Here is a 50,434-nt window from a genome sequence, read left to right as displayed (position 1 = left end):
GCCCTGGCATGTTGGTGTTGCCGCGGAACTGGGGGCTGTCGGAGTGGGGGGGGTTGTCGCCGACGCTGAAGGCCGCGCCGTCGAGGTCTACAGTCATGGGCGTGGGGTATGCCCCCGACCACGACCGGATGCCGTGCAAGGAGAGGAATTCGCGCTCGTCGAGCATCCGGGCGAGCAGCAGCCCGCGGCGCTCGGGGGGCACCAGCGACAGCGTGATGCGGTGGTCGTCGTGGTGCTCGTGATGTGCCAGGACGTCGGCGAGGCCGGTGTCGCGACGCTCCAGCCAGTGCACCTCGCTGAGCAGGTCCGGCAGCTGCCGGGCGATGACCGGGTGCACGGACTCGACGGCGACCAGCGGCAACAACCCGACGAGAGAACGCACCGGCAGGCGTTCACCGGTGCCGTCGGCCCGCACCACCGCGTCGTAGTAGAAGCCGTCCTGCTCGTCCCACAGCGAGATCCCGGTGCTGCCGAAGTCGGTCATCGCGCGGGCCAGCCGCAGGAAGTACTCGAAGAAAGTGCGCACCGACGCGCTCCAACTGCGGTCGTGCCGTGCCAGCTCGACCCCGATCCGCAGCATCGACAACGCGTAGAACGCCATCCAGCTCGTGGCGTCGGACTGCTCCAGCCGCATGCCGTCCGGTAGCGGCTTCGACCGGTCGAACGGACCGATGTTGTCCATCCCGAGGAACCCGCCCTCGAAGAGGTAGGAGTCGTCGGCGTCCTTGCGGTTGACCCACCAGGAGAAGTTCATCAACAGCTTGCTGTACACGCGGGCGAGAAACTCGTGATCGTCGTCGCCGGCCAGTGAATGGACCAGCCAGGCAGCCCAGGCGTGTACCGGCGGGTTGACGTCGTCGAAGTTCCACTCGTATGCCGGCAGTTGACCGTTCGGGTGCTGCGTCCACTCCCGCACCATCAGGTCGATCTGGTCCTTGGCGAACGCGGGGTCGATCAGCGCCAGCGGCACGGTGTGGAAGGCCAGGTCCCAGGAGGCGAACCAGGGATACTCCCACTCGTCGGGCATCGAGATGACGTCGGCCAGGTCCAGGTGCGTCCAGCCGGCGTTGCGCGCACCGCGCTGCCGGCGTCGCGGGGGCGGCGGCGGGCCGGCCGGGTCGCCCTGCAGCCATTCACCGACCGCGTAGCGGTAGAGCTGCTTCCCCCACAGCAGGCCGGCGAAGGCGCGGCGCGCGACGTGGGCATCCTGCTCGGTCGCACTCGCCGGTATGACGGTCGCGTAGAACTCGTCCGCCTCGGCGGCGCGGGCCCCCATGACGGCATCGAAATCGGCGAAGCCGCCGGCAGCGCCTCCGCCGAAGTATGCCGGCTCGGGGTCGGTGCCCTGCGCGGTGGCCGTCAGCCGCAACCGGGCCGTCCGGGTCTCCCCCGGCCGGATGTCGTCCAGCTGCCACCAGAACGCCACCTTGGTGCCGTGGTCCGGACGCGTCGCCGACGGGTCGTCGTGCACGATCGCGCGGTCGATGCCGTTGGTGGGGCAGTCGGTGCGTGCTGCGGCACCCCAGAGCCCCATATTGTCGCTTTCGTTGTCGCAGAAGAGGATCCGGGCGCTCGCTGGTCGAGTAGCCGGAGCGCTAGCGGAGGCACCACTCGCTGGTCGAGTAGCCGGAGCGCTAGCGGAGGCGTATCGAGACCGAGAGCCATCGGTGGCTTCGAGCCGGTAGGTGCCGAGCCAGGCGTGCTGCATCTCGACGGCGCCGTCGACCAGCCGCATCGACGGGGTGCGGTCGTCCCGTCCGAACGCCCAGGTGTTGCGGAACCATGCCTGCGGCACCAGGTGCAGGGCGGCCGCGTCGGGGCCATGGTTGGTGACGTCGATGCGCATCAGCAGGTCCGTCGGGGACGACTTCGCGTAGGTGACCGACACATCGAAGAACCGGTCGTCGGCGAGCACGCCGGTGTCGGTGAGTTCGAACTCCGGGTCGTTGCGGTTGCGCTGGGCATTGACCGTGCGCAGTTCGTCATACGGGAACGCGGCCTGCGGGTAACGGTAGAGCCAGCTCGCGTAGGAGTGCGTCGGCGTGGCGTCGGTCGGCCACCAGACCTCCTTGACGTCCTCGCCGTGGTTGCCCTGGGCGTTGGTCAGCCCGAAGAGGCGTTCCTTGAGCCGGTCGTCCTTGCCGTTCCACAGCGCGATGCCGAGGTTGAGGAAGCCGAAGCGGTCGCAGACCGCCGCCATACCGTCCTCGCCCCAGCGATAGGCGCGCCGGTGCGCCTGATCGAACGGCAAGTAATCCCAGGCGTTCCCGTCCGCGGAGTAGTCCTCACGCACGGTCCCCCACTGGCGGGCGGAGACGTACGGTCCCCACAGCCGCCAGGGGTCGTCGGCGGTGGGAGAGGCGGCAATGCGTGCGCCCTCGACGGTCTGGTCAGCACTCACCCGCCCGATGCTGCCAGCAATGTAGGAGTGCGTCACAACGTTATGAAGGTTCGGGGCCCCCGCGAAGTATTCGGAGGAGCGTAGCGGGGGAGAAACTTCGTGGGGTGACTCAGACGGCGAACTCGACGAGGTCGGCCTGCAGCGTCGGGGTCACCTTGGCGTGCACATGCGTGCCGTCGCCGGTGTGCTCGCTGGACAGCACCTCGCCGTCGTCGTGGATCCGGGACAGCAGGTCGCCGCGGTCGTAGGGCAGCAGCAGCTCCATCCGGATCTCCGGTCGCGGCAACTCTCGGGCGACCAGCTCGGCGAGCGCGTCGAAACCCTTGCCGGTGCGCGCGCTGACAGCGATCGCGTGCTTCTCCGCGCGCAGGATGCGGTCGACGACCTCGGGATCGGCGACGTCGGCCTTGTTGACGACGACGACCTCCTTCACGTCGTGCGCGCCGACGTCGGCGAGCACCGAGCGCACGGCGGTGATCTGCGACTCCGGGTCGGGGTGCGAGCCGTCGACGACGTGCAGCACCAGGTCGGCGTCACCGACCTCCTCCAGGGTGGAACGGAATGCCTCGACCAGCTGGTGCGGCAACTCCCGCACGAAGCCGACGGTGTCGACCAGGGTGTAGCCGCGGCCGTCGTTCGTCTCGGCGCGGCGCACGGTCGGGTCGAGCGTGGCGAAGAGCTGGTTCTGGACCAGCACGCCGGCGCCGGTGAGCCGGTTGAGGATCGAGGACTTGCCGGCGTTGGTGTAACCGGCGATGGCGACCGACGGCACGTGGCCGGCGCGGCGCGAGCCGCGCTTGGTGTCGCGCATGGTCTTCATGCCTTTGAGTTCGCGGCGCAGCTTGGCGATGCGGGTGTTGATCCGGCGACGGTCCAGCTCGATCTTGGTCTCACCTGGACCGCGCGAACCCATGCCCTGGCCGCCGGCGGCCTGGCCACCGGCCTGCCGGGACATCGACTCACCCCAACCACGCAGCCGCGGCAGGAGGTACTGCAGCTGGGCCAGCTCGACCTGCGCCTTGCCCTCCTTGGACTTGGCGTGCTGGGCGAAAATGTCCAGGATCAGCGCGGTCCGGTCGATCACCTTGATCTTGACGACGTCCTCGAGGCCGCGCCGCTGGCTGGGCGTCAGCTCGGTGTCGGCGATGACGGTGTCGGCACCTTCCTCGATGACGATGTCGCGCAGCTGCGCCGCCTTGCCCGAACCCATCCAGGTGCCCGGGTCCGGCTTCATCCGGCGCTGCAGCACGCCGGCGAGCACGGTCGACCCGGCGGTCTCGGCGAGCGCGGACAACTCGCGCAAGGAGTTCTCGGCGTCCTCGGCGGTGCCCTCACCCCAGACGCCGGCCAGCACCACACGCTCCAGGCGCAGCTGGCGATATTCGACCTCGGTGACGTCCTGGAGTTCCGTCGACAGGCCGGCCACCCGGCGCAGCGCGGCGCGGTCGTCACGGTCGAACTGGTCACCGTCAAATGACTCGAACGACTCGTCGATGAGGAATCCGTCGGCGTCATACCGGGGATCGCGGTTGTCGTCGTGGGCGGACAGAGCTTCGGCGCGACCGTCGAGCACCTGGGAGCGGGCGGTCATCGCGCCTCCTGCGAAGTTACGAGCTGTCATGTTCTCCATATCGTCTCAGGGTTCAACATGCGGAGCGAATGCTTTATGCCGCCGGTGTATGCCGCCTCCACCACCCCACTACCCTCGGGCCCGTGACCGACACGCCCGGACGCGACACCGCGCACGACCACTACTTCACCGCCAGCCCGGCGAGTGCGGACGAGCGACGCACCATCAACGTGCCGCTGGCGGGTGCGACCCGCGCGGTGCACGTGGCGCCCGGGGTGTTCTCGGCCGAGCGCATCGACCAGGGCACCTCGGTGCTGCTGCAGAACGCACCGCAACCGCCGGCCACCGGCACCTTCCTGGACCTGGGCTGCGGCTGGGGCCCGATCACCCTCAGCCTCGGCCTGCTGGCCCCCGGCGCGCAGGTCTGGGGCGTCGACGTCAACGAACGCGCGCTCGGTCTCACCCGGGACAACGCTGCCGCGCTGGGCCTGCAGAACGTGCGCGCAGTGCGCGCCGAGGAGGTCCCCGTCGACCTGCGCTTCGACCTGATCTGGTCCAACCCGCCCATCCGGGTCGGTAAGGACGTGCTGCACCGGCTGTTGACGACCTGGCTGCCACGACTGGCACCGGACGGCGACGCCTACCTGGTGGTGCAGCGCAATCTCGGCTCCGACTCGTTGCAACGATGGCTGATCGAACAGGGCTACGCCGCCGAGCGGTTCACCAGCGTGAAGGGTTTCCGGATCCTGCGGGTCGGCGCCGGGAGGTGATCGGTGAGCGGTCCGGCACGTGGGCCGATACATGGGCCGGGTGTGGCCGTCAGCGGTTGCGCCGGTGTCGGCGTGTGGTCGAGTTCCCACACCCGACACCGACCCCGCATCCGAACGGTGAGTGAGTCCCGAGAGCGTCTGGGGCACCTGTGATCATGCATTCGTCCGCCGTGCCGTATGCCGATCGCAGACGGGCAGCGCCGGGTCGTGGGTGTATGCCAGGCCGGCCTGCCTACCTCGTTCAGACCACCGCCAAGCCTATGGAGCGGGCGGATTCCTGGAGTCCCTCGTCGAAGGTCGCAACTCGGGCGGACGTCTGCTCGGCCGTCAGCAGGACGCAGCAGTCGGGCATCTTCGAGCGCGTGTTCGCTCGCAAGCGCGCCAGCCGGGTCGCAGCGTCGTCAGGAAGCGCAGTGGTGGTGATGCCGAGCGCACGAAGGTCGGCCAGCATCTGCTGGTCACGATTCTCTCGTGCCGCCCGCACGAGTACTTCGGCCTGGTTGATCGGACCGATGGTCATGGGCTCGGACGGGTTGGCTGCGAAGATCTCTTCGGCGGCTGCGTGATGGGCGTCGTTGGCGTCGAACAAAGCGATGAGCACTCCTGCGTCCAACGCGATCACGCCGGCCACTCCGCACGCAGCTCTTCGAGGTAGCCGGGCTCGTACAGACCGGTGTAGGAGCCACTGATGCGACGCAAGGCATTGAGACGGTCGTTGCCGCGATCGGCGGCTTCAGGATCGATGCTCTTGAAGCCTTCCTCGATCAGGTGGCGCAGCAGTCGCGTTGGCTTGTCACGATCCTGCGGCCACCTCCGGGCGGCAGCGTGCAGCGCCTCGGAGACCTCGGGCGTCTCGGTCACGGCGTGGCGGGGTCTCGTGGTCGGCATACTCAAGTGTAACACCGTGATCCGGTGTCACACCCGGCAGTGATCCCTCCTCCGTCTCCGCGCGACGATCGGCCGCTGGCGGCGTAGCAGTCGCCGGTGACAGGTCAACGGATGTCGTGAGAGACGGAGCTCGCGACATCCGTTGACCTCTCGCGGTAGTCACTCCCAACCCTCAGCCGTGTCTCCGATCGAGCGGGGTCACCCGCTGCAGGGAAGCTCGACCGTCCCGTGGGCGACGATCACGGCAGGTCCGGACAGGAACGTCCGATCGCCCTCGATGCGGACGACCAGCCGCCCGCCCGGCACGTCGACCCGCCAGCGCAACTGGTCCGTCGGCCGGCCGGCCCACCACCAGGTGGCGACGGCGGCCGCAGCGGCTCCGGTGCCACAGCTCTGGGTCTCCCCCACGCCACGTTCGTGCACCCGCATGGCGATGTGCCCCGGCCCCATCGCTCGGACGAACTCCACATTGGTGCCCCGCTCCGGCACCGGGTCGACCCGCGGCTGATGCGACAGATCCAGAGTGCTCAGGTCGAACTCGGGTGGCAACGCCACCACCGTGTGCGGGTTGCCCATGTCGATGCTCAGCGCCGGCACCGGGTCCGGGGCGCCGACCGCCTGCACCACACTGTCCGATCCCCGCTCGTCGGCCTCGGTGGCGCGGGCGAGGCGCCATACACCCAGGTCCACCTCGAACCCTCCGTCGACCACCGTCATCCGCTTCACCCCGGAACGGGTGGAGATGTCGAACTCGTGGACGCTCTCCAGACCGTTGTCGAGCAGGTAGCGGGCGAAGACGCGGGTGCCGTTGCCGCACATCTCACCGATCGAGCCGTCCTGGTTGCGGTAGTCCATGAACCAGCGGGCGTCGCCGGCCTCCGCACGCACGTCCTCGGGTGCGTGCTCGACCGGCACCACGCGGATCACGCCGTCGCCCCCGACACCGGCGCGTCGGTCGGCGAGGAATGCGACGTCCTGCGCGGTGAGGTCGAGGCCGCCGTCCAGCACCGGCACCAGGACGAAGTCGTTCTTGGTGCCGTGGCCCTTGGCGAAGCTGATGGTCGTCACCGGACCATCCAAGACCATCGGTGCCGGTCCCGTCATCCCGGTGTCACGGCCCCGGACGCTTCCGCGGCCGCCTGCACGACGTCCAGCGCCCGCGCCAACAGGTCCGGCGCGTCGGACGGCAGCCAGTGGATCCGCGGGTCCGGCCCGAACCAGGACTCCTGTCGTCGGGCGAATTTCCTTGTCAGCGTTGCGGTCTCGTCCTGTGCTTGCACCTCGGTGAGTATGCCGTCCAGCTGCTGCAAGGCCTGCGCGTAGCCGATGGCCCGGCTCGCGGTGCGTCCCTCCCGCAGACCGATGCTGTCCAGCCGACGCACCTCATCCAACAGGCCGGATCGCCACATCCGCTGGACGCGAGCGCCGATCCGCCGGTGCAACGTCGGCCGGTCCGTCCGCAGGCCGACCACTACTGCGGGAGCGACGAACCGCCGCTGCGGCATGGTCGCGCTGAACGGCGCACCGGTCAGTTCGATGACCTCCAGGGCGCGCACGATGCGTCGCCCGTTGCTGGGGTGGATGCGTGCTGCGGCCGGCGGGTCGGCGGCCGCGAGCTCGGCGTGCAGCGCCGCCGGGCCGACCGCGTCCAGTCGCGCCTCCCACCGGGCGCGCGCGCCGGCATCGGTGGGTGGGATGCGTAGGTCGTCCAGGGCCGCACGCACGTAGAGGCCGCTGCCGCCGACCAGCACCGGCACCCGACCACGCGTGCGGACAGCGCCGATCGCCGCCCGGGCATCGCGCTGGTATGCCGCGACGGTGGCCTCCTCGTGCACGTCGAGCACGTCCAGCAGGTGGTGCGGCACCCCTTCGCGTTCGGCCACGGTGAGCTTGGCGGTGCCGATGTCCATCCCGCGATAGAACTGCGACGCGTCGGCGTTGACGACCTCGCCGTCCAGTGCGTGAGCCAGTGCGACACCCAGGTCGGACTTGCCCGTCGCGGTCGCGCCGACGACGGCGACGATCGGGTGCTGGCTCGGCATACCGGCCAGTCTCCCAAAGCCCCTCCTACGATGAGCCGGTGACTTCCCTGCCGAGCGCCGACCAGGTACGAGCGCGCATCACCGGTCCCGCACTGCAGCGCGCCCTGGACCAGTTCGCGGTCCAGCAGCCGGACCGGGCCGACTTCGTCACTGCGGCGGACCGGATTCGCCGCGATGCGGCATACACCGCCCGCGTGGCCGCAGTGGTCGGCCAACTGCGTGCCGGGATGGGCCGGCTTCTCACCCCGCACCAGGCGTTCCTGCCGGCGGTGTTCGATCCACAGGATCCGCGTGAGCCGCTCGAGGCCCGTTTCTTCTACCCCGTCGCATTCGCTGCCACACTGCCGGACACGTTGGCGTTCCACCGATCCCGGGCGATCCCGGACAGCGCCTCACGAGCCGTCCTGGCCGACCTCGGACGGCACCTGCGCATCTTCGAGCGCACCTTCGGACACACCGGGCTGCACGTCCAGAACTGGTTCTCCCTGCACCTGCGCGGGCTGATCTACGACTTCGGCCGGTTGCAGGCCAACCTGGAACGGCTGGACGCGCCCGCCTCCGACGTGCGCGCCGCCGGGGTGCCGGTGGTGACCGGCTCCGTCGTCGCCGGCGTGCACATCCCGGACAGCGGACCGTTGCGCCCCAGCGACGTCGATGCGTCGCTGCACCGGATCCGGCCGTTCTTCGCCCGCCACTTCCCCGAACTGCCGCCGGTGTCGGTCGCCCAGTGCGACAGCTGGCTGCTCGACGAGCAACTGCTCGACCTCGTTCCGGGCAGCAACATCGCCCGGTTCTGCGCTCGCTGGCAGCCGATCGGCCGGCCGGCCGACGGGGACGAGTCGGTGCGCAACTTCGTCTTCCGCCGCCCGTATGCCGACCCGGCGGATCTCACCGCATCGACCCGTCTGGAGCATGCCGTGCTCGCGCACTGGCGGGCGGGCGGCCACCTGCACACGCGCACCGGCTGGCTGCAGCTACCCAGCGGATCGGCGGATTAGCAGATCCGGCGCGCCGGATGGCGCATGCGGCCCTGGGAACTCACCGTCAGTTGGCCGCCAGTTCGGTGTGAATATCCGGTCACCGCTCGGTGGGCCACACGTGCTCGGCCTACGTTCGCGAGGACGTCCCATCCGACGTCCCGATCCGATGCGCCGACTGGCTGTCCTGACTGGTTGTCGACGCACCATCCCGAGGAGCAGCCACATGCCCAGAACCCGTCCCTCCACCCGCGCCGCGACCACCGTCGCGGGCGCCGGTGTGCTCGCACTCGCCTTCGCCGCCGGCGTCAGCACCGGCCCGGCACACGCCGCCGGCCACGGCAGCACCACGGGCAACACCCGGGTGCCGGTCGCCGCCGGCACCCAGGTCACCGCCATCCCGGGCGCCAAGGCGTTCGGGGACACCGACCCCAGCACGCCCGAACAGGTGTCGTTCGTCCTCAAGGAACGCGCCAAGGGCGCCCTCGAGGCGCAGGTCGAACACGGCATGCGCCACCAGTTGAGCGTGTCGCAGTTCGCCCGACAGTACGGCCAGAGTCAGCGCACGATCGACGAACTCACCTCGTACCTGGCCTCTTTCGGCATCAAGACCACGGTGTATGCCGACAACGTCGACATCTCGGCCTCGGGCACCGCAGGGCAATTCGACAAGGCCCTGGCGGTGCAGCAACACGACTACCGCGTCCCGGCGCAACGCGGCCACGGTGGCACGGGACGCATTCCCGCGCAGACGGTCCACGGCACCGCGCAACAGCCCACGCTGCCGCGCCGGGTCGCTGACAGTGTGCTGGCGGTCCTCGGACTGTCCAACTACAGCCCGTTCGTCTCCGATGCCAAGCACATCAACTCCGGCATCCACACCACGTCCGGTGCCGGAGGCAGCGGCATCGACTGCGCCGCGCTGAGCGGGCTGCCGGACGCGTGCAACACGCCGGCCGACTACGTGCAGCGCTACGGCCTGGCCGAGACCGAGGCCGCCGGCAACACCGGCGCGGGCCGCACCATCGGCATCGTCACCCTGGCTGCGCTGGACCAGGGAGCGCCCGAGTACTTCTGGTCGCAGGTGCTGCACCTGCCGGACACCGGCCGCACCGTGAGCGTGCAGAACATCGACGGCGGACCCGGAGCTCCGAGCGACGCGGCGGGCACCGGTGAGACCGACCTGGACGTGGAGCAGTCCGGTGGCGTGGCTCCCGGTGCGAACGTGACCGTCTACCAGGCGCCCAACACCGACAACGGTTTCGCCGACGCGTTCTTCACCGCCGCCAGCCAGAACACGGCCGACTCGGTGTCGGCCAGCTGGGGCGAGTCCGAGACGATCATCGCGGCGTCCGTGGCCTCCGGGGTCGAAACCCCGCAGTACCAGGCGGCTTTCGACGAAGCGTTCCTGGAGATGGCTGCGCAGGGCCAGTCGGTCTTCGCGTCCGCGGGCGACGAAGGAGCGTATGACGCCAGCCGCGACCTCGGCACGACGAACCTGTCCGTCGACGCACCGGCGGACAGCCCCTACATCACCTCGGCGGGCGGCACCACGCTGCCGTGGTCGGCAACGCTGACCAGCAGCTCGACCGGCAAGTCCGCGAACGTGTCGGTGACCGACGAGCGCGCCTGGGGCTGGGACTACCTGTGGGCACCGCTGGCGACACTGCACAACACGACCGAGGCCGACACCGCGGTCCGGGAGATCGGCGGTGGCGGCGGCGGGTACAGCCAACTGGAGTCGCGCCCGTCATACCAACGGCGCCTGGTCGGCAGCTTCTCCGCCGTGCCCTACCTGACCCCGACCGACGTACAGACGGTCAGCGGCATCCAGGAGCCGACGAGCTGGAGCTTCGACGGCAACCCTGCCGTCACCACCGGTCAGGCCTCCGGCCGGGTCGAGCCGGACGTGTCCGCCGACGCCGACCCCTACACCGGTTACCTGCTCTACGAACCGAGCGCGGGTGCGGGCAACGAGTTGCAGGGCGGCTGGGGCGGCACCAGCTTCGTCGCGCCGCAGCTGAACGGCAGTGCCGCGGTGATGGACCAGGCGCTCGGGCACCGGGTCGGCTTCCTGAACCCGGCGCTCTACGCCCTGGCCGCGGGCAAGGACTCCCCGCTGAACACGCTGGACACCAGCGGCACGAGCAACGACAACCTCTACTACACCGGTACCGCGGGGACCCGCTACAACCCGGCCACCGGACTGGGCACCCCCGACTTCGGCGGGATCATCGACCAGTTGCAGGGCCGCTGACCCACGACCGGACGATCGCAGCGCGCCGGCACCCGAATGGGTGGCCGGCGCGGTGCGTCGTGCGGGCCGCGAGTCGTCGGCGCAGCTCGCGGCCTACGACCTGGTCACCGGCTCCGTCGAATCAGTCCTGTCCGCAGGTGAATTCAGTTGCACGGCGGGCAGCCTCCACTCATCCTGGTGCGATGACTTCCGACATCGCATCGACTCACGGCGTCCAGCAGGCGTATGCCGCGGGCGAACCACGCCTGCCGCAGAACAGCGCCTGACCGACGCAGCACACCACGCGGCGTCGGTCCTAGACCGACGCCGTATTTTTATGCACCGCAAAGGATTCCGCCATGGAGAAGATCAACGACCGGCTCTTCAGTTGGGCATCACTGCTGGAGGACAACACCCGGGAGCAGGCCGAGATCACGGCGACGATGCCGTTCATCCACCCGCACGTCGCGCTGATGCCGGACGCCCACCTCGGCCTCGGCGCCACTGTGGGATCGGTGATCCCGACGCTGCGGGCGATCATCCCGGCCGCGGTCGGCGTCGACATCGGCTGCGGCATGATCGCGGTCCGGACGCAGTTCACCGCCGGTGATCTGCCGCAGGATCGGTCGATCGTCCGGCACAGCATCGAGCGGTCGATCCCGCTGTCCGCGGGCGGTCACAACCGGACGATCAGCCGGGACCACACGAGGGCACGGCTGGAGGAGCTGCGGGCGATGGCGCAGGCCGCCGGATTCGACCCGGCCTCCTACTCCCGGAAGTGGGAGGTACAGCTGGGTTCGCTCGGCTCCGGCAACCACTTCATCGAGATCAGCCTCGACGAGCGGGACCGGGTGTGGCTCTTCCTGCATTCCGGATCACGGGGTGTCGGCAACCGGATCGCCCAACAGGACATCAAGGTGGCGCGGGAGCAATGCGCGAAGTGGTGGATCCAGCTGCCGCACAAGGACCTTGCCTACCTGGTCGAGGACACGGCGGAGTTCGACGCCTACCTGCGGGAGCTGCGGTGGGCACAGCACTTCGCGCTGCTGAACCGGGAGGAGATGATGGATCGGGTCGTCCACGACGTGTCGCACTGGGTCGGTGAACCGGTGGTGGAGCAGGAGCGGATCAACTGCCATCACAACTACACCGAGCAGGAGCGGTACTTCGGCAAGGACGTCTGGCTTTCCCGGAAGGGTGCCATCAACGCGGAGGAGGGGCGGGCGGGCCTCATTCCGGGGTCGATGGGCACGGCGTCATACGTCGTCGTGGGCAAGGGCAACCCGCTGGCTCTCAACTCCTCTCCGCACGGCGCCGGCCGGGCCTACTCGCGGTCGGCCGCACGGAAGACGTTCACGTCCGACCAGCTGCGGGAGGCGATGGCCGGCATCGAGTACCGGGACACGGATGCGTTTCTCGACGAGATCCCGCAGGCCTACAAGGACATCGACGTGGTCATGCAGGATGCGGCCGACCTCGTCGAGGTCCGGCACACGCTGCGGCAGATCGTCAACGTCAAGGGCGACTGACGCGATCAAGGTCACAGGCGGAGACCGAGCCGGTCGTGGACGTCCTCCAGCGTGCGCACTGCGACCTCCCGGGCCCGCACATTGCCTTGCCGCAGAACCTCTTCGAGGTACTCCGGGTCCGCCGCCAGTTCCGCGCGGCGGGCCCGGTGGGCCGCGAGTCCGTCGTTGACCGCCATGGTGAGTTCGCGTTTCAGCGCTGCCGCTCCCCCGTCGCCGATGCGTGCCGCCACCTCGTCCGGCCGCTCGCCGGTGAACAGTCCGGTGATGCGCAGCATGCTGGCCACCTCCGGCCGCGTGTCCGGCTCGAAGCTGATCCGTCGCTCGGAGTCCGTGCGCGCCTTGCGAATCCGTGACGCAGTCTCGTCGGCCGTCATACCGAGGGAGATGCCGTTGCCGCGGCTGGTGGACATCTTGGCGCCGTCGAGGCCCGGCACGACCGGCAGATCGGTCAGCAGTGCGTCCGGCGCCCGAAAGTATTCCTCGCCGCCGGCATACCTGCTGTTGAACCGCCGCGCGATCGCCCGTGTCTGCTCGACGTGGGGCAACTGGTCGCGCCCTACCGGTACCACGGTGCCGTGCACGCCGAGGATGTCGGCTGCCTGGTGCACCGGGTAGGTCAGCAACAGACCCGACAGCGGCCGGCCGTCGGTGGCGGCGAGTTCGTCCTTGACCGTGGGATTCCGGCGCAGCTCCGCATCGGTGACCAACGACAGGAAGGCCAGGGTCAACTGGCCGATCGCGGGGACCGCCGAGTGGGCGAAGACGGTCGATCGTGCCGGGTCGATGCCGGCGGCCAGATAGTCGGCGAGCTGGCCCAGGGTGGCCCCGTGGACGTCACCGACGCTATCGCGGTCGGTGATGACCTGGTAGTCGGCGACGAGGATGTAGGACTCGATTCCTTTGTCCTGTATGGCGACTCGGGACCCCAGCGTGGCGAAGAGGTGGCCGATGTGCAGCGGCCCGGTCGGCCGGTCACCGGTGAGGACTCGCAGCCCGGCTCGACCGCGGGCCTGCGGGTCGTCGATCACCGCGTGCAGCGTCTGACTGCGGGCACGGCTGGCGGCATACGAGGCATCGGAGTGCGCGTCGAGGTCGCGAGGGTTCTCATCGAGGATGGTCACGGTGCTCCTTGGGGGTGATGGCCCGGCCGGGAGCGCCATACAGCAAGAGCCGCCCGACCGGGCGGCTCTGATGGAAACGGGGATTCGTCAGCAGGCCGCCGGGGAAGGCGGCCACCACGCGGTGCTGACGATCTGCATGGCCCCAGGCTAACCCACCGCGCGACCGGCCAGCCGCGCGACCAGCGCGGCGACGAGCAGACCGAGCGCGAGGAGCACACCGACGTAGCCGACCGCGGCGTTCCAGCCGCCCGCGGCATACGCCACCCCGGCGCACGCACCGAGCACGGAGCTGCCCACGTAGTAGGCGAAGAGGTACAGCGCGCTGGCCTCGGCGCGGTGGCGCCGGGCCAGCAGGCCCACCCAGCCGCTGGCCGTCGCATGCGCGGCGAAGAAGCCGGCCGTGAACAGCAGTACACCGACCAGGAGCAACGGCAGGTTGTCCGGCAGGGTGAGCAGCAGACCCGCCGCCGACACCAGTTCGGCCGTGACCAGGGTCCGCGAGCGACCGAATCGCTCGGCGAGCCGGCCGGCGAGTGCGGACGAGACCGTGCCGGACAGGTACATCAGGAAGACCGAGCCGGCCGCGGCCTCGGAGAGCGCGAACGGCTCTGCCAGCAAACGGAACCCGAGCATGTTGTAGACCGAGACGAAGCCGCCCATGAGCACGAAGGCAGTCGCGAAGAGCCCGAGCAGCGCGGGCGTGCGCAGGTGTGCGGCGAGCACGCGGGAGGTCGTGCGCAACCCCACCGGCTGGACCTCGAAATGGCGGGACGGCGGAGCCAGCCGCACGAAGACGACGGTGAAGCCGAGCGCGACCAGCGCCGCGATCTCCAGAGCCCAGCGCCACGTCGTGACGTCCAGCGAGAACGACGCGACGAGGCGGCCGGCCAGGCCACCGATCGTGGTGCCGGCGATGTACCGGCCCATCGCGGCACCCAGATGCGCACGGTGCACCTCCTCGGCGAGGTAGGCCATCGCGGTCGCCGGCACGCCGGCGAGCGCGACGCCCGGCAGGGCTCGGAGTAGGACGAGCACGACCATCGACGGGCACCAGGGCAGGATCAGCCCGATGCACGCGGACGACACGGCCGAGATCGTCATGACCCGGGTGCGGCCGAAGCGCTCGGACAGCGCACTCGCGGGGATGATCGCCAGCGCCAGCAGGCCGGTCGTGGCCGAGACGCTCAGCGCCGAGACCGCCGGACTGATGCTGAACTCAGCGGCCAGTGAAGGCAGTACGGCCTGGGCGCAGTACATCGCGACGAACGTCGTCATGCCGGCGGCGAACAGCGCGGCGGTGATCCTCCGGTAGCCGCGATCCCCGCGGCGGTATCCGGCCGCATGCTGCAGCTGCTGCATGGTCGTCACCGGTCCATGGTGACGGCCGATCGTCGTCATACGGAAATGAATCTTGGACGCCGATTTGATGCATCTGCGACATAAGGTGGGGATCATGCGTGATGCGGTGTGGTGGTTCATCGTGCTGGCCGAGGAGGAGAACGTCACCGCTGCCGCCGCCCGACTGCACATGCCGCAGCCGACGCTCTCGCGGCGGCTGGCGCGGCTGGAACGCCGGCTCGGCAGCACGCTGTTCGACCGTCGCGGCAAGCGGCTGCACCTCAACGAGGCCGGACGGCTGTATGCCGAGCACCTGCGCCGGGCACATGCCGAGCTGGCGGCCGGCGAGCAGGCCGTGCACGAGCTGGCCGCGCACGGGCCGAGGGTCGTGCGGCTGGGCTTCCTGCACTCCTTCGGCACCTGGCTGGTGCCCGAGCTGATCCAGCGCACCCGGCAGACGGATCCCGGCGTGCGTTTCGAATTGGTCCAGGACGCCGCCGAGACGATCACCGCTGCGGTCCTTGCCGGCGCGGTCGATCTCGGCATCGTGTCACCGCGCCCGCGCGAGGCACCGGTCAGCTGGCGGCGGCTGCTGCGGCAGGAGGTCCGGCTCACCGTCCCGTTGACCGATCCGCTCGCCCGACGCCAGTCCGTCGGCTTCGGCGAGTTGCGCGATCGCGAATTCGTCGCGATGGCAGCGGGATTCGGGATGCGCCAGCTGCTGGACGAGGCCTGCGCCACGGTCGGTTTCGAGCCGCGGATCACGGTCGAGTGTCAGGAGCTGGACACGGTCGCCGGCCTGGTCGCGGCCGGGATCGGCGTCGCACTGCTGCCGGAATCACCCGATCGTCACCTGCCGGCCGGCGTCACCACCGTCGCGCTGACCGGCATCGACGCGGCACGTGAGGTCGGACTGATCTGGGCACGCGGGACGGTGCTGCCCGAACCGGCCCGGCGGGTGCGTGCGCTGGCGACCAGCCGCTGACCGTCAGATCTCGATACGCCCGCTCGTCCCTCAAGGGCTACTCGATCAGCAGGTTCCGCGGTCGCTCGTCCCTCACGGGCTACTCGATCAGCAGCTCCGGCAACCGTTCGCGACGGGCGATGCCGCCGGCGCACCGATGCTGGGCATACCGAGGGAGACGGCCGGTTTGCGGGTCGTGCCATCGGCGGCCTGCTCCTGCAACGCCGCCCAGGCGTCGCCGCCTCGCGTCGACCGGATCGCCCAGGTGCCGCCCTGCGCGCCCGAATCGGCGACCAGGTGGTGCGGCGCGCCATACGTGACGTCGACGGTGACCAGGTCACCCGGGCGCGGTCGGGTGGCGTCGGCCGGCACCGCGAAGTGCACCAGCCGGTTGTCCCGGGCCCGTCCCGACATCCGATGGGTCTCGGCGTCCTTGCGGCCCTCCCCCGGCGACACGAGGACCTCGACGGTGGTGCCCTCGAGGTCGCGGTTGCCCGCCCAGGAAACCTCCTCCTGCAGCTCGATGAGCCGGTCGAAGCGTTCCTGGACGACCGCCTTCGGCAGCTGGTCGGGCAGTTCTGCGGCCGGGGTGCCGGGGCGGATGGAGTACTGGAAGGTGAACGCCGACGAGAAGCGGGCCTCGCGGGTGACCCGCAGCGTCTCGGCGAAGTCCTCCTCGGTCTCGCCGGGGAAGCCGACGATGATGTCGGTGGTGATCGCGGCCTCCGGCATGCGCTCGCGCACCCGGTCGAGGATGCCGAGGAACTTCGCCGAGCGGTAGGAGCGGCGCATGGCCTTCAGCACCCGGTCCGAGCCGGACTGCAGCGGCATGTGCAGGGACGGCATGACATTGGGGGTCTCGGCCATCGCGTCGATGACGTCGTCGGTGAACGCGGCCGGATGCGGCGAGGTGAAGCGGACCCGCTGCAGGCCCTCGATGTCGCCGCAGGCGCGCAGCAGCTTGCCGAACGCGAGGCGGTCGCCGAACTCCACCCCGTAGGTGTTGACGTTCTGGCCGAGCAGGGTGATCTCGACGACGCCCTGCTCGACGAGGGCGCGGATCTCGGCAAGCACGTCGCCCGGACGACGATCCTTCTCCTTGCCGCGCAGCGACGGGACGATGCAGAACGTGCAGGTGTTGTTGCAGCCCACCGAGACGGACACCCAGCCGCTGTATGCCGAGTCGCGCCGCGTCGGCAACGTCGACGGGAAGGTCTCCAGTGACTCGCGGATCTCGACCTGGGCCTCCGCATTGTGCCGCGCCCGCTCCAGCAGCACCGGCAGCGAGCCCACGTTGTGCGTGCCGAAGACGACGTCGACCCACGGCGCGCGTTCGACGATGTCGCCCTGATCCTTCTGCGCGAGGCAGCCGCCCACGGCGATCTGCATGCCGGGGTGGGCGTCCTTGGCCGGACGCAGCTGTCCCAGCTGGCCGTACAGCTTGCCGGCGGCGTTCTCCCGTACCGCACAGGTGTTGAAGACCACCACGTCCGGTTGCTCGGGCCGGTCACCGAAGGCGAGACCCGCGCGGTCGACATACCCCGCGGTTTCGAGCAATCCGGCGATCCGCTCGGAGTCGTGGACGTTCATCTGGCACCCGTGGGTGCGCACTTCGTAGGTCTTCAATGCCTCGCTCATGACCCCTACAGGGTACGGCGTCGCCGCGTTCGGTCCGGCACCGCAGCGACACGCCGGTCAGTTTCCCGGTGGGCGCAAGTAGGGCGAACCCCCCTGGTATGGCGCCGGCGGTGGCGGCATGATCTGCGCCGACCGCTTCGGTCGTTGCGGCTTGCCCACGGCCATGGCCGCGGCGAGCGTGCCCACGACGACGATCGCGATGATGGCCATCATGACCGAACCTCCCGCCGTATCGTGGCCGCGGAACAGCTCCACCGGCGCGATCATCGCGGTGATGCCTGCCGCCGGGAAGGCCAACAGCAGCATCACCGGGCCGGACTGGTATCTGCCCAGCGTCACACAGACGCCGACGACGGCGTAGACGACACCGAGCGCGGCGGCCGCGGCAACGCCGAGCGCGACCAACTGCGCCAGCATCATCCCGTCCGGGTCGGCGCCTCGGTGCTGGGCGTGGTACTCCGGCGTGCCGGATCGGTTGATCCAGTGGATGCACGCCCACACGGCGCCGGCGAAGATCACCGCGTGCAACGCATGGCACACCGCCGTGATGGTCCACCAGGGCCTCCCCGGTGGGGTCCGCTGCTGCCGGGGCTGCTGGACCCACTGCGGTGGCACGGGCGGGATCGGTTGCTGCGGCGGTCGGCTCATCCCCCGAAGCTAATCGAGGGGCACGTCGCAGAACCGTTGTCCACAGGGCCGATCTCCCGGCTGCCGGGACCCGACCTCAGAAGACCTTGCCGGGGTTGAAGATGCCCTGCGGGTCCAGCGCCGCCTTGACCGCGCGCTGCATCGCCATGATCTGCGGGCCGAGCTCCCGGGCGGCGCCCGGCATTTTCAGCAGACCGACGCCGTGCTCCCCGGTGACGGTCCCGCCCAGGTCGAGGCATTCGTGGATGATGCGGTCGAACGCCGCCTGCGCCCGCTCGCGTTCGTCCTCGTTGTCACGCCCGGCCACCATCAGCGGGTGGAGGTTGCCATCGCCCGCGTGCGCCACACTGGCGATGGTGATCCCGACATCCTGCGAGATCTGCTCGATCCGGCGCAGCATCTCCGGCACGTGTTCCTTCGCCACCACGATGTCCTCGGTGAGCAGTGGACCCTTGCGCTCCATCGCCGGGTAGGCCAGTCGCCGGGCGGCCATCATCGCGTCCGCCTCCTCGGCATCGGCGGTCTCCGCGACGAAGGTGGCTGCCCCGGCTTCGAACGCAGCCATCATCTGGCGGGCGGCCCTCACGCCCGCCTCTCCCGGCTCGTCCACCTTGCCGATGAGCACCACGTTCGCCTCGGAGGCCAGTCCCATGCCGGTCATCTCGTCGACGGCCTCCAGGCAGATCCGGTCGACGATCTCCAGCGCCGACGGTGTCAGGCCGCGGGCCGCGACGTCGCGGACCGCGACACCGGCGTCCACGATGTTGTCGAAGTAGCCCAGCACGGTCCGGCCAGGATCGGGCAGCGGGCGCAGCTTGACGGTCACCTCGGTGACGATGCCGAGCGTGCCCTCGGAGCCGACATACAGGGCGGCCAGATCAAGGCCCGCGACCCCCTTGGCGGTGCGTCGCCCGAGGCGGACCACCTCACCGGTCCCGGTGACCACTTCGAGCCCGATGACATAGTCGCGGGTCACGCCATACTTCACGCAACAGACGCCGCCGGCGTTCGTGGCGACGTTGCCGCCGATCGTCGACCACGGTGAGCTCGCCGGATCCGGCGGGTACCAGAGCCCTTGCTCGGCAACGGTTTCCCGCAGGCGGTCGTTGACGACTCCGGGTTGCACGACGGCGATGCGCTCCAGCGGATTGACCTCGAGCACCGCATCCATCTTCGCCAGGCTGACGACCACGCAGCCGGCGATCGAGTTGGCACCACCGGACAGCCCGGTGCCGGCGCCACGCGCGACCAGCGGCACGTGATGCTCCAGCGCCCAGCGAACCGTCTCCCGCTCGTCTCCAGGGCGCGTGGCCCGGGCCACCGCCAGCGGCGCACTGTACGGCGCCCACTCCGCCTCGTCGTGCACGTAGGACGCGACGATGTCGGTGTCGGTCAGCACCTGGGAGCGGCCGAGCCGGTCGGTGAGTTGGTCGATGAGCTGACGGGTGGCGGGCATGCGCCTCACGCTAGTCGGCCGGCGGTAGCCGGCTCAGCGCGGGACGAGCGTCAGCCCGATCGCGGTGAAGAGGCCACCGGCGACCCGATCGATGGTCCGCTGCAGCCGTCGGTATGCCGCAACCACCGGCTGGGAACCGGCACACCAGCTGACCACCGCGAACCACGCGACGGCCATGGCCAGCATCACGGTCAGCACGACGACGCGGGTCGCCGCTGCCTCATGGCGTGGCATCAGCGTCGCGAACAGGGCGCCGAAGAAGACCAGTGCCTTCGGATTGGCCAGGTTGGTGAAGACGCCCAGCCGCCAATGCTTTCCGGCGCTCGGTGGTGTCGTCTCGGCAGCGCCCGTGGTGGTCTTGCGGGTGGCCCACAGCACGTGCACGCCATACCCGATCAGCAGCACCGCGCCGACGGTGCGCACAACGAGGTAGAGGTGTTCGTAGCGCGCCAACAGCGCGCTGAGGCCGCACATCGCAAGGGTTGCCCAGCAGGCGATGCCGCACACGACACCGAGGCCCACCCGCAGCCCGGCGGAGCGCCCGTGCGCAGCTGAAGTCCGAAGCACGGCAAGGAAATCCGGCCCGGGACTGATCACAGCGACCAGCCAGGCGAGGAGCAACGGTAGGACAGCGAGCATCTGCATCACCCGATCATCGGAGAGGTCATGACGACGGTGGCATCGGCCGGCTCCCCGGCCGTGCGGTAGCAATGCGCCACGTCGCCGGGGAAGGCGAGCAGGTCACCCGGCCCGAGCCGGGCCAGATCATCGCTCGGCCCGGCGGACAGTGTCCCGGAGGCGACCATGAGGTGCTCGAGCGTGCCGGTCGCATGGGGCACTCCCTCGTAGGTCGTGCGTGCCGGCAGCCGCAGCCGCCAGATCTCGACCTGATGCCCACCACTCACCCGGCGCAGCATCTCCTGTTGCGGGGTGTCCGCGGCCGCCGTGGCCCGCACCACGTGTGGTTGCGTCGGAGTGGTCGGCACCAGCAGGTCGGTCAGCGGTATGCCGAGGGCGATCGCCACGGCGTCGAGGGTGTCGATCGTCGGGTTGGCCCGGCCCGACTCGAGGCCGGAGAGGGTTGCCTTGGACAGGCCGGAGCGACGTGCCAACTCGGCTGCGGACAATCCGCGTTGTTCGCGGCGCAGGCGCAGTTGGGCGCCGACCGAAGTGGCGAGGGTGGAGGCCATATCGTTGAATATAACGAACGATTCGTTCATTACGCAATGCGCGGCGGGCGGTGGACGACCTCAGTCCGGCTGGTGTTCCGGGGCGTCGGCGATCGCCTCTCGGATGACCGCCCACGCGATGGCGGACGAATATCCTTTGCGAGCAAGCATTCCGGCCAGTCGCCGGGCCTGCACCTGGGCGTCGAGGCCGTGCATGGCGCGCAGCTTCTTGGCGACCAGGGCGCGGGCGCGTTCCCGCTCGTCCTCGTCGTCGATGGTGTCGAGTTGCTCACGGATGACGTCGGCGTCGACACCCTTGCGACGCAGCTCCTGACTGATCGCCCGTCGGGCCAGACCGCGCCGCTCCTGCTGCGATCGGACCAGCGTCGCGGCGTAGGCGGCGTCGTCGACCAGGCCGACCTCCTCGAGCCGGTCGAGCACGGCCCTGGCCACCTCGTCGGTGCAGCCGCGTTCGCGCAGTGTGTCGGCCAGCTGTTTGCGACTGCGGGGCGCCGAGGCGAGTTGACGGAGCACGATGGTGCGCGCCACCTCGGAGGGGTCGGCGTCCGCTCCGGATGCGTCCGGTGGCGGCTCACGATCGTTGCGTGCCTGCCGGGCCGTGCGTCGCCCTCGTGCGCCGCCGGCGGGGTGTGCGCCGCGTCGAGGCGATCGGTGCGGCCCGTTCGCCGGCGGCCCTGCGCCGCTCGCGGCGCCGTCGCCGGATCGCACGTGGGCCGATGAGCCGGCCCACGGACCGACGATGACATCGGCCGGATCGACAAAGTCGGGCGGCGAATCAGGTGCACTGTCAAAGGGATTCATGGATGCAACGAAGCTTCCCCTGTGGAGCGTCTGTCGTCATACGGGACAACGTCTCGGCCACCGAAACGCCCAGCTCGGTGGCCGAGACGAGGATCAGAAGTCGACCGCGGTGACGACGGGTGTGGTCTCCTCGGCCGGCTTGTCGGCTTGCGGGCCGACGCCGAGCTTCTCCTTGATCTTCTTCTCCAGCTCATCGGCGAGGTCCGGGTTGTCGCGCAGGAAGCCGCGCGCGTTCTCCTTGCCCTGGCCCAACTGGTCGCCCTCGTAGGTGTACCAGGCGCCGGCCTTGCGCACGAAACCCTGCTCGACGCCCATGTCGATCAGGCCGCCCTCGCGGGAGATGCCCTGGCCGTAGAGGATGTCGAACTCCGCCTGCTTGAACGGCGGGGACACCTTGTTCTTGACCACCTTGACGCGGGTGCGGTTGCCGACCGCATCGGTGCCGTCCTTCAGCGTCTCGATGCGACGCACGTCGAGCCGGACCGAGGCATAGAACTTCAGCGCCTTGCCGCCGGTCGTCGTCTCCGGCGACCCGAACATGACGCCGATCTTCTCGCGCAACTGGTTGATGAAGATCGCGGTGGTACCGGTGCTGTTGAGAGCACCGGTGATCTTGCGCAGCGCCTGCGACATGAGTCGGGCCTGTAGACCGACGTGGCTGTCACCCATCTCACCCTCGATCTCGGCACGCGGCACGAGCGCGGCCACGGAGTCGACCACGATGATGTCCAGCGAACCGGACCGGATCAGCATGTCGGCGATCTCCAGTGCCTGCTCACCGGTGTCCGGCTGGCTGACCAGCAGGGCATCGGTATCCACCCCGAGCTTCTTGGCGTATTCGGGGTCGAGCGCGTGCTCGGCGTCGATGAAGGCTGCGATGCCGCCGTTGCGCTGCGCATTGGCGACGGCGTGCAGTGCGACCGTGGTCTTACCGGAGGACTCCGGACCGTAGATCTCCACCACGCGGCCGCGGGGCAGCCCGCCGATGCCGAGAGCGACATCGAGAGCGATGGCGCCGGTGGGGATCACATCGATCGGCGGACGGACGTCGTCGCCCAGTCGCATGACCGCGCCCTTGCCGTGCGCCTTCTCGATCTGGGACAGGACGGTGTCGAGCGTCTTCAGCTTACTGTCACCGGCATTCGCCGTCTTTGCTGCCATGGTGCGGCACTCCTTCGGAGAGTTGTGGGGTGGGTCGCGTCCACCGGCGACCGTCCGCAGCTCGTCAGTGCAGGTCGAACTGTGGAACGTGTCAGACGCTAGGCCCCCGCACCGACAACCCGGCATCTGTGGTCCGTGCACTGTGGACAACGGGCCGCCGGTCGAGGACTTGTGGATGAGCCTAACGCAGTTTCCCGAACATCCGTACGAAGGTTTGCGGCGTGGCGTGTCGCCCCGACGGCGCGCCCACCCTCGGCCAGCACCTCATCGGCCGGCCGACCGCGCGGCCGCCTCGATCAGGGTGCGTCGCCGGCTCCAGAAGGCCGCGTCGTGCTGCTGGTCCGCCATGGCTGCCGCATCGGTCCCCACCGCACCGTCCAGCTGCTCGCGCACGATATCGGCGTGGCCGGCGTGCCTGCTGGTCTCGGCGAGCAGGTGCACGAGGACGTTGAACAGCGGCACCGCGGCGTCCTGCCACCAGGCAACGCGCCCGATGGTGTCGAGCTCCAGTGCGGCCACCGTGGCATCGCTGTGCGCCCACACCCGCCGATAACGGTCGACGATCTGGCTGCGGGACTCCCCTTCGGTCGCCCACATGTCCGCCAGCCGGTCCGCCTCGACGTCCCAGCGCGGCAGCGGTTCGGGAAACGGACGGCCGAAGACCTCGCCCAGATACCTCGCCTCCCAGGTCGCCAAGTGCTTCACCAGGCCCAGCAGATTCGTGCCGGTGACAGTGAGCGGACGGCGCACGTCGTACTCGGACAGCCCGTCGAGCTTGGCCAGCACCGCTTCGCGTTCGTGTCGCAGGTAGTTGTAGAGGTTCGCCTTGGCGGCAGCATCGTCCATCCGCGGATCCTCCCAGCATTCGCCAGTGACCCTTGACACATTAGGTGATCAAGTGATCTAGTCACTTGATGTGACCACGCAGACCTCGCTGACCAGCCGCCTCGCCGACGAGATCGTCGACCTGATCTTGGACGGTGGCCTGCGACCGGGCGACGCCCTGGAGTCCTCCCGCGCGCTCGCCCAGCGTTTCGAGGTCACCACGCCGACGGTGCGCGAGGCCCTGCGCCGCCTGGAGGCCACCGATGTCGTGCAGTTCCGGCACGGCTCGGGCACGTACGTCGGCGCCGGCATCGAGCGGCGGATGGTCGTCAACCAGCACGCCGGCCGCGACTCCCTCGAGGAGCTCGTCGCCACCCGCCTCCTGCTCGAACCCGCCATCGCGGCCGAAGCCGCCCGCAGCCGCAGCGACGCCGACCTGCAGTCGCTCGAACGCGCACTGGCCAACGCGCTCACGCCCCAGCGCGGTGACGAACGACCGGCCGTGCATTTCCACGTCGCGGTCGCCGCCGCGACCGGCAATCGCCTGGTCGCCGAGACGCTGGAAGCCTTGCTGCACCTGCGATCTCGCGAACAGATCCAGATCCGTCACCGGTATGACGACCGCGAGCGCGACCACGCCGAGCACCAGCAGATCCTGGACGCCATCCGCGCCGGCGACGCGGACCGCGCGGCCGCGCTCACCACGGCACACCTGCGATCGATCCGCGACGTGCTCGCCGACGGCGGCAGGACCGGGGACCAGGAGCGTGGCCGGGACCAGGCCCAGGACCAGGCATGACGGTCCCCTCCCATCGGCTCGGCGAGTTGACCACCCGCGACGCGGCGGAGTCGGTCGCTCGCGGCGACATCGTCATCCTCCCCGCGGGCGCCTTCGAACAACACGGACCGGCCCTGCCCATGGCCACCGACCTGATCCGCGCCGAGGACCTGGCCGGCCGGGTGGCCGCAGCGCTCCCCCAGCGTGTCGTCATCGGTCCGAGCCTGCCGGTCGGGGTCTCCCCGCACCACCTGGGTTTCGCCGGCACGGTCACCCTGCGGCCGGCGACCTTCCTCGCCGTCGCCCGCGAGTATGTCGACAGCCTGGCCCATCACGGCTGGCGCAAGATCCTCGTGCTGACCGGCCATGCCGGGAACAACGCAACTCTCGGCGCTTTGGCGCAGGATCTGCTGCACGACCGCCCTGACATCGAATTCGCCTGGACCGCAATAGCTTCCCTCGCCGGACCGGCCACCGCGCAGCTGCAGCGCGCAGAGGTGACCGGGCACTGTGGCGAGTCGGAAACCGCCCAGATGCTGCACGTCGCACCGCATCTGGTGCATGTCGACCGGTTGGCTGCGGGCACCACTGCCCTGGACCAGCTGGACCCCCTGTCGCGCCTGGCGCGACGCACCGCGCCGGCGCTCGCGCGCCGGTACGACCGGCTCAGCACGAACGGCGTGCTGGGCGATCCCACGACCGCGACGGCCGACCAGGGCCGAGCGATCGTCGACGCCGTCACCACGGCACTGGTCGAACACCTCCAGGAGTGGCTCGCCGCCTGATCCGAACCCGTCACGGCCGGTCGCCCCCTCCGGGCGTCCGGTGGGTCGAACGCGCCCCGAAACGCGCGACCCGTCCGAAAGGAACTCGCCATGAAGAAGATCCGCCACCGCACCGCCGCCCTCACCGCGACGCTGCTTGCCACCGGTGCCGTGACGGCGCCCGCCGTCGCGCACAGCCTCTCCCCCGAACCGGGCCGCGCCTCGGCGACCGCGCCGTCCGGCACGCGGTCGTGCACGAAGCCGACCGACCAGGAATCGGCGGCGAGCGCGAAATACACCATCACCAGTGGTGGCCGCGAGCGCACCTACATTCTGCATTTGCCGAAGAACTATGAGCGGCACAGTGAGTGGCCGCTGATCGTCGCCTACCACGGACGCGGGAGCACCGGCACCGAGATCGAGGGATTCTCCGGCCTGTCCTCGTTGCGGGCGGTCGTCGCCTACCCGAACGGCGAGATCGGCACCGGCGCCGGCTATCGCCAGGCGTGGCAGGGTGCGCCCTACGCGCCGCCCGGTGTCGACGACGTGGCGTTCACCTCCGACCTGCTCGACCGGCTGCAGTCCGACTATTGCGTCGATCCCACCCGGACCTACGCCACCGGCAAGTCCAACGGCGCGGGCTTCGTCGGCCTGCTCGCCTGCCGGTTGCCGGACCGCTTCGCCGCCTTCGCACCGAACTCCGGCGCGTTCTATCCGCAGTCGCGTGAAGGCTGTGCGGACGCGAAACCGACTGCGCTGCTTGACATCCACGGCACCGGGGACAGCACCATCCCGTATGCCGGCGACCCGGACCGCCAGCTGCCGGCCATCCGCAGCTACGTCGCCGACTGGGCCGCACGGGACATGTGCGACCCGAACCCGTCGACCCGTCGGATCGGCACCGACATCACCGTCTTCGACTGGAAACATTGCGCATCCGGCACCGACGTCAAACACGTCGCCGTCACCGGCGGCGGCCATGTCTGGCCCGGCACGCACACCTACTCCGGCGGCGGGCACGTCACCCACACCATCGCCGCACAGGACGTGATGTGGCGCTTCTTCAGCAAGCACCGCCTGGCCCGGACAGGAGCAACGTCATGACGACCTCCACCACAACGGAACCCGAGGAGCAGCAACAGGACCGGCTGCCGTTCATCATCCGCGCCATGGGCGTGGTGGAGAAGGCGGGCAACGCACTGCCGAATCCGTTCTGGCTGTTCTGGATCCTCGCGCTGATCCTGGGCGTCCTGAGCGCAGTGCTGGCCGGCGCCGGCGCCAGTGTGATCTCACCCAGCGACCACAAGACCGTCGCGGTGCGCAACCTGTTCAGCGGCGACGGACTGGCGATGGCGATGTCCACCGCCATCGACAATTTCGCGACCTTCCCGCCGATGGCCACCATCGTCGTGGTGATCATGGGTGTCGCGGTCGCCGAACGCTCCGGCTTCCTGGCCGCCGTGATGAAGGTCGGTGTGTCCCGGGTGCCGGCGTCGGCCGTGGTCTTCGCCGTCGCCTTCCTCGGCACCGTCTCGCATGTGGCGTCCGCGGCGGCATACATCATCCTGGTTCCATTGGGCGGCTTGGCATTTCGCGCCGTCGGGCGGTCGCCGATCCTGGGCATCGTGGTCGCCTACACCTCGATCGCCTCGGGGTATGACGCGAGCCCGATCCCCACGCCGAACGACACGATCTTCGCCGGCATCACCACCTCGGCGGCCCGGCTGATCGATAAGGACGTGACGGTCTCGGCGGTGAGCAACTGGTACTTCAACATCGCATCGTCCCTCCTACTGGCCACCGTGATCACGCTGGTGACCCGCTGGGTACTGGCGAAACGGCCCGACCTGGACCCTGATCCGGACGTCGACCTGGACGACATCGGCGACCTGCACCTGTCCGACCGCGAACGATCCGCCGTGCGTGCTGCCTGCCTCGCCCTGCTGGGGTTGCTGGTGCTGGTGGCTGCGGTCGTCATACCGTCCGGATCGCCGCTGCGCGGTGAACACGGCAGCATCGCCGAGTCGCCCTTCCTGGACGGCATCGCCTTCGTGATCGCCGTGCTCTTCGGCGCGACCGGCATGGTCTACGGGCTGCGCACCGGTGCCCTCAAGGGCGTCGGCGACACGCCACGACTGATGGCCGAGGGCATCAAGCAGATGGCTCCGGTGCTGGTGCTGTTCTTCGCGATCGCGCAGTTCCTGGCCTACTTCGACTGGACCCACCTCGGTGATGTGATGTCGGTGAAGTCGGCCGACATCCTCGACCAGGCCAACGTCCCGGCACCCATCATCTTCCTGATGGTGCTCGCTCTGCTCAGCATCGTGAACGTGTTGGTCACCAGTGGTTCGGCGATGTGGTCCATCGCGGCGCCCGTGCTGGTGCCGACGCTGATGCTGCTGTCGGTGCCGCCGGAGACCACGCAGGCGATCTTCCGGATCGCCGACTCCGGCTCCACCGCGATCACCCCGATGAGCCCGTACTTCATCATGGCGCTCGGCTTCCTGCAGCGCTATCGCGCGAAGGCCGGCATCGGGACGCTCGCGTCATACACGTTGCCGCTGGCGGTGGCGATGACGGCCACCTGGACGGTGCTCTTCTTCGTCTGGTGGGCGCTGGGCATCCCGCTCGGCCCGGGTGCGCCGGTGCGCTGATTTCCCGCCGAATGACGGCAGGATGATGGGTCAGCCGTCGCGGCGGTCCCGGATCGGCAGGTCGCGACCGAGGCGGCGTTCCTCGGGGATCTGCAGGTCGTCGCAGATCGCCAGCCACACCTCACGCGGCTTGACGCCGTCGGCGAGTGCCTCGTCGGCCGTCCGGTTGCCCAGGGCCTGCAACACGTGGCTGTTGCCGAGCACGGCGGCGTATGCCGACCCGAACTCGTCCGTCATCAGCCGGCGATACTCCGAATGCTTCACCCCACCAGGGTAGGTGCCGTGGCCGGCGGCCGGCCGACCGCGAGCAGGTGTCGGTGGGTGATGCGAAGCTAGGGCTTCGATGACCGACGAAGTCCTGACCCGCTTCTCCCCTGCCACCCGCGCCTGGTTCGAGGGGTCGTTCACCGCGCCCACACCGGCGCAGGCCGGCGCGTGGGACGCCATCAGCAACGGCGACCACACCCTCGTCGTCGCGCCCACCGGCTCCGGCAAGACGCTGTCCGCCTTCCTCTGGGCCATCGACCGGATGGCGGCGACTCCCACGCCGGACGAGGCCCTGCGCCGGTGCCGGGTGCTCTCCGTGTCGCCGATGAAGGCGTTGGCGGTCGACGTCGAACGCAACCTGCGGTCACCGCTGGTCGGCATCCGGCATGCCGCCGACCGGCTCCGGCTGCCGCAGCCGGACGTCACCGTGTCGGTGCGCTCCGGCGACACCCCCGCGACCGAGCGGCGGGCCTTCGCCAGACGACCGACCGACATCCTGATCACCACCCCGGAGTCGCTCTTCCTGCTGCTCACGTCCGCGGCGCGGGAGGCGTTGTCCGGCGTCGAGACGGTGATCATCGACGAGGTCCATGCCGTCGCCGGAACCAAACGCGGTGCGCACCTCGCCCTGTCCCTCGAGCGGCTCGACGCCATCCTCCCGCGGCCCGCGCAGCGCATCGGGCTGTCGGCGACCGTGCGCCCGGTCGAGGAGGTCGCCCGATATCTCACCGGCGGGCGCCCGGTGACGACCGTGCAGCCGCCCGCCGAGAAGTCGTGGGACCTCGAGGTCGTCGTGCCGGTGCCCGATCTCACCCAGCTCGGGCGGGTGGCCGGCGACCTCACGGCCCCGTCGAGCGAAGCAGACCCGGCCGGGGCCCCCGCGAAGTATTCGGCGGAGCGAAGTGGAGGAGAAACTTCGTGGGGTGGGGTGGAGCGGACATCCATCTGGCCGCACGTCGAAGAACGCATCGTCGACCTCATCACGCAACACCGGTCGACCATCGTCTTCGCCAACTCGCGACGGCTGGCCGAGCGACTGACCACGCGGCTCAACGAGATCTGGGCGGAGCGCACCGATTCAGCCTCGGACCTGCACGAAGTCTCGGAGGGTGGTGCGGGGTCCCCGCGAAGTATCGGAGCGAGGAACGAGCGGAGAACTTCCTGGGGTGCCGGGGCACCGGCGCAGGTGATGGCGCAGGCCGGACAGAGCTCCGGAGCCCCCGCGGTCCTCGCCCGAGCCCACCACGGCTCGGTCAGCAAGGAACAACGCGGCGAGATCGAGGACGCGCTGAAGTCCGGCCGGCTGCCGGCGGTGGTCGCGACGAGTTCACTGGAGCTCGGCATCGACATGGGCCTGGTCGACCTGGTGATCCAGGTCGAGTCCCCGCCGAGCGTCGCCAGCGGGCTGCAGCGCGTCGGACGGGCCGGCCACCAGGTGGGTGCCGTCAGCCGCGGGGTGCTCTTCCCGAAGTTCCGTGGCGACCTGGTGCAGACCTGCGTGGTGGTCGACCGGATGAAGGCCGGGATGATCGAATCCCTTGCAGTGCCGAACAATCCGGTCGACGTGCTGGCACAGCAGATCGTCGCCATGTGCGCGTTGGACGACTGGTCCGTCGAGGACCTCGAGCAGCTCGCGCACCGCACCGCGTCGTTCGCGAGCCTGCCGCGCAGCATCCTGGAGTCGGTGCTCGACATGCTCGCCGGCCGCTACCCGTCCGAGGACTTCGCCGAACTGCGCCCGCGCATCGTGTGGGACCGCATCACCGGCACGCTGAGCGGGCGACGCGGTGCCCAGCGCCTCGCCGTCACCAGTGGCGGCACCATCCCGGACCGCGGCCTCTACGGCGTCTTCCTGGCGACCGGGGAGGGACCGGGGCGGCGCGTCGGCGAGTTGGACGAGGAGATGGTCTACGAGTCACGCGTCGGCGACGTGTTCACCCTGGGCACCACCAGCTGGCGCATCGAGGACATCACGCACGACCAGGTCCGCGTGACGCCCGCCCCGGGACAGCCGGGCAAGCTACCGTTCTGGCGCGGCGACTCCCCCGGGCGCCCGCTCGAACTCGGCACCGCCGTCGGCGGTTTCGTCCGGGAGCTCATCGCGTTGCCGGAGGACGCTGCTCGCGCCCGGGTCGCCCGCACCGGCCTCGACCAGTGGGCGGCGGACAACCTCTTGGCCTACCTTCGCGAGCAACAGGAAGCGACCGGTCAGGTCCCGCACGACAAGGCGATCGTCGTCGAACGCTTCCGCGACGAGCTGGGTGACTGGCGCGTCGTCGTCCATTCCCCGTACGGCGCGCCGGTGCACGCACCCTGGGCGCTGGCCATCGCGGCGCGGATGCGGGAGCGTCTCGGTGTCGAGGTGCAGGCCATGCACGGCGACGACGGCATTGTCCTGCGACTGCCGGACTCCGATCCCGACACCGATGCGTCGGCGGCCGCCCAGCTGCTCGAGTTGATCGTGCAGGACCCGGACGAGATCGCCGAGATCGTCACGTCCGAGATCGGTGGATCTGCTTTGTTCGCAGCGCGCTTCCGCGAATGTGCGGCGCGCGCCCTGCTTCTGCCGCGCCGCAATCCGGGACGTCGGCAGGCGCTGTGGCAGCAGCGTCAGCGGTCCGCCCAGCTGCTCGAGGTCGCCGCCCGTTTCCCGTCCTTCCCGATCGTCCTGGAAGCGGTGCGCGAGTGCGTGCAGGACGTCTTCGACGTGCCGGGTCTGGAGCAGCTGATGCGCGACATCACGGCCCGGCGGATCCGGGTGGTGCAGGTCGACACCGCGACCCCGTCACCGTTCGCCACCAGCCTGTTGTTCGGGTATGTCGCCCAGTTCCTCTACGTGGGTGACTCCCCGCTGGCCGAGCGGCGCGCCGCGGCACTCGCACTGGACCCGTCGCTGCTGGCCGATCTGCTCGGCTCCGGCGAGGGAGCCTCCTTGCGCGACCTGCTGGACGCCGAGGTGGTCTCCCAGGTCGAGGACCAGCTGCAACGGCTGGTCCCCGAGCGACACTGCCGCGACGCCGAGGACGTCGCCGACCTGGTCCGGGTCCTGGGCGTGCTCACCCGGCAGCAGATCGAGCAGCGCACCCGGCAGGAGTGCCGCGGCCAGGTCGCCGCGTGGTTGCGGGAGCTGGTCGCCGCCCGCCGGCTGATCGAGGTGCCGTGGGCCGGGGGCACCGGTCATGCCGCCATCGAGGACGCCGCCCGGTTGCGGGACGCGCTCGGCGTGGCGTTGCCCGCCGGCATACCGGCGGTGTTCCTGGAGCCCACCGATGACCCGCTCGGTGAGCTGATGGTCCGTTTCGCCCGCACCCACGCGCCGTTCCCGGCGACCGAAGCCGCAGCAGCACTCGGCATCGGCCGGGCCGTCGCGCAGGACACGCTGCGCCGCCTGGTGACTTCGGGCCGCCTGATCGAGGGTGAGCTGAGACCGACCGAGCTGGGCGGCGGGGTGCACGGCATCGACTACGCCGACCCGGAGGTGCTGCGCACCATCAAGCGCCGTTCGCTGGCCTCACTGCGCGCCGAGGTGGAGCCGGTGCCGGCCGAGCAGTTGGCGTCCTTCCTGCCGCAGTGGCAGGGCGTCGGCGGCGAACTGCGCGGTGCCGACGGACTGCTGCGCGCGGTGGAGCAGCTGTGCGGGGCACGGGTGCCCGCGAGCGCCCTGGAAACGCTGATCCTGCCCGAGCGGGTGACGGCCTACCACCCGGGGATGCTGGACGAGCTGATGGCCGGCGGTGAGGTGCTCTGGCAAGGGCACGCGGCCCTGCCCGGCGACGACGGCTGGGTGTCGTTGCACCTTGCGGACACGGCGCCATTGACCCTCGCGGTGCCGGACGACACCATCGATCTCACCCCGGCCCACCAGCTGATGCTGGCCGCGCTCGACAGCGGCGGTTCGTTCTTCTTCCGCGCACTGGCCGACGCGGTCAACGCGACGGACGCACGCACCGGCGAGACCGAACTGCAGTCGCACCTGTGGGATCTCATCTGGTCGGGCCGGGTCAGCGGTGACACGTTCGCTCCGGTGCGCGCGCTGCTCGGGGGCGGACGCACCGCTCACAAGGCACGGGCGCAGGGTCCGCGACAGAGCCGGCACGGCCGGATCGGTGGACTGCGCGGCTCGCGTGGCGGCCTCGGCCGGCCGGCGCCGGCCCTGCGGGCCGCGCCACCGTCGGTCTCCGGCAGATGGTCATTACTGCCGCACCCGGAGGACGACCAGACCGCGAGGGCCTTCGCACTCGCCGAGGTGCTGCTCGATCGGCACGGGATCGTCACCCGTGGCGCCGTCCAGGCCGAGTCGGTCACCGGGGGGTTCGCGACCGTCTATCGGGTGCTGGCCGCTGCCGAGGAGACCGGGCGGGTCCGCCGTGGCTATTTCGTCGAAGGCCTGGGCGCCGCCCAGTTCGGCAGCGCCGGTGCGGTCGACCGGCTCCGTGCGGCCGGCCGCACCGTGCCGTCGCCACGCAATCCCTGGGACGTGGCTCCGGTCGCACCGCAGACGGCGTTCGTGCTCGCGGCGGCCGATCCGGCCAACCCGTTCGGTGCGGCGCTGCCCTGGCCGGACCGTGAGATCGAGGGTGCCGAGCACCGGCCCAGCCGCCGCGCCGGCGCCATGGTGGTGCTGGTCGAGGGTGCTCTCGTGCTCTACGTCGAACGAGGTGGCCGCAAGGTGCTGACATTCACCGACGACGGCGCGGGCCTGGCCGCGGCAGCCGCGGCGCTGGCCCGGACCGTGGTGCGGCCATCGGACGGCCGCGGGACGCCGCGGCTGCGCGGACTCACCGTTGAGGGCATCGACGGCAGGCCGGCGCTGGGTTCCGATCATCCGCTGGCACACGCATTGGCCGACAACGGCTTCCACGTGTCGCCGAAGGGCCTGCGTATCCGCCGCTGAGACGATGCGAGACGTGAGGAGGTGCGATGCCCGAGGGTGACGCGGTCCGCCGGGCCGCGGCGCGACTCGACGATGCCTTGCGCGAGCAACCGCTGATCGGTTGCGAGTTGCGCTGGCCGTCACTCGCCGGCCGTTCCCTGCACGGTATGACGACGCTCGAGGTGGTCAGCCGCGGCAAGCACCTGTTGCACCGCTTCGACTCCGGTATGACGCTGCACAGCCACCTGCGCATGGAGGGCCGCTGGCGGGTGCGGCGCACCGCGGAGATCACCCCGGCCGCGGTGCGCAGCAGGGCGATCCGGGCGTTGCTCGCGACCGATCGCTGGACGGCCGTCGGTTACCGGTTGGGCCTGCTGGAACTGTTGGCCACCCGGGACGAGCGCCGGGTGGTCGGCCATCTCGGCCCCGACCTCCTGGGCGATGACTGGGACGCGGGTGCGGCCGGGGCGCGGCTGCGCCGGCAACCGGCGCGAGCAATCGGTGCCGCCCTGCTCGACCAGCGCAACCTGGCCGGCCTGGGCACGATCTGGACGACCGAGACCCTCTTCGCCGAACGCATCTCGCCGTGGACCCAAGTCGGGGCCCTGCCGGACGACGCGCTGGACGGTGTGCTGCAGCGCGCCCACCGCTTGCTGTCCGCCGCCGCGGGCGCGGGACACGAGCAGGCCCTCGCGGCATACGGACATGCGGGCGAGCCGTGCCCGCGCTGTGGGCGTTTGCTGCGTCAGGGACCGATCGGTGAACCGCCGGAACAGCGCACGCTGGGCTTCTGCCCCATCTGCCAGACCGGCTGAGTCGCGCCGGCAGCAGGGCGGATGGGATGGGCCGGCTCAGGCGGCGGAGGACACCACAGCCGACGGGTCGGGCACCGGCAACGGCACCGGCGCGGCCACGCCCTCTGCGGCGGCCAGTCGCCGGGACACGCTCAGCAAGGCCTCCGACATCGGCACTCCGAGCGCATCGCACACGGCTGCCAGCAGCTCCGAGGAGGCTTCCTTCTCGCCGCGCTCGATCTCCGAGAGGTAACCGAGCGACAACTGCGCGTCCTGCGCGACCTCGCGCAGGGTGCGGCCCTGCTCCCGACGGACACCGCGCAGCACATCACCGAGCTCGCGACGGAGCAGAATCATGGCGCCTCCCAGTGACATCGACGGTTGCTCATCGTGGATCCAGCTTAACGCCCGCCGCCGACAACCGTTCGGTGCGGCAGGCGGAAATGCCGGCCACCTGGTACAACCGAGGGCCGCGTGCCGACATTCCGATGTGCGGCTGCGCACAGCTGCCCACTCCGGTTCCTACCGGCCGCCCACTGCACAGTGCGCCAGCAGCTCCAGCACCCGGACCACCGTCTGCTCACGGATCGCCCCGCGGTCACCGGTCAGGTCGAGCATGCGCACCTCGTCCAGCGGCACGCCGGGCGCGTCGTCCCAGGCCACCGCGACGAACACCCGCCCGACGGGGACGTCGTCCTGCGGATCGGGCCCGGCCACACCGGTCGTGGCGATGCCGTGGGTGGCGCCCAGCAGCCGTCGTACCCCGTGCGCCATCTGGCGGGCCACCTCGGCCTGCACGGCACCGCCGGCACGCAACAGCTGGGCGTCGACGCCCAGGACGCTCGCCTTCACGTCCGTGGCGTATGACGTCACGCTGCCGCGCACCACCGCGCTGGCGCCCGGCACGGCGGTGAGCGCAGCGCACACCAGCCCTCCGGTGAGCGACTCCGCGGCGGCCACGGTGTCGCCGCGACGCGCCAGGTCGGCGATCAAGGCATCGGTCTGCATTGCGGTGTCACTCCCTTCGCCGGGCGGCGCGGCGGGCCCGCCGCTGGCGCGAACGCTCGCTGTTGCGGCGCAGCCGGATGGCCCGGAAGACGTAGTCGACACCGGTCGCGACCGTGACCGCGAGCGCGGCCAGCATCACGACCCAGGCGATCACGTCGAACCAGCCATCGATCGGCAACAGGAACAGTCCGATCGCGATCGCCTGCAGGAACGTCTTGAGCTTGCCGCCGCGGCTGGCCGGCAGCACACCGTGCTTGATCACCGACAGTCGTAGCAGCGTGATCCCGATCTCGCGCACCAGGATGACCCCGGTGACCCACCAGGGCAGTCGCCCGATGATCGAGAGGCCGATCAGGGCCATACCCATGAGGGCCTTGTCGGCGATCGGGTCCATCATCTTGCCGAAGTCGGTGACCAGCCCGCGGGACCGCGCCAGGTCGCCGTCGATGCGGTCGGTGATCGAGGCGATCGCGAAGACCAGCACCGCACCGATCCGGTAGCCCGTGTCGTGACCACCGTGCGTGAGCAGCAGCCAGCCGAAGACCGGCACCAGCACGATCCGGAACATCGTCAATGCGTTGGCGATGTTCCAGTTGCTGACACCCGTGCTCGGCGCGGACGCCGGATCGGGCATCGGCGGTGCGATGACCGGCTCGCCCGCGGCGCGGCGTCGTTCGAACTCCGCCCGTCGCCGCTCGAACTCGTCGCGCGCCTCGGCCTTGCGTCGCTCGAACTCCTCACGAGTGTGGGCGCGACGCCGGGCGGCGTCGTCCGGAGTCGGAGCACGGCGCTGCCGGCGTTCGGCGCCGGTCATACAGGCCGTGCCATCAGATCGATGCCGAGCGTGCCGGTGACCCGCGCGGTGACGATGTCGCCGATCGCGACGCCGCCAGGCTCGACCTGCAGGATCGTTTCGCCGTCGACGTCCGGGCCCTGCTGGCCGGCGCGGCCACGCACCTCCCCGTCATCGGCGTCGGCGGTGCCGTCGGACTCGACCAGCACCTCGACCGTTTCACCGATCCGGTCCGCGGCACGCTGCTCGTTCAGCTGCTCCGCCAGCGTCTGGAAGTGCGCCAACCGCGTGGCGACCTCGCGCTCGGGAAGCTTGGCGTCATACGTCTCGGCCTCGGTGCCGTCCTCGTCGGAGTAGCCGAACACGCCGACGACGTCGAGCTGTGCCTCGATCAGGAAGCTCTCCAGCGCGGCCAGGTCCGCGTCGGTCTCGCCGGGGAAGCCGACGATGACGTTGCTGCGGATGCCGGCGTATGGCGCCCGCCGACGCACCTCCTGCACCAGCTGCAGGAACGACTCGCGGTCACCGAACCGCCGCATCCGGCGCAGCAGCGGACCACTGGCGTGCTGGAACGAGATGTCGAAGTAGGGCACCACACCGGGCGTCGAGGTCATCACGTCCAGCAGGTCGGGGCGGATCTCCGCGGGCTGCAGGTAGGAGACCCGGACCCGCGAAATGCCTTCGACCGCAGTGAGTTCGGGCAGCATCGTGTCGAGCAGTCGCAGGTCGCCCAGATCCTTGCCGTAGGACGTGGAGTTCTCCGAGACCAGGAACACCTCCCGCACGTCGTGCTGTCCGAGCCACCTGGCCTCGGCGAGCACGTCGGCCGGGCGCCGGGACACGAACGCGCCGCGGAAGGAGGGAATCGCGCAGAATGCGCACCGCCGGTCGCACCCGGAGGCGATCTTCAGGGGCGCCCACGGACGGCCGTCGAGCCGGGCCCGGATGACGCGTGGCGACGATGCCGGCGAGGCGATGTCGACGTCGTCGGGCCGGCGCAGGTCACCGTGGCCGGGTGTCGCGACGTCGGAGCCTTGGCGGTCCACCGGACTGATCGGCAACAGTTTGCGACGGTCCGACGGTGTGTGGGAGGCGGGCGCGTGACCACCCAGGACCGCCCGCAAATGGCTGGACATGTCGACATACGAGTCGAATCCGAGCACCGCGTCGGCCTCGGGGAGCTGGGCGGCGAGCTGCTCGCCATACCGCTCGGCGAGGCAGCCGACCGCGACGACCGCCTGGGTGCGGCCGTGCTCCTTCAGGTCGTTCGCCTCGAGGAGGGCGTCGATCGAGTCCTTCTTGGCCTGCTCCACGAAGCCGCAGGTGTTGATGACTGCGACGTCCGCGTCGGCCGCGTCGTCCACCAGCGTCCACCCCTCGCCGGCGAGCCGGCCGGCCAGTTCTTCGGAGTCCACCTCGTTGCGAGCGCAGCCCAGAGTGACCAGAGCGACGCTGCGGGATTCCATGGACCCAACTGTATGGGACGGCCGGTGCGGCACCGCGCTTGCGTGATGTGATGGCGGGTATGGCGAACACCGACACCTCCCCCAGCCTCGACCGCGTCCGTGACCTGCTGGCGAAGCACCCGTTGATCGACGGACACAACGACCTGCCGTGGGCCGCCCGTGACCTGGTGCGCTACGACTTCGACAAGCTGGATCTGGAGGCGGGCACCGCCGACCGCACCCACACCGACATCGCCCGGCTGCGCGAAGGATGCCTGGGCGGACAGTTCTGGTCGGTCTACGTGCCGTCCAACCAGCCCGGCAGCGAGGCGGTCACCCAGACCCTGGAGCAGATCGACGCCGTGCACCAGCTGATCGGCCGCTGGCCCGAGACGTTCGGCCTGGCGCGCACCGCGGACGAGGTGGAGTCGGTCTTCGCCTCCGGCCGGATCGCATCGCTGCTCGGCGCCGAGGGCGGCCAGTCGATCGACAGCTCGCTCGCCACGCTGCGGATGCTCTACGTGCTGGGCGTGCGCTACATGACCCTGACGCACAACGACAACAACCCGTGGGCCGACTCGGCCACCGACGAGCCGGTGCACGACGGGCTCTCGCGGTTCGGCGTCGAGGTGGTGCGGGAGATGAACCGCATCGGCATGCTCGTCGATCTGTCACACGTCAGCGCCGACACGATGCGCGCGGCGCTGGCGGCCTCGGAGGCACCGGTCATCTTCAGCCACTCCTCTGCGCGGGCGGTGTGCGACTCTCCCCGCAACGCTCCCGATGACGTGCTGGAGACGTTGCGGGACAAGAACGGCGTGATCATGTCGACCTTCGTCCCGCCGTTCGTGTCGCAGGAGTGTGCCCAGTGGCGCACCGACGCCGGCGAGGCCGCGCGGGACGCGGGCGTGGCGCCCACGGATGTGACGGCGTTCCAGAAGTTCTGCGACCAGTGGGCCCAGCGGCACCCGATGCCGGTCGCCACCCTCGACGACGTGATCGCGCACTTCGTGCACATCCGCGAGGTCGCCGGCATCGACCACCTCGGCGTCGGCGGCGACTACGACGGCGTTTCGGTGCTGCCCGAGGGCATGGGCGACGTGTCGTCATACCCGAAGGTCTTCGCGGCGCTGGCCGACCTCGGCTGGTCCGACGAGGACCTGGCCAAGGTGGCCGGCGGCAACGTCCTGCGGGTGTTGCGCGACGCCGAAGCGGTCGCTCGGGACCTGCAGCAGACCCGTGGCCCCAGCGTGGCGACCATCGAGGAGCTCGACGGCTGAGCGCGGATCTCGGCTATGCCAGGGGTGCGCTCCGCCGCACTCTTGACATAGCCGCGATCGTCAGTGCCGGCCCAGCCGGAAATAGGTATGGCGAACCTGCGCCATGAAATCGGCTGGCGCCAGCCGCAGGCCCAGCACCGGGATGCGTATGACGTTCTCACCAGCGACGACCCTGTCGTTCTGGCGGAGTGCGTCGTCGATCGGGTTGAGCGCGAGCGCGTGATGCCCGCCGTCGATCTCGACGACCAGACCCACCTCGTCCCAGGCGACGTCGAGGTACAGCCGCCCCCTCGGGCCGTTGCGAATCGCCTGCCGACTGGGTGCCGGTAGCCCGGCTCGGCGCGCCATACCGGCGAAGTCCAGCTCTCCGAGCGAGTGTGCGCCGTCGGTGACGTCGCCGATGACAGCCGCCAGGAACGCATGCCGCCTCGATCTCTCGACGCCGCTCCACGCCAGCTGCAGTCGCGCCGTGGTGGTCAGCCGCTGCTGCAGGGGCAGACAGATGAGCAACGCGGCCTGCCGGTCACTCACCCCCCACTGCGCCGCGTGGATCATGGCAGGTTCCACCGCTACTCGAGGCACGCCGGACGTCGCGATCCGAACAGGACGGCGGGGCAGATGCAATCGGACGCCTTCCACGCGATGATGCCGGTTCCGCGCCGGGACGGACACGTCGATGACCGCCGGGACGAAGCCGGTCTTCCCGCTCGCGACGAGCGCGCTCGCTCCGTCCAGTCGTGCACCGGCGCCGCTCTCCCACACGGCTCGCCACCGCAGAGCAACCGCACCGAGCGCCGGTGAACCCACCGCGACGGTATGCCGACCAACCTTGAACCAGCGGCCGGCCGCGACCTCGCCTGCGTATCCCGAACCGGTCGATGCCGTGCTGCGCCAGCGCCAACCGGTGCACCACCCCACCGCACTCAGCTGCCAGTTCGGCGGCGATGACGCGGCGTTCGGCGCCATACATCAACGGACGACGGACGACGTCATGGCGGATCGGTGCGGCGCTCATCGGAGGATCCTCGCGAATTCGCAGCTGCGCCGTGACGGGCCTGTGGACAACCAGGTTCGGATCAGCTCGCGCTATGTCAGCAGTGCGTCCCACCGCACTCTTGACATAGCCGCCGTCTGCCGCCCAGCCGGCCGTCAAGAATGCGTCAAGACCCGCAAAGACGGCATCAACACGGCGGATCCGGCCGGAACACCGGCGAACGCTGGGATCCATGACCGAATATCTCGTCGCGGGCGGCATCGCGCTCGCGCTTCTGGCGTACCTCGTCTACGCCCTCGTCCGCCCGGACAAGTTCTGATGAGCGAACCGGTGAGCGGCCTGGTGACCATCGCCGTCCTGGTGGCCGCCCTCGCGCTGGTGCACGTCCCACTGGGCGATCACATGGCTCGAGTCTTCAGCAGCGACAGGGATCTCGCCGTCGAACGGCTCTTCTACCGCGTGAGCGGCGTGGATCCTCGGTCCCAGCAACGCTGGTCACGGTATGCCGTCTCGGTGCTGGCCTTCTCCGCGGTGAGCCTGGTCGCGCTGTGGGCACTGTGCACCTTCCAGGGCCGGCTGCCGCTCGACCGCGGTGCCGCCATGGACTGGCACACCGCGGTCAACACGGCGATCTCCTTCGTCACCAACACGAACTGGCAGAGCTACGCCGGTGAATCCGGCGCGAGCGTGGTGGTCCAGGCGCTGGGGCTGGCCGTGCAGAACTGCTTGTCGGCAGCCGTCGGCATCGCGGTCGCCGTCGCCCTCGTCCGCGGCCTGGTCGCCCGCCGGACCGGTGTCATCGGCAATTTCTGGGTCGATCTGACCCGCGGCACGGTGCGGATCCTGCTGCCCATCGCAGTGCTCGGCGCCGTCGTGCTCCTCGCCGGCGGCGTGGTCCAGGATCTCGCCGCGCCGCAGGTGGTCGACACCCTCGCCGGCGGCCACCAGACGATCGAATCCGGCCTGGTCTCGAGCCAGGAGGCGATCAAACTGCTCGGCACCAACGGTGGCGGCTACTTCAACGCCAACTCCGCCCATCCCTTCGAGAACCCCAACGGCTTCACCAATCTGGTCGAGATCTTCCTCATCCTGCTCATCCCGTTCTCACTGCCGCGCACCTACGGCCGACTGATCGGTGACCAGCGCCAGGGGTATGCCGTCCTCGGCTTCATGGCGTTCCTCTGGGCGGCGATGCTGACCGTGATCACCTGGGCCGAGCAGAGCGCGGCGACCGCACCGACCGGAGCGATGGAGGGCAAGGAAGTCCGCTTCGGGGTCTGGGGATCGGCACTGTTCGCCAACTCCACCACCGCCACGTCCACCGGGGCGGTCGACTCGTGGCACGAGTCCTACAGTCCCGTCGGCGGCGGTGGTGCGCTCACCAACATGCTGCTCGGCGAGATCGGCCCCGGAGGCGTCGGCTCCGGACTGTATGGCGCATTGGTCGTCGCGATCCTCGCGGTCTTCATCGCCGGCCTGATGGTCGGACGCACACCCGAGATCCTCGGAAAGGCGGTGGGCCGCAGGGAGATCACCTACGCCGCCCTCTACTCCGTCACCACTCCCGCGCTCGTCCTGCTGGGCACCGGAGCGGCCCTGCTGGTGCCGAGGGCACAGCACGCGGTCCTGGCGACCGGACCGCACGGCCTCACCGAGCTGCTCTACGCCTACGCGTCGGCAGCCGGACCCGACCCGGCCGCGTTACCTGCTGACCGATCCCGGCCAGGGTTACCGCTTCACCGGCTGACCGGCTTGCGCCGCATCGCGTGCACGATGAGCAGCACCAGTGCGGCGATCCAGCCGAACAACACGCCCCACAGGACGCCGACGTTGAGATCGGTCTGCCACACGGCCTCGGGTGAGGAACCCTGCCGGGCGATCGCGCCGGCCACCGGACGGGCCACGCCGCCGGCGATCACCGTCGTCATCCAGGCCGCGAGGAACAGCGCGAATCCCCCGTTGCCGGCCCGCGTCGACATCGCCGCCGCCATCATCAGCAGCACGGTGATGACCAACACGATCAGCACCCCGACGACGAACGCGGTGGACAGATCGCTGCCGCCGCCGGACGGCCACGGCAGCAGATCCATCCGGTAGGTCACGAACCCCGGCAGCTTGCGACTGTCGATGCTGGAGTGGTTTCGCAGGATCTGGTAGGCGCCGAACGACGTCGCCACCGCGATGAGCGTCGCCACCACCGCGCCGACGATGGCGGCCGGGAAACCGCCGGATCCACGGTCCGCCGGCAGCATCGGTGCGCCGTATGCCGGCGGTCGTTGCTGCGCCGGCGCCGGCCGATAGCCGCCGGACGGCGGGGCGTAACCACCGCCCGCGGGCGGATAACTCCCGGAGGCACGCGCGTCACGTGCCGCCGGTGGGGCGTCGAAGACCGCCGTGTCGTCGCTACGGCCCGCGTCCCGGGCCGGCCCGATCGATCCGGCCGCCGGTGGACGGTAGGGGTCCTCGCGGCGGATCTCCTGGGTGCGGTCGTCCACGTCATGGGGACGACGGTTGCTGTCTCTGGTGTCGTCGTGGTCGCTCGAGTGGTCGCTCACTTCGCCCTCCGCGGGTTCGGGGTCATCCGGCTGCCGTGGGAACCGCGCCCGTGATCAGTCGCGCCGATCCGTCAACTGCCACGCGTCCTCGCTCTCCCCGGAGTCCCCGGAGACGCCGTCGGCCGCCGCGTCGTACGGCTGCTCGGCCACGGGCGGGTCCTCACCGCGCAACAGCGCCAGCGTCGTCGGCAGGTCGTCCGGCTTGACCAGCACGTCACGGGCCTTGGAACCCTCCGAGGGACCCACGATGCCGCGGCTCTCCATCAGGTCCATCAACCGGCCCGCCTTGGCGAAGCCGACGCGCAGCTTGCGCTGCAGCATCGAGGTCGAACCGAACTGGCTGTTGACCACCAGCTCGGCCGCCTGCAGCAGCAGGTCGAGGTCGTCGCCGATGTCCTCGTCGATCTCCTTCTTCGGTGCCGTCACCTGCACGTCGTCGCGGTAAACCGGCTTCAGCTGCTGCTTGACGTGCGAAACCACTTCCTGCACTTCGGTTTCGGTGACCCAGGCACCCTGCACGCGCATCGGCTTGGAGGCACCCATGGGCAGGAAGAGCGCGTCGCCCTGGCCGATGAGCTTCTCGGCGCCGGGCTGGTCCAGCACGACGCGGGAGTCGGCCAGCGAGGAGGTCGCGAACGCCATACGCGACGGCACGTTGGCCTTGATCAGACCAGTGACGACGTCGACCGAGGGGCGCTGCGTGGCCAGCACCAGGTGGATGCCGGCGGCACGTGCGAGCTGGGTGATGCGCACGATCGACTCCTCGACGTCGCGCGGCGCCACCATCATCAGGTCGGCGAGCTCGTCGACGATCACCAGCAGGTAGGGGTAGGTCTGCATGACGCGTTCCGAACCTGGCGGCGGCGACACCTTCCCGGCCCGGACGGCCTTGTTGAAGTCGTCGATGTGCTTGAAGCCGAAGGCGGCCAGGTCGTCATACCGGGTGTCCATCTCGCGGACGACCCACTGCAGTGCCTCGGCGGCCTTCTTCGGGTTGGTGATGATCGGGGTGATCAGGTGCGGGATGCCTTCGTATGCCGTGAGTTCGACCCGCTTGGGGTCGACCAGCACCATGCGGACCTCGTCCGGGGTGGACCGCATCATGATCGAGGTGATCATCGAGTTGACGAACGAGGACTTGCCGGCGCCGGTCGCACCCGCGACGAGCAGGTGCGGCATCTTCGCCAGGTTGGCGATGACGTAGCCGCCCTCGACGTCCTTGCCGACGCCCATCACCATCGGGTGGTCGTTGCCGCGGGCCGCACCGCTCCGCAGCACGTCACCGAGGCTGACCTTCTCGCGGTCGGTGTTGGGGATCTCGATGCCGATCGCGGACTTGCCGGGGATCGGCGAGAGGATCCGCACGTCCGCGGAGGCCACGGCATACGCGATGTTCTTGGACAGTGCGGTGACCCGCTCCACCTTGGTGCCCTGGCCGAGCTCCACCTCGTAGCGCGTGACCGTCGGCCCTCGGCTGAAGCCGGTGACCTGGGCGTCGACGTCGAAGGAGTTCATCGTGTCGGTCAGCGCTTCGACCACTCGGTCGTTGGCGGCCGACCGCGCCTTGGGTGGGGTGCCGGGCTTGAGCAGGTCGTTCGCGGGCAGCGTGTAGGTGACGTCCCCGGCCAGCTGGAGCTGCTCGACCCGCTGGGGCAGCGGCGTGGTGGGCGGCGCCTGCAGCGGCGGGCTCATCGCGATCGACTCCGGCGGCGTGCCGGTGGTGCCGGGCAACGGCATCGCCCGGTCGGTGCCGGCCGGCTTGCCGGCGCCCTTGGCCGGCTGCTTCTCGTCGACGTCGTAGACCTCGTCGCTGCCCGGGTCCTTCTCACCGGGGCGCAGGACGCGGCCGCTCTTGGTCCGCCGCGGCGCGACCGTGGCGGCCTGCTCGAAGGCCTCGTCGCCGTCCAGGCTCGGGTCGTGCTCGCCGTCCGCCGCCACCTTGCGGCGGCGCTTGCGTTTGCCACCGTCGATCTTGTCACCGTGCAGGTCCTGGGCGACCGCGTCGACCGGCTGGTCGTCGTCATACGACCCGCCGTGCTCGAAGAGCCGGGCGCGCAGCGTCGCCAGACGCTCGGGGATCATCGTCACCGGAGTCGCGGTCATCACCAGCACGCTGAACAGCCCGAGGATCAGCAGCAGCGCCATCGCGCCGGCCGTGTGCACGGCGGCCACCAGCGGACTGCTCGCGAGGAAGCCGATGATGCCGCCCGCCCCGCGCAGGGCGTCGGTTTCGCTCGGTTGGGGAATGCCCTTGGCGATGCTGGTGCCGCCACAGACGGCGATGGCGAAGAGCGCGAGACCGACCATCACGCGGTTGGTGGCCTGGTCGCCGCGCGGTGAGCGCATCAGGTGCACGCCGATGAGCACGAGCACGAGCGGCATCACCAGCGCGCCGAGTCCGAACGTCCCGGCGACGATCGCGTGTATGACGTCACCGGCCGCACCGGTCAGCCCCCACCACTCGCGGGCGGCGATGACGACGGCCGCGGCCAGCAGGGCGAAGCCGAGACCGTCGCGCCGCAGTTCCGGCTCGAGGTCACGGGCGGAATGACCGACCCGGCGCGCCGCGCCACCGGCGACGTGGGCGACGCCCATCCAGGTCCCGCGGGCGGCGCGCAACGGCAGCGGCAGCCCGCCGCCGGACGGCTTCCCCCCGGCCCGCGCCTTCGCACCGGTGGCCTTCTTGGCCGGCGGGCGCGTCGAAGTGCGGCCCGACGCGGGGCGCGACCGGGCGCCGGACCCGGATTTGCTCCGGGTCGCGCGCGCGGTCGTGGTCGACGAGGACGGACGGGTAGCCACGAAAACACCGTACGCGACAGCCCCATGAGCCCCATGCGAAACACGCCGCGCACGAGGCAGCGGCCTTCCCACTCCTCGGACGGCGTTGGCGCGTTCGTCGGCCGTCCGGCTAGATTGGCCCGCAGGTCATGAGTCTCAGCGTCAAGCCCCGGCTTGCTGAGCGGCAACCCTCCACCGCGGTGGGGTGCTCCGGGTGACGACCGGGCCGACGCGACAACGCGTCGGCAAGCGCGGATCGGCTCTGCATTCCCCGTCGATCCCTGATCGGCGAGGAGCAAGCCGTTGAGCATCACCATCGACCCCCAGCAGGACACCACACCGCGCCGGCTCGGCATACCGCGTGTTTCCTCACCGGAGCCGCGACGCGTCGCGGACGGTCTGCCGAAGACGGTGTCGGCCGACCTGGGCGTGCCCACGATCCACCGGACCGTCACCGACTACGCCAACTTCGACCATGGCGCCACGACGCCGGCCCTGGTCGCCGTGGCCGATGCCGCCCAGCAGGTGCAGCGTCGTTACGGCTCGGTGCACCGGGGCGCCGGGTACGCCAGCCGGGTCACCACCGGCTGGTTCGAGGCCGCCCGCGCCGAGGTCGGCGAGTTCGTGGCGGCGCGACCCGGCGACGAGGTCGTCTTCACCCGCAACACCACCGATGCGCTGCGGCTGCTCGCGCACTGCCTGCCGGCGGACACCCAGGTGTTCGCGTGGGAGTCGGCCCACCACGCCGCCCTGCTGCCCTGGCCGGCCGACCGCACCACCCGCCTGCCGGTCCCGGCCAGCGCCGCACACGCGGTGCAGTTGCTGGAGGCGGCCCTGCGGCGATCCGGCGCCCAGCACGCCCTCGTCGTCGTCACCGGCGCCTGCAACGTCACCGGGGAGATCTGGCCGGTGACCGAACTCGCAGCCGTAGCACGTCGGTTCGGGGCGCGTACGGTGCTGGACGCCGCACAGTACGCACCGCACGTGAGCATCGACCTCGCTGCCCTCGACATCGACTGGGTCGCCTTCTCCGGCCACAAGCTCTACGCCCCGTACGGCGCCGGTGTGCTCGCGGGCCGCAGCGACTGGCTGGACGCCGCCGAGCCCTACCTGCCCGCCGGCGGAGCGACGGCGCGGGTGGCGCACGACCACACCCGCTGGCAGACCGGCCCGGCGCGCCACGAGGGCGGCACGCCCAACGCCGTGGGCGCCATCGCGATCGCAGCGTCCTGCGCCACGCTGCGCAGTCACCGGGCCACGGTCGAGGCGCACGAGGCCCACCTCTACGCGCGACTGCACGGCGGGCTGGCCGCGACCGACGGCGTCCGCATCGTGCAGGTGCTCGGCGACCGGCCCAATGTGGGCGTGGTCACCTTCACGATCGACGGCTACGACCCGTCGCTGGTCTCGCAGGTGCTGGCCGACGAGCACGCCATCGCCGTGCGCGACGGCCGGTTCTGCGCCCACCTGCTATGCGACGCCGTGGTCGGCGCGGACGCGACCGCGGTGCGCGCCAGCCTCGGGCTGGCCACGACCGGCGAACACGTCGACCGGCTCGTCGCTGCCGTGCGTCAGCTGGTCGAGCACGGGCCGTCGCTGTCCTACGTCCACACCGACGAGGGCTGGTCGGCTCCTGCCGACCCGCGGGACGTCAGCGAGCCACTCCCCTGGTAGCCGGCGTGCCGCGGGGTCGATCCACCCGCAGCCGCGCCCAGTAGCCCAGGTGGTCGGTGCCGGCGATGGCCACCGTGCCGTCGGAGACGACGCCGAAACCACGCGTGAGCACATGGTCCAGCTGGATGAACGGTGGCACCCGTTTGCCGTGCGGCCAGGTCCGCCGCCACCCGGACCCGGTGGCCCGGCTGGTGTCGGTGAGGCCGTCGGTCAGCTGGCGGAAGGCCGGCATCGCGGACGACGCGTTGAAGTCCCCGGCCAGCACGAGCGGCTGACCGGCGGGCAGCGCGTGGCGCCATACGGACAGGGCGCGCAGCGCCGCGTGCCAGTCGTCGACGATGTCCGGCAGCGGGGCCGGCGTGTGCACCGCCCGGAGTCGGAAGTCGCCGGCCGCCGTCGTCACCCGCACGTCGGGGCTGCTGGGGAACCGGCCGCCCGGATGTTCGGCGACGGGCGCGAGCCGGTGGACGCTGCGCACCACGGTCCCCCGGATGCCCGGCGCGGCCCGACCCGCCTGGTGCGGCAAGACATCGTCGAGCCCGTGGCGCCGCAGCGCCGCGAGTTCCGGTGCCGTGCACTCCTCCAGCACCAGCGTGTCGACGTGCTGGTTGCGTGCCGCTGCCACGACCTGTGCCGGATCACCGTGACCGAATTCGAGGTTGATGGTCATGACGACCTCGTCGTGTGCGCTCGCCGCCACCGTGTCACTGCGCAATGAGAGCAACCCCAGGCCGGCAGGAGTCACGGCGACCAGCAGCGCCACGAGCGCCAGCCAGCGGTGCCCCAGGGCCGCCGTCAGGACGAACAGGACGACCGCGGCCATGCCGAAGAGCGGGAACAGCGCCTGGACCAGCGGCACCAGCCAGGTGACGTCCAGCCAGCGAACGAACACGCCCGCCGCGACGAGCACCTGGACCGCGGCGAGCGACCACCACCCGACCGTGTGTGCCTCCCGTCGCCGGGTGCGATGCCGGTCCGGATGCCGGCGCCCACGCCGGCCCGAACGCCAGGTCCGGCGGGTCGGCGCAGCGGCGGCAGGGCCCGAATGTGACACCCCGGCATTGTCACCCACCCGCGGCACACCCGGGTGCTGTTACCACTGGGACTGGAGTGATGCAAGCAACACGATGCGTGTGACTCCGGCGACACTTCTCAAAAAAGTCACGAAATGGTCACGGTTCGACTTGGAAATCGCCTCGCGACCACGTACCTTCGACGATCGGTGGTTGAAATTTCGTCCCCCTGGCGAAGCAACATCCATCGACGGAGAGTGCAACCCGGCACGACTCCGCCATTTGCCTGTGGTCCGCTGCGCACAACCTCGTTGAGCGGCCACCACGATCCGGGATGGTCCCGGAGGCACAACGAGGATGGGGAACCCATTTCGGCCGCGACGCGGTCTTGGGGTGAGAGCAGGCCGACAACCTGCCGGGCACCTGACAGCCCGACCCGACAGCTAACCCCGTATGCGCACGTCAGGAGAGGAATCAATGAACCTCAGCAAGAACCTCAACAGCAAGACCCGCGTCGTCGGCATCGGGGTTGCCGCCGCCGCAGCCCTCGCCGCCGCCGGCGTCGCCACCGCTGGTGACGCTCACGCCGCGTCGGTCTCCACCTGGGACCGCGTCGCCGCCTGTGAGAGCGGTGGCAACTGGGCCATCAACACCGGCAACGGTTTCTACGGTGGCCTGCAGTTCACCCACTCGACCTGGATCGCCTTCGGCGGTGGCGCCTACGCCTCCAACGCCAACCTGGCGAGCAAGTCGGCCCAGATCACGATCGCCGAGAAGGTGCTCGCCTCACAGGGTCCCGGCGCCTGGCCGGTCTGCTCCGTGCGCGCGGGTCTGACCCGTGGCGGCGGCTCGCCGAACGTCAACCCGGCGCCAGCTCCCCAGGCCGCACCGCAGAAGACCTACACCGCGCCGAAGAAGACCTACACGGCTCCGAAGGTGTCGCGTTCCGCCGAGCGCGCCCAGGCTCCGACGAAGTCCTACTCCGCGCCGAAGAAGGTCGACTCCGCGCCGAAGGTCGCCCTCTCGGGCAAGACCTTCACCGTGAAGTCCGGCGACACCCTGAGCAAGCTCGCACAGAGCTACCACGTCAAGGGTGGCTGGCAGGCGCTGTTCTCGGCCAACAAGGGCACCGTGAACGACCCCAACCTGATCTTCGTCGGCCAGCACCTCAACCTGCCGGCTTGATCTGATCAGCCGATGATCACCGTCCCCGTGCGGTGATCATCGACCGAAGGCCCCGGTCCACGTCATGTGGACCGGGGCCTTCGTCGTCTGTCGACTCCGTCGCTGGCTCATCGAGAGATGAGTTGTTGTCGTCATGAGCGCGTCACCACGACGACAACTGCTCTCTCGGCGATGGTGGACGTATGCCGAACGCCGACGCCGCCGCCGAGCCGGAGTTCCGAAGAGCCACCACCCAGCGCGACTAAGTCCCTACTGTCGCGAGTTTGTCGCCGGAAGCGGCCGATTCGAGCGAGAAACTCGCGACAGTAGCGGGATACTCGGTGTGACCTACGCGTCGATGACGATCGGGATGATCATCGGGCGCCGGCGCAGCTTGCCTCCGACGAAACCGCCCACGGCGCGCCGGATGACCTGCTGCAGCTGGTAGGTGTCGCTGATGCCCTTCTGGCGGGCCTCCTCCAAGGCCGCCTCCAGCTTGGGGCGCACCTTGTCGAAGACGTCGTCGTCCTCGGCGAAGCCGCGGGTCTGGATCTCCGGGCCACTGACGATCTTGCCGGTGTCGGCGTCGCGCACCACGATGATCGTCACGAAGCCCTCGTCGCGCAGGATGCGGCGGTCCTTCAGCATCGTCTCGTCGGTGGTCCCGACGAGGGAGCCGTCGACATACACGTAGCCGCAGGGCACGGCGCCCACGATGCGCGCGCGGCCGTCGACCAGGTCGACCACGACGCCGTCCTCGGCGAGCAGCACGCGTTCGGCGGGCACTCCGGTGGCGACGGCGAGCTCGCCGTTGGCGACCAGGTGCCGCCATTCGCCGTGGATCGGCATGACGTTGCGGGGCCGGACGATGTTGTAGCAGTAGAGCAACTCGCCGGCGCTGGCGTGGCCCGAGACGTGGACCAACGCGTTCCCCTTGTGTATGACGCTGGCGCCGCGGCGCATCAGGCCGTTGATGACCCGGTAGACGGCGTTCTCGTTGCCCGGGATGAGGGAGGACGCCATCAGCACGGTGTCGCCGGTGCCGATGTCGATGGTGTTGTGGTCGCCGTTCGCCATCCGGGACAGCGCTGCCATCGGCTCGCCCTGTGACCCGGTCGAGACGAGCACGATCTGGTTGTCGGCGAAGTTGTCGATCTTCTTCAGGTCGACCAGGACGCCGTCGGGCACGTGCAGGTAGCCCAGGTCGGCCGCGATGCCCATGTTGCGCAGCATCGACCGGCCCACGAACGCCACCTTCCGGCCATGGGTCGCCGCGGCGTCGAGCACCTGCTGCACGCGGTGCACGTGCGAGGAGAAGCACGCGACGATGATCCGGCGCTCGGCGTGCTGGAAGACTCGCTCGATCGCCGGGGCGATGTTGCGTTCCGGTGTGGTGAACCCGGGCACCTCGGCGTTGGTGGAGTCGGTCAGGAAGAGGTCGACACCCTCCTCCCCCGCACGGGCGAAAGCGCGCAGGTCGGTGATCCGGCGGTCCAGCGGTAGCTGGTCCATCTTGAAGTCGCCGGTGATCAACAGGTTGCCGCCGCCGGTGCGGATGAAGACCGCGAGCGCGTCGGGGATGGAGTGGTTGACCGCGATGAAGTCGCAGTCGAACGGCCCGATCTTCTCGTTGCCGCCCTCCTTCACCGCCAGCGTGTATGGCGTGATCCGGTGTTCCTTCAGCTTGGCCTCGACCAGCGCCAGGGTCAGCGTCGATCCGACCAGGGGGATGTCGGGCTTGAGGCGCAGCAGGTAGGGGACGGCCCCGATGTGGTCCTCGTGGCCGTGGGTCAACACGATCGCGTCGATGTCGTCCAGCCGGTCCCGGATGTATTCGAAGTCGGGCAGGATCAGGTCGACGCCGGGGTGGTCCTCGGGGAACAGTACGCCGCAGTCCACGACGAGCAGCCGGCCGTCATACTCCACGACCGTCATGTTGCGGCCGACCTCGCCGAGTCCGCCGAGCGGGACTACCCGGACACCGCCCTGGGGCAGTGCGGGGGGTTCTTCGAGTTCGGGATGGGGATGGCTCACATCAGTCCTTG

At 70.1% G+C, this 50,434-nt stretch carries 42 protein-coding genes and 2 riboswitches (1 of these 44 cut by a window edge); of the genes, 16 read left to right on the top strand and 26 right to left on the bottom strand.

Annotated features, from left to right (window positions below):
- Both ACTHL4_RS03375 and hflX read right to left on the bottom strand, forming a co-directional pair.
- Positions 1-2,401, bottom strand: a 2,401-nt coding sequence (locus tag ACTHL4_RS03375) for an MGH1-like glycoside hydrolase domain-containing protein (RefSeq protein ID WP_440281319.1), incomplete at its 3' end; no start/stop codon positions are given.
- 109 nt (positions 2,402-2,510) lie between these two features.
- Entirely contained in the window at positions 2,511-3,992 is a 1,482-nt protein-coding gene (gene hflX / locus ACTHL4_RS03370) for a GTPase HflX (protein WP_440281318.1), read from the bottom strand.
- A gap of 122 nt (positions 3,993-4,114) precedes the next feature.
- Here hflX and ACTHL4_RS03365 point away from each other — a divergent pair, with 122 nt between their 5' ends.
- Complete coding sequence (locus ACTHL4_RS03365) at positions 4,115-4,741, top strand: class I SAM-dependent methyltransferase (protein ID WP_440281317.1); 627 nt, start codon at positions 4,115-4,117, stop codon at positions 4,739-4,741.
- A 241-nt stretch (positions 4,742-4,982) separates the two neighbouring features.
- Here ACTHL4_RS03365 and ACTHL4_RS03360 read toward each other — a convergent pair whose 3' ends face one another.
- From ACTHL4_RS03360 to miaA, 4 genes are all read right to left on the bottom strand, one after another.
- Entirely contained in the window at positions 4,983-5,363 is a 381-nt protein-coding gene (locus ACTHL4_RS03360) for a type II toxin-antitoxin system VapC family toxin (protein ID WP_440281316.1), read from the bottom strand.
- Positions 5,360-5,629: a hypothetical protein gene (locus ACTHL4_RS03355; protein ID WP_440281315.1), complete on the bottom strand. Its 270-nt coding sequence runs from the start codon at positions 5,627-5,629 to the stop codon at positions 5,360-5,362. Before ACTHL4_RS03355 ends, ACTHL4_RS03360 begins: the two co-directional genes overlap by 4 nt.
- Positions 5,630-5,827: 198 nt before the next feature.
- Positions 5,828-6,697, bottom strand: a complete 870-nt coding sequence (dapF, locus tag ACTHL4_RS03350; RefSeq protein ID WP_440281314.1) for a diaminopimelate epimerase — start codon at positions 6,695-6,697, stop codon at positions 5,828-5,830.
- A gap of 32 nt (positions 6,698-6,729) precedes the next feature.
- Positions 6,730-7,671, bottom strand: coding sequence for a tRNA (adenosine(37)-N6)-dimethylallyltransferase MiaA (gene miaA / locus ACTHL4_RS03345; protein ID WP_440281313.1), 942 nt, complete (start codon positions 7,669-7,671; stop codon positions 6,730-6,732).
- Between the two features lie 38 nt (positions 7,672-7,709).
- Here miaA and ACTHL4_RS03340 point away from each other — a divergent pair, with 38 nt between their 5' ends.
- From ACTHL4_RS03340 to ACTHL4_RS03330, 3 genes are all read left to right on the top strand, one after another.
- Entirely contained in the window at positions 7,710-8,669 is a 960-nt protein-coding gene (locus ACTHL4_RS03340; RefSeq protein WP_440281312.1) for an acyltransferase domain-containing protein, read from the top strand.
- 205 nt (positions 8,670-8,874) lie between these two features.
- Positions 8,875-10,905, top strand: a complete 2,031-nt coding sequence (locus ACTHL4_RS03335; RefSeq protein ID WP_440281311.1) for a S53 family peptidase — start codon at positions 8,875-8,877, stop codon at positions 10,903-10,905.
- 338 nt (positions 10,906-11,243) lie between these two features.
- Positions 11,244-12,413, top strand: a complete 1,170-nt coding sequence (locus ACTHL4_RS03330) for an RtcB family protein (protein WP_440281310.1) — start codon at positions 11,244-11,246, stop codon at positions 12,411-12,413.
- 11 nt (positions 12,414-12,424) lie between these two features.
- Here ACTHL4_RS03330 and trpS read toward each other — a convergent pair whose 3' ends face one another.
- Both trpS and ACTHL4_RS03320 read right to left on the bottom strand, forming a co-directional pair.
- Positions 12,425-13,534: a tryptophan--tRNA ligase gene (trpS, locus tag ACTHL4_RS03325; RefSeq protein WP_440281309.1), complete on the bottom strand. Its 1,110-nt coding sequence runs from the start codon at positions 13,532-13,534 to the stop codon at positions 12,425-12,427.
- Positions 13,535-13,681: 147 nt separating this feature from the next.
- Positions 13,682-14,893 (bottom strand): MFS transporter, encoded by a 1,212-nt coding sequence (locus tag ACTHL4_RS03320; RefSeq protein ID WP_440281327.1) that lies wholly within the window; start codon positions 14,891-14,893, stop codon positions 13,682-13,684.
- A 94-nt stretch (positions 14,894-14,987) separates the two neighbouring features.
- Between ACTHL4_RS03320 and ACTHL4_RS03315 the strand changes: the two genes are divergently transcribed.
- Complete coding sequence (locus ACTHL4_RS03315) at positions 14,988-15,857, top strand: LysR family transcriptional regulator (protein WP_440281308.1); 870 nt, start codon at positions 14,988-14,990, stop codon at positions 15,855-15,857.
- 87 nt (positions 15,858-15,944) lie between these two features.
- Here the strand turns inward: ACTHL4_RS03315 and miaB are convergent, their stop codons facing one another.
- The 8 genes from miaB to ACTHL4_RS03275 form a co-directional block, all read right to left on the bottom strand.
- Positions 15,945-17,474, bottom strand: a complete 1,530-nt coding sequence (gene miaB / locus ACTHL4_RS03310) for a tRNA (N6-isopentenyl adenosine(37)-C2)-methylthiotransferase MiaB (protein WP_440281307.1) — start codon at positions 17,472-17,474, stop codon at positions 15,945-15,947.
- A gap of 57 nt (positions 17,475-17,531) precedes the next feature.
- Positions 17,532-18,122 (bottom strand): hypothetical protein, encoded by a 591-nt coding sequence (locus ACTHL4_RS03305; RefSeq protein ID WP_440281306.1) that lies wholly within the window; start codon positions 18,120-18,122, stop codon positions 17,532-17,534.
- A 76-nt stretch (positions 18,123-18,198) separates the two neighbouring features.
- Positions 18,199-19,578, bottom strand: a complete 1,380-nt coding sequence (locus ACTHL4_RS03300) for an FAD-binding oxidoreductase (protein ID WP_440281305.1) — start codon at positions 19,576-19,578, stop codon at positions 18,199-18,201.
- A gap of 33 nt (positions 19,579-19,611) precedes the next feature.
- Positions 19,612-20,223, bottom strand: coding sequence for a LysE family translocator (locus ACTHL4_RS03295; RefSeq protein WP_440281304.1), 612 nt, complete (start codon positions 20,221-20,223; stop codon positions 19,612-19,614).
- Complete coding sequence (locus ACTHL4_RS03290; protein ID WP_440281303.1) at positions 20,223-20,768, bottom strand: helix-turn-helix domain-containing protein; 546 nt, start codon at positions 20,766-20,768, stop codon at positions 20,223-20,225. The genes ACTHL4_RS03295 and ACTHL4_RS03290 overlap by 1 nt, the downstream gene beginning before the upstream one ends.
- Positions 20,769-20,828: 60 nt before the next feature.
- Entirely contained in the window at positions 20,829-21,281 is a 453-nt protein-coding gene (locus ACTHL4_RS03285; RefSeq protein WP_440281302.1) for a regulatory protein RecX, read from the bottom strand.
- 381 nt (positions 21,282-21,662) lie between these two features.
- Complete coding sequence (gene recA / locus ACTHL4_RS03280) at positions 21,663-22,730, bottom strand: recombinase RecA (RefSeq protein ID WP_440281301.1); 1,068 nt, start codon at positions 22,728-22,730, stop codon at positions 21,663-21,665.
- A gap of 264 nt (positions 22,731-22,994) precedes the next feature.
- A complete protein-coding gene (locus tag ACTHL4_RS03275) occupies positions 22,995-23,576 on the bottom strand; it encodes a DinB family protein (protein WP_440281300.1) in 582 nt (193 codons plus the stop codon).
- Between the two features lie 70 nt (positions 23,577-23,646).
- Between ACTHL4_RS03275 and ACTHL4_RS03270 the strand changes: the two genes are divergently transcribed.
- The 4 genes from ACTHL4_RS03270 (at position 23,647) to ACTHL4_RS03255 (ending at position 27,751) form a co-directional block, all read left to right on the top strand.
- The gene (locus ACTHL4_RS03270) at positions 23,647-24,354 is read left to right on the top strand and encodes a FadR/GntR family transcriptional regulator (protein WP_440281299.1); all 708 of its coding nucleotides are present in this window, start codon (positions 23,647-23,649) and stop codon (positions 24,352-24,354) included.
- Positions 24,351-25,118 carry a creatininase family protein gene (locus tag ACTHL4_RS03265; protein ID WP_440281298.1) on the top strand — a complete coding sequence of 256 codons (768 nt, stop codon included), beginning with the start codon at positions 24,351-24,353 and terminating at the stop codon, positions 25,116-25,118. The genes ACTHL4_RS03270 and ACTHL4_RS03265 overlap by 4 nt, the downstream gene beginning before the upstream one ends.
- 90 nt (positions 25,119-25,208) lie before the next feature.
- On the top strand, positions 25,209-26,201 hold the full coding sequence (locus ACTHL4_RS03260) for an alpha/beta hydrolase family esterase (protein ID WP_440281297.1): 993 nt from the start codon (positions 25,209-25,211) through the stop codon (positions 26,199-26,201).
- Positions 26,198-27,751, top strand: coding sequence for an AbgT family transporter (locus tag ACTHL4_RS03255; RefSeq protein WP_440281296.1), 1,554 nt, complete (start codon positions 26,198-26,200; stop codon positions 27,749-27,751). Before ACTHL4_RS03260 ends, ACTHL4_RS03255 begins: the two co-directional genes overlap by 4 nt.
- 30 nt (positions 27,752-27,781) lie before the next feature.
- Here the strand turns inward: ACTHL4_RS03255 and ACTHL4_RS03250 are convergent, their stop codons facing one another.
- Positions 27,782-28,015 carry a DUF3046 domain-containing protein gene (locus ACTHL4_RS03250; protein ID WP_440281295.1) on the bottom strand — a complete coding sequence of 78 codons (234 nt, stop codon included), beginning with the start codon at positions 28,013-28,015 and terminating at the stop codon, positions 27,782-27,784.
- A gap of 79 nt (positions 28,016-28,094) precedes the next feature.
- Between ACTHL4_RS03250 and ACTHL4_RS03245 the strand changes: the two genes are divergently transcribed.
- Complete coding sequence (locus tag ACTHL4_RS03245; protein WP_440281294.1) at positions 28,095-32,912, top strand: ATP-dependent helicase; 4,818 nt, start codon at positions 28,095-28,097, stop codon at positions 32,910-32,912.
- A 26-nt stretch (positions 32,913-32,938) separates the two neighbouring features.
- Entirely contained in the window at positions 32,939-33,706 is a 768-nt protein-coding gene (locus ACTHL4_RS03240) for a DNA-formamidopyrimidine glycosylase family protein (RefSeq protein WP_440281293.1), read from the top strand.
- A 36-nt stretch (positions 33,707-33,742) separates the two neighbouring features.
- Here the strand turns inward: ACTHL4_RS03240 and ACTHL4_RS03235 are convergent, their stop codons facing one another.
- The 4 genes from ACTHL4_RS03235 to rimO form a co-directional block, all read right to left on the bottom strand.
- Positions 33,743-34,042 carry a helix-turn-helix domain-containing protein gene (locus tag ACTHL4_RS03235; protein ID WP_440281292.1) on the bottom strand — a complete coding sequence of 100 codons (300 nt, stop codon included), beginning with the start codon at positions 34,040-34,042 and terminating at the stop codon, positions 33,743-33,745.
- 165 nt (positions 34,043-34,207) lie between these two features.
- A complete protein-coding gene (locus tag ACTHL4_RS03230; RefSeq protein WP_440281291.1) occupies positions 34,208-34,693 on the bottom strand; it encodes a CinA family protein in 486 nt (161 codons plus the stop codon).
- A gap of 7 nt (positions 34,694-34,700) precedes the next feature.
- Positions 34,701-35,507 carry a CDP-diacylglycerol--glycerol-3-phosphate 3-phosphatidyltransferase gene (gene pgsA, locus ACTHL4_RS03225; RefSeq protein WP_440281290.1) on the bottom strand — a complete coding sequence of 269 codons (807 nt, stop codon included), beginning with the start codon at positions 35,505-35,507 and terminating at the stop codon, positions 34,701-34,703.
- Entirely contained in the window at positions 35,504-36,952 is a 1,449-nt protein-coding gene (rimO, locus tag ACTHL4_RS03220) for a 30S ribosomal protein S12 methylthiotransferase RimO (RefSeq protein ID WP_440281289.1), read from the bottom strand. Before rimO ends, pgsA begins: the two co-directional genes overlap by 4 nt.
- Before the next feature lie 59 nt (positions 36,953-37,011).
- On the opposite strand from rimO, the gene ACTHL4_RS03215 reads away from it, so the two are divergent.
- A complete protein-coding gene (locus ACTHL4_RS03215) occupies positions 37,012-38,211 on the top strand; it encodes a dipeptidase (RefSeq protein ID WP_440281288.1) in 1,200 nt (399 codons plus the stop codon).
- A 60-nt stretch (positions 38,212-38,271) separates the two neighbouring features.
- On the opposite strand, the gene ACTHL4_RS03210 is transcribed toward ACTHL4_RS03215, so the two are convergent.
- Positions 38,272-39,177: a hypothetical protein gene (locus ACTHL4_RS03210; protein ID WP_440281287.1), complete on the bottom strand. Its 906-nt coding sequence runs from the start codon at positions 39,175-39,177 to the stop codon at positions 38,272-38,274.
- Positions 39,178-39,437: 260 nt separating this feature from the next.
- Here ACTHL4_RS03210 and kdpF point away from each other — a divergent pair, with 260 nt between their 5' ends.
- Together kdpF and kdpA are read left to right on the top strand one after the other, a co-directional pair.
- Positions 39,438-39,524, top strand: a complete 87-nt coding sequence (gene kdpF / locus ACTHL4_RS03205; RefSeq protein ID WP_440281326.1) for a K(+)-transporting ATPase subunit F — start codon at positions 39,438-39,440, stop codon at positions 39,522-39,524.
- Positions 39,524-41,302 carry a potassium-transporting ATPase subunit KdpA gene (gene kdpA, locus ACTHL4_RS03200; RefSeq protein ID WP_440281286.1) on the top strand — a complete coding sequence of 593 codons (1,779 nt, stop codon included), beginning with the start codon at positions 39,524-39,526 and terminating at the stop codon, positions 41,300-41,302. Before kdpF ends, kdpA begins: the two co-directional genes overlap by 1 nt.
- A gap of 512 nt (positions 41,303-41,814) precedes the next feature.
- Here the strand turns inward: kdpA and ACTHL4_RS03195 are convergent.
- On the bottom strand, positions 41,815-44,355 hold the full coding sequence (locus tag ACTHL4_RS03195; RefSeq protein WP_440281325.1) for a DNA translocase FtsK 4TM domain-containing protein: 2,541 nt from the start codon (positions 44,353-44,355) through the stop codon (positions 41,815-41,817).
- A 328-nt stretch (positions 44,356-44,683) separates the two neighbouring features.
- Positions 44,684-44,796, top strand: a riboswitch (SAM riboswitch).
- Between the two features lie 45 nt (positions 44,797-44,841).
- On the opposite strand from ACTHL4_RS03195, the gene ACTHL4_RS03190 reads away from it, so the two are divergent.
- A complete protein-coding gene (locus ACTHL4_RS03190; protein WP_440281285.1) occupies positions 44,842-46,212 on the top strand; it encodes an aminotransferase class V-fold PLP-dependent enzyme in 1,371 nt (456 codons plus the stop codon).
- Here the strand turns inward: ACTHL4_RS03190 and ACTHL4_RS03185 are convergent.
- A complete protein-coding gene (locus tag ACTHL4_RS03185; protein WP_440281284.1) occupies positions 46,190-47,266 on the bottom strand; it encodes an endonuclease/exonuclease/phosphatase family protein in 1,077 nt (358 codons plus the stop codon). The two genes, ACTHL4_RS03190 and ACTHL4_RS03185, sit on opposite strands and share 23 nt — an antisense overlap.
- Before the next feature lie 294 nt (positions 47,267-47,560).
- A riboswitch (cyclic di-AMP (ydaO/yuaA leader) is annotated at positions 47,561-47,698 on the top strand.
- A gap of 4 nt (positions 47,699-47,702) precedes the next feature.
- Here ACTHL4_RS03185 and ACTHL4_RS03180 point away from each other — a divergent pair.
- Positions 47,703-48,410: a transglycosylase family protein gene (locus ACTHL4_RS03180; protein WP_440281283.1), complete on the top strand. Its 708-nt coding sequence runs from the start codon at positions 47,703-47,705 to the stop codon at positions 48,408-48,410.
- Positions 48,411-48,737: 327 nt separating this feature from the next.
- On the opposite strand, the gene ACTHL4_RS03175 is transcribed toward ACTHL4_RS03180, so the two are convergent.
- Both ACTHL4_RS03175 and dapA read right to left on the bottom strand, forming a co-directional pair.
- Positions 48,738-50,423: a ribonuclease J gene (locus ACTHL4_RS03175; protein ID WP_440281282.1), complete on the bottom strand. Its 1,686-nt coding sequence runs from the start codon at positions 50,421-50,423 to the stop codon at positions 48,738-48,740.
- Positions 50,420-50,434: the 3' end of a 4-hydroxy-tetrahydrodipicolinate synthase gene (dapA, locus tag ACTHL4_RS03170; RefSeq protein WP_440281281.1), read on the bottom strand. 882 nt of this gene lie beyond the right edge of the window; the window shows 15 of its 897 coding nt (coding positions 883-897); its start codon lies off the right edge, out of view; its stop codon occupies positions 50,420-50,422. Before dapA ends, ACTHL4_RS03175 begins: the two co-directional genes overlap by 4 nt.

The sequence above is a fragment of the Flexivirga sp. genome, assembly GCF_051955415.1.
In the GTDB taxonomy this organism is placed as follows: domain Bacteria; phylum Actinomycetota; class Actinomycetes; order Actinomycetales; family Dermatophilaceae; genus Flexivirga.
Note: the sequence above shows the minus strand (reverse complement) of the source record. Positions and strands in the feature narration are given on the sequence as shown.

What these genes read in the sequence shown, in the direction of transcription:
- ACTHL4_RS03315 (WP_440281308.1), top strand. Translation starts at nt 14,988, where the DNA reads ATGCGTGATGCGGTGTGGTGGTTCATCGTGCTGGCCGAGGAGGAGAAC.
- rimO (WP_440281289.1), bottom strand. Translation starts at nt 36,952, where the DNA reads ATGGAATCCCGCAGCGTCGCTCTGGTCACTCTGGGCTGCGCTCGCAAC.
- ACTHL4_RS03275 (WP_440281300.1), bottom strand. Translation starts at nt 23,576, where the DNA reads ATGGACGATGCTGCCGCCAAGGCGAACCTCTACAACTACCTGCGACAC.
- ACTHL4_RS03335 (WP_440281311.1), top strand. Translation starts at nt 8,875, where the DNA reads ATGCCCAGAACCCGTCCCTCCACCCGCGCCGCGACCACCGTCGCGGGC.
- ACTHL4_RS03195 (WP_440281325.1), bottom strand. Translation starts at nt 44,355, where the DNA reads ATGGGCGTCGCCCACGTCGCCGGTGGCGCGGCGCGCCGGGTCGGTCAT.
- ACTHL4_RS03300 (WP_440281305.1), bottom strand. Translation starts at nt 19,578, where the DNA reads ATGCCCGCCACCCGTCAGCTCATCGACCAACTCACCGACCGGCTCGGC.
- ACTHL4_RS03355 (WP_440281315.1), bottom strand. Translation starts at nt 5,629, where the DNA reads ATGCCGACCACGAGACCCCGCCACGCCGTGACCGAGACGCCCGAGGTC.
- ACTHL4_RS03320 (WP_440281327.1), bottom strand. Translation starts at nt 14,893, where the DNA reads ATGCAGCAGCTGCAGCATGCGGCCGGATACCGCCGCGGGGATCGCGGC.
- ACTHL4_RS03210 (WP_440281287.1), bottom strand. Translation starts at nt 39,177, where the DNA reads ATGGCGCCGAACGCCGCGTCATCGCCGCCGAACTGGCAGCTGAGTGCG.
- ACTHL4_RS03290 (WP_440281303.1), bottom strand. Translation starts at nt 20,768, where the DNA reads ATGGCCTCCACCCTCGCCACTTCGGTCGGCGCCCAACTGCGCCTGCGC.
- ACTHL4_RS03235 (WP_440281292.1), bottom strand. Translation starts at nt 34,042, where the DNA reads ATGATTCTGCTCCGTCGCGAGCTCGGTGATGTGCTGCGCGGTGTCCGT.
- miaA (WP_440281313.1), bottom strand. Translation starts at nt 7,671, where the DNA reads ATGCCGAGCCAGCACCCGATCGTCGCCGTCGTCGGCGCGACCGCGACG.
- ACTHL4_RS03180 (WP_440281283.1), top strand. Translation starts at nt 47,703, where the DNA reads ATGAACCTCAGCAAGAACCTCAACAGCAAGACCCGCGTCGTCGGCATC.
- ACTHL4_RS03330 (WP_440281310.1), top strand. Translation starts at nt 11,244, where the DNA reads ATGGAGAAGATCAACGACCGGCTCTTCAGTTGGGCATCACTGCTGGAG.
- ACTHL4_RS03255 (WP_440281296.1), top strand. Translation starts at nt 26,198, where the DNA reads ATGACGACCTCCACCACAACGGAACCCGAGGAGCAGCAACAGGACCGG.
- ACTHL4_RS03265 (WP_440281298.1), top strand. Translation starts at nt 24,351, where the DNA reads ATGACGGTCCCCTCCCATCGGCTCGGCGAGTTGACCACCCGCGACGCG.
- ACTHL4_RS03230 (WP_440281291.1), bottom strand. Translation starts at nt 34,693, where the DNA reads ATGCAGACCGATGCCTTGATCGCCGACCTGGCGCGTCGCGGCGACACC.
- ACTHL4_RS03260 (WP_440281297.1), top strand. Translation starts at nt 25,209, where the DNA reads ATGAAGAAGATCCGCCACCGCACCGCCGCCCTCACCGCGACGCTGCTT.
- pgsA (WP_440281290.1), bottom strand. Translation starts at nt 35,507, where the DNA reads ATGACCGGCGCCGAACGCCGGCAGCGCCGTGCTCCGACTCCGGACGAC.
- ACTHL4_RS03295 (WP_440281304.1), bottom strand. Translation starts at nt 20,223, where the DNA reads ATGCAGATGCTCGCTGTCCTACCGTTGCTCCTCGCCTGGCTGGTCGCT.
- ACTHL4_RS03305 (WP_440281306.1), bottom strand. Translation starts at nt 18,122, where the DNA reads ATGAGCCGACCGCCGCAGCAACCGATCCCGCCCGTGCCACCGCAGTGG.
- ACTHL4_RS03215 (WP_440281288.1), top strand. Translation starts at nt 37,012, where the DNA reads ATGGCGAACACCGACACCTCCCCCAGCCTCGACCGCGTCCGTGACCTG.
- ACTHL4_RS03240 (WP_440281293.1), top strand. Translation starts at nt 32,939, where the DNA reads ATGCCCGAGGGTGACGCGGTCCGCCGGGCCGCGGCGCGACTCGACGAT.
- recA (WP_440281301.1), bottom strand. Translation starts at nt 22,730, where the DNA reads ATGGCAGCAAAGACGGCGAATGCCGGTGACAGTAAGCTGAAGACGCTC.
- kdpF (WP_440281326.1), top strand. Translation starts at nt 39,438, where the DNA reads ATGACCGAATATCTCGTCGCGGGCGGCATCGCGCTCGCGCTTCTGGCG.
- hflX (WP_440281318.1), bottom strand. Translation starts at nt 3,992, where the DNA reads ATGACCGCCCGCTCCCAGGTGCTCGACGGTCGCGCCGAAGCTCTGTCC.
- ACTHL4_RS03245 (WP_440281294.1), top strand. Translation starts at nt 28,095, where the DNA reads ATGACCGACGAAGTCCTGACCCGCTTCTCCCCTGCCACCCGCGCCTGG.
- miaB (WP_440281307.1), bottom strand. Translation starts at nt 17,474, where the DNA reads ATGAGCGAGGCATTGAAGACCTACGAAGTGCGCACCCACGGGTGCCAG.
- kdpA (WP_440281286.1), top strand. Translation starts at nt 39,524, where the DNA reads ATGAGCGAACCGGTGAGCGGCCTGGTGACCATCGCCGTCCTGGTGGCC.